This is a genomic window from Candidatus Zymogenus saltonus, from assembly GCA_016929395.1.
Classification (GTDB): domain Bacteria; phylum Desulfobacterota; class Zymogenia; order Zymogenales; family Zymogenaceae; genus Zymogenus; species Zymogenus saltonus.
Map to the genome: position 1 here is coordinate 1 of JAFGIX010000006.1, position 45,623 is coordinate 45,623.

The following is a 45,623-nucleotide window of genomic DNA, read 5'->3' on the forward strand; positions in this document are numbered from 1 at the left end:
ATAATTAAAGTTCGGGGATGGCTCTTCTATGATAAAATATCTTCTCTTTAAACGACTAAACTGTAAGGTAAGATCGTAACTTTTTCAGGTAATGAACCACAAGTGCATGGGGGCCACAATAAAAAAAGGGACGGCAAAAATAACGCCAAAGGAGAAGATTTTCCCCTTGATTAAAGAATAGATCGCAAGTGCTATCCAATACAGGGGATAAATCCGCAAAGCTCGATTAAAATAAAATCGAATGATATTGTTATTTTTTTTAAGAGAGTGGTAAATACCGTATCCGCTCATAACAAAAAAGAAGGTGAGCATTCCAAAGCTCCAGCCCTTTACCGTAACGAATTTCCCAATGTAATGAAGAAAGATCACATTGAACAGTGCGATCCCCTTCAGCCAGTTTGTCTTGTCCCTGTCCATTTCTCTCTCCTGTATTTATTTCTTGATCTTTTATAAAATAAGCGTTAATAACAACTTTTCCCCCTGACACTCACCGTCACCCCCCCCTCTCACCCCACCAGGCCGAAGCGTCTCAGTATCTCTTTTGTGTCTTCGTGGAGCTCGTCCAAAACATCGTCGAGCCCGTCGAGCCGATCCACCCAGATCGCCTCCCCCACGTCGCTTGCCGGCCTCAACTTCCCGCCGGTGACGAATCCCCTCTTGACCACATAGACCACGTGGAGGCTAACCCCGTTTTCATCCTCCACTATCCTCTCGGTCACCACCGGCGTCCCGGGGTCTAGCCTTACGTCAAGGCCGGTCTCCTCCTTTACCTCCCGCACGATGCCGGAGTCGATCTCCTCACCCAGCTTCAGCATCCCCCCCGGGAGGATCCACCTCCCCTTCCAGAAGCCGCCCCTCTCCGGTTTGTGCCTGACAAGGAGGAGCCTCCCCCCGTCGTCCCCGACTAGCGCCCCTACGCCGATGTCTATGTAGCCGTTGCCGGATTCATCCGAAGTCATATTTCAGAGTCCCAAAGCCAAAAATAATTACTTTCTACAAAAATAATTAAAAATTTAAATTTTTTACTGGTAAAAATGTTTAACTTTATGTAAAATTTGTCCATAGGCCGCTATTATATATAACATTTGGCCGTTAAATGCGCAAAACAAAAAGTCTGCGCTTTATGAAATAAAAAATAAAGGCGGGGAAGCTCGACAGGGTGCTTCCCTTTTGTAAAATGACCGCTTTTATTTGCCATTATTTGATATCATTGCCATTTTTGCGGTCGCTTTAAGACCGTAGATTTAGATGATCTTTTTTTAAACAAGGAGGAATGTTATGAACCTTTTTCTAAGCGGCGCTCTCAACAAGCTTATCAGTATTTCCCCGGATCCGAGCTACACATATGAGACGAACCAGGCGCTTATCGCGTTGAGGGATCTCAACCACTTCGAGTGGTACCTTGTGCCGTTTCTGGCGTTTGTCGTCTACGTCTATTTTGTGGAGGTAGAGCGGAAGAGATGGGACCTGGTCATGGCCGGCCTTGCTTTCTACGGGCTGGAGTGGTTATTCGAGATATTGGACGCCCTCTTCCTGAAGTTCTTCGGGTATTCCGCCATCTGGACCGCGCCGGCGGACAGCGCCTTAATTTTGACCGTCGGCCTGAACATCGAGATAACCATGATGTTTGCCGTGACGGGATTGATCTTCGCAAAAGTCCTTCCCAAGGACAAGAAGATGAAGATTTTGGGAATACCGAACAGGTGGTTTCTTGCGATGTGCAACGCGATCTTCTGCGTCATCATAGAGATCATCTTGAACCGCTGGAACGCCCTCATCTGGGTCTACAAGTGGTGGAACTGGTATAATCCGATTCTCATAATTATCATCGGCTACTCAATCTACATGTTCTTCGCATTCTGGGTACACGACATGGAGTCGATGAAGAAGAGGGTTGCCGTCGTCTCGACGTTGTGGGGCGTCGTCATAGCCTGCCTGATCGTCTTTATGGGCGTCCTCAAGTGGATTTAGCGTTGTGACCGACCGGATTAAGGGGAGCCGGGCGATTATTTGTCCGCTCCCCTTTTTTATCGAGGGAATCCATCCCCGCACAAAAGACTTCCAACACCAAAATCTTCTGCAGGGATTATTGCCGAAAATCTTTTTAGAGCGGCAGTGATATGTTTCTAATCCCCCTTTTCATCGGCCTTGCTATCGCGACAACACTATACCTCACCATCGGCTGGTGGGGCTTCTGGGTGATCTTCCCCTGGATCGGCGCCTCCATCTCGATCGGGATCTATCTGAGAAAAATCCTGCCGAAAAACCGGAAAAAACTGGGGCGGAGGATAAGCATACTGCTGATAATGCCGGTGCTGCTGATATTCGTCCCCGTGGCCAACAACGAGAATTTCCAGCTCGAAGGAGTGATGCTAATGGTTTTCGTCGGCTTTTTCTCCAAGGGCTTTATCCACTACGCCATTGCCAAGCTCTTCGGCCCGCTTGTATGGGGGAGGGGCTTCTGCGGCTGGGCGTGCTGGACGGCCGCCGTCCTGGAGTGGCTCCCGATAAAGAGGGAGGGCGTCATCGACGAGAGGTTAAAAAAATTACGATACCTGACGCTTTCTATCTCGATACTACTCCCCCTTCTCCTCGTCTTCCTCCTGAACTACGACGTACGAGGTGACTACATCAACAGGGCCGAGCTTGGCTGGATGATTGTTGGAAACCTCGTCTACTACGGACTGGCGATACCGATGGCCTTTATCTTCAAGGACAAGAGGGCGTTCTGCAAGATAACGTGCCCGGTCTCCTTGATAATGAAGGTCCCTGCCAGATTCTCGCTAATAAAGATAAAGCCCACCGGAAACGAGTGTGTGATGTGCGGCGCATGCAGCAGGGCCTGTCCGATGGATATAGACGTGATGTCGTACATAAGCGCGGGGAAAAGCGTATCGAGCACGGAATGCATCCTGTGCGGAGAATGCGCCCTCAGCTGTCCCAACGGCGCGATAGGCTGAAGAAATTTTTTTCGTTGGTTTTGAAATCGACGACAAGGCCCCTTTCGATTATTGCAGGGCCGAGTCAAGGGGAAAAGGGATTCGTAGCAAATAGAAAACGGGGCGGGCAGCCTGAAGGATTTATAATGAATCTACGAGGATGGGCGAGCGTCCTCCGGTAGCTAGTATATCTAAGAACCATCCCCCCGACAAGAAACCCGATGACCTTTTAGAGACTTTGGAATCAGGCTTAATCTACAATCAACGGGGGATCGCCGTCTCAATCGGATTTGTCCTCAATGGCGATTACGGTGTCGCCCGCCCCCAGGAAGAAGAGGCTCTCCATCCCCGGAACTCCCCCGGAAACGCCGGAGTTTATCCCCATGAACGGGATCTTCTCCACGATTTTCCCGCTTTTCAAGTTCATCTTGATGAAGAAGCCCTCCTTGTTTCCTCCTGCGGTTCCCGCCGTAACGTACATGAAATCCCCGGCGGTCGCAAAGGAGTAGAGCCTGCTGGAATATGTAAAGGACTCCATGTTCCAGAGCACTTCCCCCCTCCGATAGTGGTATGAGGTTATCGAGTACCCGGCCGGCATCTTGCGTCTTCGGGAAAAGTAGTTCTGCGCAATAATAATACCCTCCCCTGCCTGCAAAACGTCCCCGACCACCTCCGTGTATTTTATGGCGGGCCTGATACGATCGGAGCTGTTCCAGAGGAACTTATTGTCCGTGTGATCGACCGCCCTTACCCCCTCCCGGTATCTATCGTCTATCATACACCTTTCGATCCTCACCCTGTTTTTGAAGATGTAAACCACCTTTCTGACGAGGGGGGCCGTGTCGCCCTTGACCAACGATCTCTTCTCGGGATCGAAGACAATACGATGTCTTCTCCCGAAAAGGTCTTTGAGAAGTATATATATAAGGCCGTCGCGATAGAGGAAGTTCTTCACCCCCTCTTTTTTCGGCAATACAGCCCGCATCGTCCGACTTACCAAGGGCTCCCTGAAGTAGTAAAAGCCGTGTTTCAGATCAAGGGACCAGATATGGTAATCCGAGACGGCGAAAACCCTGTCCCTCGAGAGGGCCGGCGCACAGGAGATGCGATCCCCCGATGATATTTTGAACCTCCAAATCTCTTTCATTGTTAAATGCCTCAAGGCCATTTTAAGCCTCCCTCGGCCCCATGTCAATACAGTTTTATCTGCAATCCTTACTTGAAAAAATAGATTCCATAATATATAATCTATATATGGAAAATAGAAATATGGCTGATTACGAAAGAAGAAGTCCGGAGAAGTTCGTGGAGATATATTTTTCATACAACGACTGCGAGACGGACTTGATAGGCTGCCTCCTTAAACAGGAGGGGATACCCTACATCCTGAGGGATCAGAGGATAAGCCCCTATCCGATGACGATAAACTGCTTCGGCGAGCGCCGCTTCGCGGTCCCGGAATCGGAAGTTGGGAGGGCAAGGGACCTCATCCATGACGCCATCGCCGCAGGGGCGATCATAGGAGACGGCAAGTTCAAGGAGATCAAAAAGAAGAGAGGTTAGTGAATTGAAGTTCGCCGCTGACGCCCCCCTGGGCAAGCTCTCCAAGTGGCTCAGGATCATGGGGTACGACTGCGCCTATCCCGCCGTACTTGAAGACCAGGATCCCGACGACGATAGGATATTCCTGACCCGCACCACGGGAGTCAAGGGGAAGGGGGTTCTCTTTATCGGATGCAATTACATAGAAGATCAGATAGATACCTTAAATACTCTCCTTCCTATAAAAGACAACATTAAGCCGTTTACCCGCTGCACCCTCTGCAACACGCCCCTTAAGACGATAGAAAAGGAGAGCGTTTTTACGGATGTCCCGGATTATATATATGTGACACACGATGACTTCCAAATCTGCCCGAGCTGTAAAAGGGTCTACTGGCGGGGAACCCATCGAGAGAGGATGGAGGGGATAATCGAGGCGCTCTTCGTGAGAAAACCGAATCCCAAAAGCTAAATAAACTATTTATCCCTTTAACTGAAAAAGTATTTGTGGTATAATTTATAAAACAAGTTGTACATATCAACATCGCATTTCGATTCAACACGGATTTAACGTCCTTATTTTTCAAAAAAAAGGAGGCTGTAGATGGCGGAAACAACGGACAAGGATCTCTGGGATGAGATAAAAAAGGGCGCCGCGGAAGGCTTCGAGGTTCTTAAGGAGGAAATGGGAAAGCTCACTAAGGAGCTCGAGAGGCATGGGAAAATAGTAAAGAAGAAGATGGACCTCTCCTCGATCCAGAGGAAGGTGCACCAGAGCTTTACGCAGCTCGGCGGCAGGGCCTACGAGCTGATCGAAGACGGCAAGGAAAGCACCATACTAACTGATGCGGAGTTCACCGATATAGTGGCCAGAATAAAACAGTATAAAAAGGATGTGGAATCGATAGAGGCCGAGATAGAAACCATAAAGAAATCGGGCGAGAAAACAAAATAGCAACTATCCAAAAACCGCCTTCAGAGATTTGATTGACCCATTGACCTATTGACCCATTGACCCATTGACCGATTAACCGATCAATATTCGCTCGATATTGGAGACGCGGCCACGCCTAAATCTATGGATGAATTATTAATGTAAGCCTGTACCCCTCCCCCATTTATATACAGATGTTGTATTCCACTATCATCCCCTCCAAGGCGATCAGGCGCGAGGCCGGTCGAAACATCGATTGGACGATCTCCCCCTGGGGGAAACAGGCGCGAGGCCGGCCGAAACATCAATTGGACGATCTTCCCTTCCAGAGGAAGGGTCAAAAAAAGGTTCCAAAGTATCAATTGGACAGTCATCTCCATCAGGTCTTTAAACCCAAAGCGGACATAACGGCGATACTGCGGTATCGTAATCTTAGCCCTTCCCTCCAATTCCCCACACCCTGTCTCCATAGGGAGCTCTATCTTCAGCCTCAGCCCTTGTTCTCATTTTACGCAGGCTCCCGCCATAAACGTCAAACCGACGACCTGTTCGACAGCCGAATCAAAATGGAGAATAATCAGTCTTTCTAAGCTTTACCCCCAACCGGCAAACTATCGTTTAAACAGCATGGGCAACAATTTGCCGGGACGTATATCACTTCGGCCCTTCAGGATTGACGGTCTCTAAACTGTTTTTTCCTTTTTCAAAACGGGAGATCTTTCCGAGCTTGTTGAAAAGGCTTGAGGCCAAAAGCCACAGGATCGTAATGCTGCCGATCCACAGAACCGGGATCAGCGGTATGTTGTAGCGGGGGATATTGTGTGTGAAAAGGACGTGCATGATAAACAGATAATTTGCCAGGAAGAAAAAGGCAAGATATTCCCAGTTTCCCTTTACTATTGAATAAACGGTCAAGCTGAAAAAGCCGCCGAATAAAACAAGGCTGATGAGGGGCGACAGGTTATTGCCGTACAATCCAGGGTAGGCCTCCATCTCGACGAAGATCCCCTTCCACGCGATTGGAATACAGGTCAGCAGGTGACGAATGGGATGGGTCACAAGCTGCTTAACGGCCATGGAGGTCAAGACGGAATCGGCCTTCGCGGAATCATTGTACTTCTCTATCAGCTCCCTCCTGAGCGCCCTTGCCCTGTTGCGGTAGCCGTCCGGATTGCTCCTGTACAGACGAGAGATCTCCTCGTCATTGAAGTACCTGTCTTTCAATTTTTGTGCGAACACGGTGGGCGTCCAGAGAAGGAAGTGGGCGAGATACTCCTTGCTGTTCATCATGGAATAATTCGCCCTTACCATAAGAACACTCCCTCCTCGCTCCGCAATAAAGGCCCTGTTAAAGTGAGAGTAGTTTCTCAACATCCACGGCGAGACAACGGCAAAATATGAAACCAGAAAAATGACAAGAAAAACGCCGCCCTTTTTAAGAGGAACCTTTTTCTTATATAGATAAAGAATCATAAATCCGAGCAGGAGCGGCCATGCGAGCTGAAACGTCGCCTTCGTCAAGGTCAGCATCCCGAAGAGTATTCCAGAAAGCAGGTAATATCTTTTACGTTCGTCCCTCACCGACAACATCAGGGCGATGGATGCCGCAAGGATGAGGAGTGCGGTAAGGTTTTCCGTCAGGAAGTGACGGATATTCAACAGAAGGGCTGGACTGAATCCGACCCCGAAGAGGACCGCGATCGACAGGAGCCTGCTTTTCGTGAAACGGAGGACGACACACATCGAAATCAGCGCCGCAAAAAGCAGTATAAGCATCTCCATATAGCTGGGGGACTTTGACGGAACCTGAAAACTGACATCTTCCGAGACGAAATTTCCCTGCGGGAGATTTCGCAGAGATGGGCTGAGCAACATCGCCAGGGCGAGAACGGCCGGGTAGCCCGGTTCCCGATACGAGGTCGGTGTGATATTTTCAAGCCCCGAAGTACCTACCGAAGCCATGGAGAGCGTTCCATGCCTCCCAAGATTAAAAGCCATCAGGCCTATACCGGCGGCATCCGCCTTTAAAACTATCGGGGGCTCGGGAATCATCCTGTAGGAATAGATGACAAAAACAATGACAAAAAAAAGTATAAAGAGGCAAAAAATCGTATTCACGATTTTTCTTTTATAATTTATCAACAAATTCCACTTAGCCATCGCTCAATTCCATAAGCTGTTTTGAGATGATCTTACTGGCTTAAAGGCCTGACTTCGCCCGCCGTTTGCGGGAAAATATCCCTACCCCAGCCTCTTGACCACATCCTCCCTCGATACAATACCCAGAACCTCCATATCGCTGTCCACCACGGGAAAGCTCCTTAACTTTGTTTCGACCATCAGCTCCAGGACTCTGGTAAGGGGGGTCTCGGGAGAAACGGTAAGGGGCGTTTCGTTCATAACGGTCTCAACGGCGTCGTCCAAAAGGGCGTCGTAGTTGGGTATCATTGACTTAGGGGTGATTATAAAATGCTTTATAAAATCGAGCTTCGTTACAATCCCTACCAGCTTTCCCTCCTCGATCACCGGCAAAGAGTTATAGTCGTGTCTCTCAAAGAGCGACTTTACCTCCCTCAATCCCGTGTTCGGCTCAATAGAGACCACGTCTTTTGTCATTGCGTCTTTGACGTAGAGCAAAATGAAATTCTTCATGTAAATCCCTCCAATGGATCCGTATCTTGAATAACAAGTCTGGCACAGATTAAGGTATCTCAATTGAGATGAAAAATCAACTCCAAAGATGGCCTTAAGTTGACAAAAACCTCAATATATGATAAACAAGAAACATTCAGCTTATTTTAATAGGAGTATTGATATGCCGATAATCGACGCTATAGATCTCTACCAAGATGCGAAGGAAAAAGGGTATGCGGTGGGAGCCTTCGACACAAACGTCGGAAATCCCGACTTCATCATGTCGATAATAGACGCTGCAGAGGAGCTCGACCGCCCCGTCATAATCCAGGGAGGGGCAAAACCGCTGTCAGAGCTCTACGACATCAGGGCCTTTGGGCGGGCCATAGTCTCCTTAGCCCAGGACAGGGACGCCCGGGTCGTCCTGCATCTTAATCAAGTTACCGATCTCGATCAGATTAGGGCTGCGCTGGACTGCGGCTTTAACTCCGTAATGATAAGTACGGGTAAAATGTCCTTGAAAGAAAACATAGAATTTACAAAAAAAGCGGTCGAGATCGCGGAGGTCTATAACGCCGCAGTCGAGGGGAAACTTGGGAAGCTCGGGGGGCGGGAGGACGTGGAAGAGACTCCCCAATCGAGGACCGACCCAAAAGAGGCCGCGCAATTCATAAAGGAGACCGGAATAGACGTCTTTGCCCCCTCCATCGGCACCGTCTACGGTCTGCACGAAGAAAAGCCCAAGCTGGATTTGGACCTCCTCTCGAAGCTTCAGGCCGACCTCGATATAGGGATGGTCATTCACGGCGCCTCCGGCCTGACGGTGAGGAATTACAGGGACCTTATAGAGAGGGGCGCCGTCAAGATAAACGTATCGACCGCCATGAGAACGGCTTACTTGAAAAACATCAAGAACGCCCTCAAAAAGGCCCCGGAGAGCACCCTCCCCTACGAGATCACGGCCATGGCGAGGAACGAGATAAAAAAGATCGTGATGGAGCTTATGCGCGTATTTGCGGGGCAGTGGGAATGACTGTGTAAAGGGCGCGGCACACTCGCGGCCCAATTATAACAATTCTTTCTAAAAAGGCGAATTTAACATGGGAGGGGTAAGCAGTAATATGTAATGTGGGGAATAAGGTGATGCGGGATCGGCTCCTTCTTACGAGCGAATTTGCGGGCAATTATAAAAATTCACAAACAGTTTACACGAGACAAGGATACCTGGTTTAACTCCTAAAAGTGCATGACTAAAATCGCCGCGGCAATCGGGATTAATAAACCAGCTGTAAAAAATGTACGGCACAATCTAAGCGAGCGAGGATGCCTAAAAAAGCGGGGGCGCGTCTTCTAAAGAGGGAACGATCCCGTTTTTTATTGATCGCCCTCGCCCTCTCCGCCCGGCGGCCTGACCGGTGGAGTTTGAAGCCTCATTTTATTCTCCCGGCTCATCGCGGGTACCCGGCTTTTAATCCATATAGTCCCGCCTTTTTGCTTTCCACCTTTTTTTATATAGCAATTTCAAACACTGCCGTCCCGCGCGGCCTTCGGCCACCCTGTCAGATCTTTTAAATGAGACCGACCTATCGACTCCGCGCGAATCTCCATGGGAAAAGGAGCGCAACTTTTTTCTTGACAACTTCTCCCGGTTTATATATAAAGATAGTTAGCTGCGCCTAATATTGTTATTTGTATCGAATATATAAAATCGAAGGGGGCACGAAGTGGGCCGAAAGAAAGATACGGTATCGTCGAAAACAATATTGATGTTCAACATCTTTATTGCCCTCATTCAGAAGAAGATATTAAGAGAGCGCTACGGGAAAGAGAAGACGGACGCATGGCTTAAGAGGTCCCGGGGGATTTTTAAATCGCTCTACCGAAAGATGCCGGACATCGGCGGCGGGGAGAATATGCTCTACAAGAACCTCGCGATGTCTACCTTCCTGATGCCGATGGCCGTCGTCATGAAACAGGAGGGTCTTCCGACGAGGGAGATAGGCGAGCATATCTTCAACGTCGCGGAGAGATCCAACGAGCTCTTCCTTCCGCTGATGAAGGCGCTCTCCTATGCCGATAAAAGCCAGGTCAAGAAGATGAGGCTGGCGGCCGAGAGGTCACTCAAGCGGGAATATCCCGCCGACTGGGTCTTCGAGTTCGTCGAGGGGGGAGAAAAATATCTCTATGGCTACGATATAAAGGAGTGTGCTATCCACAAGTTCTGGCGCGACCAGGGGCTCGAAGAGCTGGCCCCCTATTTATGTCTCACCGACTGGGCGAAGTGGAAGGCCATGGGGGTAAGCGTGGAGAGGACACAGACGGTCGCCAATGGCGGCGACCTCTGCGACTTCAGGTATTGTAAGGAGAAAAAGGAGTGCCCCTCCGGCTGGCCGCCGGAGTCGAACGTCGAGTGGACGGGGAAGTTCGAGCGGGGGAGATAGAGACAATTAATTGATTTTTCTATCTTGCCAAATCATTAGTTGTACAATAGGAGGATATTAAGATGGCCGACAAAGAAATTGATCCCCTGAAGGATTATAAGGGCTTCTTTGAAGAATTTCAAAATGAAAATCCGAGAGGGGCGGTAATTCTCGCCGGTGCTTTTTTTGACGCCCAATTAAGGGAGTTACTATCAAAGTTCTTTATTGACGAAAAAAAAGAAGTTGATGAGCTCCTTGGTTCCGAAGAAAAGTCGGATCGGCCCCTCTCTTCGTTTGGTTCCAGAATAAGGGCGGCATACTGCCTAGGATTGATAAGTCGAATGGAGTACGATGACTTAAAGATGATTCAAAAGATCAGGAATAAGTTTGCTCACAAAATGCATGGCTACAGCTTTAACGATCCAAAGATAGTTAGTTGGTGTCAAGAGTTGAAATTGGCAAGGATGATAGGTAATATAGATAATTCTACCTATAAACTTCCAACCTCGCACGAAAATTTGTTTGTAATAAGCGTAACTATGCTTGCTATGTGGCTTGCTATGAAAACTTTACGTGTAGAAAAGGAACGGAGATCAGTACCACCAGACACTAAAATAGGTCGTTTGTTAAGGGAAGAAGAGGAACAAAAAACATAATTTTAAGCTATAAAAGAATAATGCATTTCTAATTTGAAATTTAAGAACCTTCTGTTCAGGTTTGTCGGCCAACTGCCCCCTAACAATTACCAGAGGCCGAGCGGCGAACCCGCCCGAGGGCCTCAAGGGGCATTGTCAACCAATTCTCACCCGAGCACAAATAAACGCCCGCTCTTATTATTGCAGACATGGCGGCTGCAAAAAGAGCGGGCTTATAGCATCTTCGACCCCGGGAAAGCGTAAAGAAGAAAGAAGAAAATCCCCCATCCACCTAATGAGTCCCCTGCCCTCCTTTAAGACGCTATACCGCCTTTAAGCACATCAAAGATTAGAAACGACCAAGCCTAAGAAACAGGACTACTCCGACGGCTCGTTGACGGTGACGGTAAAGAGCTTCCTCGACGCGTTTCCGTCCACGTCCTCGATGTATATCTCCGTCCTGTGTTTTCCCGCGGGGAACTCCGCCTCGGGAACGTCCAGCTTCGTCCCCTTGACGTAGCTCTGAACCCTCGACGTGATGTTTATCGTCACGACCTTGAGATAGTTCACCTTGAGGCTCTTCATGTTTACTTCGGCGCCGCCCGACTTCTTAACAATCTCTACGTAGAGCCTGAAGGGGCCGTTCAGAACCGAGCCGTTTTCGGGGCTGTTGATTCTTATTGTGGGGCCGTTGTCGATCTCCTCCACGACCGCCCGGGTGACGCTCATTCTCGCCTCTTCCGGGGTCACAAGCATCACCACATCCCCTCCGGTCACAGCGGTGGGAGCGATCAGAAAGATAATCAGAATAAAAAAGATCGGTGACCTTGAAATCAGGGTTTTTACATTCATCTTTTTATCCCCCCATAATTAATTAATGGTTAGGTAACACCTTTATTATACTCTGTGTGCATTGTAAGTCAATATCCTCTATACCGATTACGTCCAAAAAATGTCCCCACATTATTCCCAGTCCCCCATTATGACGAAGGGCGCCCAGTAAAAGGGGTGGGAGAATTTCTCGGCAGATTTCAGGGACAGCTGGGCCTTTCTCAGGGCGGTCGGTTTATCCATTCCCGTCTTCAGGTTTTCGTAAAGTTCTATCATAAAGAGGGCGGTGGAGTTGTCCGCCACCTCCCACAGCGTCACGACCAGAGAGGGCGTCCCGGCGTATATGAATCCCCGGGAGAGCCCGATAAGCTCGTCCCCGCGCATGATCTGGGAGAGTCCCGTCTCGCAGGCCGAAAGTACCACGAGAGACGCATTCTTGAGGTTTAACCCGAACAGCTCGTTAACCATCAAAAGCCCGTCGTTTTCCCTGTCCCCGGTTAGATAGAGGGCGGAGGAGAGGGGACTTTCCCCCTTGAACTTCCCGTGACACGCAAGGTGGATGATCCGATAATCGGAGAACCTCTTCTTTCCGAGGGTCTCGGTGGCCCCGTTCCTTATATAGGCATCTACATCGGCCATCACCTCGTTTATCTCCCCCACCTCCCGCTCGGCAAATGGGAGCGGGTCGTATTTCGTCTTCGGGTTTCCGAGAGCCAGAACCTTGCCCTCCGGCTTCTTCCTCTTGTCGACGATGAACCTCAAGACGCTGGCGCTCGGATCGACTATCAGAGTGTATCTGTCGATCAGGTAATCCTTTCCGTCGTAGAGGGCGGAAAAGGGGAGGTAGTGAAGGGGGCCGTGGGGTATCACTATCAGCTTCTCCTCGTCGGCATCTTTAAGGACATCCGAGAGGATGAGATCGTACATCTTCTTCGACTTTATCTTAAAGTCTTCGAGGTCGAGACTATTCAGGGAGCTCTTGAACTCCTTCACTTTTTCAAGCGCCTCGTCCCTCGTTATCTTCACGGTCGTAACGGTGAAGTCGGACCTTGTAACGGAAAAGACGAACAGGTCGTATTCGGTGGTTGTATAAAACTCCAGGATCCGTGTCCCCTCCGGAATTAGTGCCTGAACTTCTTTCAGCGTCATCGGATTTACCGAGACCAGCGAGGCCAGCTCCGGGTTGCTTACCTTCATCTCATCGATAAGCTCGTTGTACTCCTTTTTGACCTCCGTTATCTTTCTGGTCTTTATTTTGTCCGTAAGTATCTCGCCCGATTCACCTTCCGGGACATTTTCGTCGGGGGAGCCATCGCCGTCTTCATCATACAGCCTTGCCAGCGTCTCCCTCAGGTTTTCCTCCCGCTTTATCAGCTCCCTGTCCGATTCCCCGCCGACCACGACGTTTTTCGTCCCCAGCATATCGAGAAACGACCTCGAGCGGGAGCGCTCCATGTAATCGAACGCGTCGTCGTACCGCTTAAGCTGTATAAGCGTCCAGATCATGTATTCGTAGGCGTCTATCTTCCCCTTGGCATAGGTGGTGCGGTGGGCCTCGCCCCCGATCTCTCCCCTGACCTTCTCAACTGCGTCTATCGCGATCTTGTAGTAGTCCACGGCCTTTTCGTAATCTTTCAGGTGCATATAGCTGTAGCCGAGATATGCGGCGCTGAAGCCCAAATAGTTGATGTTGTCAATCTCCGCTCCCTTCTTCAGGGCAGGCTTGAGATATTTTATCGCCTTCTTGTAGTCCTCCTTCCCGGCGTATAGCATCCCTAATATCAGGGGGTCCTTGGCGACTTCAAGGGTCGGCGCGTGCTTCTTGGTTATTCTCAAGACCTTGGAATAGTAGTACGCCATCTTTACCTTGTTTCCGGTCAGGTAGTAAGAAAAGCCTATCCCGGCAAGGGCGAATCCCTCCCCCACGGGATCCCCTGTCTCCCTGAAGATCTCCAGGGCCTGAGTGTATATCTCCCTGGCCTCGAGGGGGGTCTCAACGTTGTTTTTCAAGCTCGCGATCCCGACAAGGCAGTAGGCCTCGCCGCTCTTGTTATTTAGCTCCCTGTATAACTTCAGGGATCTTTCATAATAGGGGAGCGCGTTTTTGTAATCGGAGAGGCTGGTATACGTCCCGGCGATATCCCTTGAGATCTCGGCCTGATAAGCTTTATCGGAAAGCTCTTCGGAGATGGCAAGCGCCTCGCTGAAGCAAGACAGCGCCTTCTCGTACTGGGCCATTATATCGTATACCTTCCCGATCAGCTTCAGGCACAAGGCCTCGTCCCGCCTGTTGTGCGCCTTCCTAGAGATTTCCAATCCCTTCTCAAAACTCTCTATGGACTCCTTGTGCTTGACGCTTTCCTCTAAAAGAACGCCTGTATATATGTTGATCATGACCACAACCCGATAGTCTTCGGACTCGTCGAAAATCTCAAGGGCCCTCCTGAAGGCCGAGAGCGCATCGTCCTTTCGGCCGAGCCTCTTGTAAACGTTACCCAAATCGATCAAGGTGTCCCCCGCGCCCCTCTTGTCTACTAACTTCTCGTAGAGCTCAAGTCCCTTTTCGTAATAGACGAGGGCGCTTTCGTGATCCGAAAGGGCGGAATACGCGGCGCCTATATCCCTTAAGAGCCTGGCCTCACCGCTTTTATCGCCCAGCTCTCGGGCAATTACCAGGGCCTCTTCAAAGTAAAGAAGCCCCTTGTCGCGCTTCCCCATCAGATTGTAGAGCTTTCCCATGCTTATCAGGCATCTCGTCTCATTACCTTTATCAGAAAGCTCCCTGTATATCTTGAGGGCCTCCTCAAAGCTTGAGACGGCCTCTTGATATTTGGTTTGCTCCTGCAAAGCATCGCCCAAATATCTATATACCCTTGCAAGGCTCGACTTGTCATCGACCTCGCTGAAGGATACTATCGCCTCCCGGTACCTGTAGACCGCCTCATCCAGCCGATTTTGGGCGCTTAGCGCAACCCCCATCCTTATCAGGGTGTCTCCCATCCCCCTTTTGTCCCCCCCCTTCTTGAACTGGTCGAGGGCCTTCTCGTAGTTTTCGAGCGCCGAGGTGTAATCAGATTTCCCCATGAACTCATTTCCCTTATCGAAGTAGATATTTTTGTTTTCCTCGCCGGCGGCCGGGCCCGCTGAGATTGTGCCTATGAAAACAAAAAGTGCCAGAAGAACCGGAGCGATCCTTTTCATATTGACCTCCCATTTCTCTTTATAGAGAAGGTAATTAGTCTTAAATCCCCCGTTTATCCGTTATTTTAGTACAAAAAAGTCTTATGTAAAGTGTTTTTTATCCGTTTGTACAACTCCAATAGGCATGTGTAACGCAATATCTCTGAGGCCGGCCCCCCTCTTCCAATCATTTTTTATATCAATACTTTACTTATTTTAAAAATAAGGCTATTATTATGGCTATCAATCTATTTACACACCGCACGTTACAGTTTTCAATCCAATTTATCGGGAGGCCAATATGAAGCGAAAATTAGCCGCTTCGATCGTCTTAATATCCCTATTCCTCATCGCAACAATCTCCCTTGCCGGAGGAATGGAATCCTACTACAAGATGAAGGGGGTCGTCAAAAAGGACGGCGTGGACACCTACGGGCAGGTCTTCAAGAAGGCAACGGAGCCGAGCAAGTACCTCGTCCTTGCGGGTGACGTGGCATTTCTCGTCGATGTCACCGCAGAGACGGTCCACGACGTTGCCGTAAACAGCGTGGACGACAAGGTAAGGCCGGCGAAGATAAGCATCGGGATCATTTCGGAGGTTTCCGGCGCCAACTTCCGCTCCAAAACTGAGGCGGGGAGGCTGGGCTTCTCCTTCTCCTCCAAGGGGAGCAGATACGTCGTTGTGGTCGAGTGATGACAGCTGGTTGGTAAGGGAATTGCGAGCGGATGCACCTTCGGAAGTTCACGGTTGAGACGTCGACTCACGTCCGGCAAAATTAAACAGATCGTTGTTTGAAATTCGGGGGCTTTCCCTCAAGGGATTTCTTCCACTTGTATCTTGGAGCTGCAGCGATTTCGATGTAAGCGGATTCGGACATATACCTTTATATCAATTTTCTTATTTTCACGGAGGAGTTAATGGAGAAGATTCAATTTCCGAAGGGATTTCTGTGGGGCGGGGCGACCGCCTCCCACCAGGTGGAGGGCGGAAACGTCAACAATGACTGGTTCATAATGGAACAGCAGCCGGGAAAGATCATAGACGGGAGCGTATCCGGCGACGCCTGTGACCACTATAACCGCTACCCCGAGGATTTCAAGCTTTTAAGCAAGCTCAACCACAATACCCACAGGTTCTCGGTCGAGTGGAGCCGGGTGGAACCTGCAAAGGATTACTTCTCCCAAGTCGAGATAGACCACTACAAGAAGGTCATAAAGTGCCTCAAGGATTTGAAGATCGAGCCTATGGTCACCCTCCACCACTTCACAACACCCGTCTGGCTGGCCAAGCTCGGCGGGTGGAAGAATCCCGAGGTGATTGAGCGCTTCGAGAAGTTCGCAAGGGTGATGGCCGAGTCCTTTGGAAAGGACGTAAAGCTCTGGCTCCCGATAAACGAGCCGATGGTCTACACCGTTTTATCGTATATGGACGGGGAGTACGCCCCTGCGGAGAAAAGATTTTTCAAGGCGTTCAAGGTCCTATATAACATGATAAAGGCGCACGCGGTCTCATACGGCGCCATCAAGGATATAATCCCAAATGCCCAAGTGGGATTCAACAGGCATATGAGGGTCTTCGATCCCTTGAGGGAAAACAACCCCCGGGATGTTTGGGTCGCAAAAAATCAAGACAAGAACTTCAACCTTGACAGCCTCGAAGTTCTCTATACGGGGGAGTCGTCGGGATTGATAAAGGTGCCTAAAAAGGACAGGGAGCTTATCCGGGAGAAGTTCGACTTCATGAGCCTCAACTACTACGCCAGGGACAGCATCAAGTTCGATCTCTTCTCCCCGGGAAGGCTCTTCGGCAAGGCCGTTTTCCCGGAAGGGGCGGAGGCCTCCCACGAAGGGGCGACGGGGGACAGGCCGGAGGGGGAGGTCTATCCCCACGGCATCTACAGGCTCCTGAAGCTCCTCTCAAAATACGGGAAGCCCCTGTACGTCACCGAAAACGGGATAGGCACCGACGACGACAAGAAGAGGATCAGGTACGTCGTCCGGCACATAGCCGAGGTGGGAAAGGCGATAAAGGACGACATGGATGTGAGGGGATACTACCACTGGTCGACTCTCGACAACTTCGAGTGGGCGGAAGGGTACACCATGCGTTTCGGGATGATCCACGTCGACTTCAAGACCCAGAAGCGGACTGTAAAGGAATCGGCTAATGTCTTTTCGGACATTGCAAAGAAGAACTGCATCGACGAAGCCCTCCTTAAAAAATACGGGGTGACCCTATAGAAAAAAACTTTAATATAACGGCCAAGAGGATCTACTTCATCATTGCGTTCCTTCTTTTGATAATCGTCCTGGGAACGCTCGGCTATGTGGCGATAGAGGGGTGGGGATTCTTAGACGCCCTCTACATGACCGTAATCACGCTGACCACGACCGGCTACAGCGAGGTGCACCCTTTAGGGACCGGCGGCCGCATCTTTACGATAGTCGTTTTGACGTCCGGTTTTTTCGCGACCGTCGTGGCCGTGGGCGCGCTGACGCATTTTCTCATAGAGAGTCGGATCATTGAAATATTTGGGAGGAGAAGGATGGCCAAGGAGATAGAGGCCCTTAAAGACCACTACATCATATGCGGGTACGGCAGGATTGGGAAGGTTATTGCCGGGGAGCTGGCGTCAAACAACGTTCCGTTCGTCGTGGTCGACCAATCCTACGAAAAGGTCGAGGAGATTATTTCGGACGACTATATAGCCCTTTTGGGAAACTCCGTGGATGAGAACGTGCTTGTGAGCGCCGGCATCATGAGGGCGAAGGGGCTAATAGCCTGCGTGAGCACTCCGGCCGACAACGTCTACATAACCCTGACGGCAAGGGACTTGAAACCGGACATCTTCGTCATGGGGCGTGCCAACGACGACACCTCGGAGAAGAGACTGGTATCCGCCGGAGCGGACAAGGTCGTCTCTCCCTACTCCATCGGCGGCAGGCGGATGGCAAACATCATCCTTAAACCCGCCGTCGTGGAGTTCATCGACATCGCCGTGGGGAGAAAAGACCTGATGCTCGCCATCGAAGAGGTAACGGTATCTCCAGGATCTTCCCTCATAGATAAAACGATAATTGACTCCGAGATAAAAAAGAGCTACGGAGTTATAGTGGTTGCCATCCTCAAAAAGGGGAGGAAGATGATCTTCAACCCAGAGACAACCTCCAAGATCGAGGAGGGTGACGTGCTTGTAGCCCTGGGCGAATACGAGAACCTGAAGGCGTTGGCCCGGGCCTGTTTAGCAAAAGGACAAAAAAAATGAAAAGCAGAACGGGTCTTGTAATTGGAATCGCCATCTCGATTCTGATCATCCTCCTTGGGAGATTCGGCATCGGATTCATAGATTCCGTCGAGAGCAAGATACTCGATTTCCGGTTCCTTGCAAGGGGCAAGATCGACCCAGGGGGGCAGGTAATAGTAATCGCCATCGACGAGAAGACACTGGACGAACTGGGGAGATGGCCCTTTCCGAGGAGCTATTTTGTCGACGTAATCAGAAATCTCAACAAGAACGGGGTCAAGGTGCTCGGATTCGACATGATCTTCAGCGAGCCCGATATATATTCGGGGATAACCACCATCGACTATATCCAGAAGGAGGTCAAAAAGGACGAGCTTAACGACTCCAAGCTGAACAGCATCCTCTCAAACGCAAGGGACAAGCTCGACAACGACCGTCACCTCTCGATGGAGATGAAAAATACGCCGGAGGCTATCCTTGGATATTTCTTCCACTCAAAACGAGATGCAATCGCCCACCTCACCGATGAAGATATTGAGAGGAACATAAGGAGTCTCGAAAAATCGAGGTTCAGGCTTATCCACTACGACTCGGAGGTGGCGAAAAAGACCCCCTTCAGGCAGGGGCTCTCCCCGGAGCCGAACATCCCTGCCATATCGGAGGCCGCCGACGGATTCGGCTACTTCAACGTCTTTCCGGACGGCGACGGAACTATAAGGTGGTCGCCCCTGACGATGAAGTGCGGGGATATTTTTTATCCCTCCCTGGCCCTCGAAATGGCAAGGGCCTACCTTGAAGCCCCGGCCCCTGAGATATATATATCCGAGGACGGTGCATACAAGATCGTCCTGGGAGACATAGAGATCCCCACCGACTCCAGGGGGGAGCTGCTGATCAACTACCGGGGCAGCGTAAAGACATTCCCCCACTACTCGTTTTACGACGTCCTAAAAAACAGCGTCCCCAAGGAGGTTTTGGAAAACAAGATCGCCATCATAGGGACCGTGGCGGTGGGGACATACGACCTGAGGGTGACTCCAATGGGAAGCGACTTCCCGGGGATGGAGGTCAACGCCAATATTATCGACAATATCCTGAACAGGGATTTTCTTTCGGTGCCCCCCTGGTCACCCTATTTCAACCTCCTCGTGGTGATTATGATCGGGACAGTCATGGGACTTGTAACCCCCAGGGTCTCGGCCTGGCGCGGCGCCCTTGTAGCCATAGCGATTACCGGCCTGTGGGCTATCACCGCCGAGTATTTATTTCGTGAGATGGGGATTTGGATCGCCATACTCCCTCCCCTTTTGACCATAGCGCTGTGCTATACGGTCTTGACACTGATCCGCTACATAACGGTCGAGCGGGCGGGCCGCCAGATAAAAAACGCCTTCCAGTTTTACGTCTCGGAGTCCGTTGTGAGGGAGATATTGAAAGACCCCTCGATGCTGACCCTCGGAGGCGAGAGAAAGGATATTTCCGTCCTGTTCTCCGATATCAAGGGCTTCACTTCCCTCTCGGAAGGCCTGTTGGCGGAAGACCTGGTTCAGATATTGAACGAGTATCTGACGAAGATGACAGACGTGGTTTTCAGTCACATGGGTCTTCTGGACAAATACATCGGCGACGCCATAATGGCGGTCTACGGGGCGCCGCTGGCGCAGCCGGATCACCACCTCAGGGCCTGCCTCACCGCTTTGGATATGAGGGCCGAGCTGATGGAGCTCCAGAAGGAATGGGAGATAACCGGCAGACCGAAACTCGAGATACGCATCGGGATAAACAGCGGGCACGCCGTAGTCGGGAACATGGGCTCCAAGAAGAGATTCGACTACACGGTTCTGGGCGACAACGTGAACCTGGCGTCAAGGCTTGAAAATCTCAACAAGGTATACAACACGAAAATCCTCATCTCCGAAAACACCTACGTAAACGTAAAGGACGAAATATCGGTCAGGGAGCTCGATCTGGTCAGGGTCAGGGGCAAGACGATTCCCGTAAAGATATACGAGATGATCGGGAGAAAGGGCGTTAATCCGGAAAGAGAGGAGATGGCGGAGGCATTCCACCGGGGCCTGGAGGAAACGAGAAAAAGAAACTGGGAAGCGGCCCTTAAAATATTCGTGGATTTGAGCAACAAATACCACCAGGATGTCCCCACATCCCTCTATATCGACAGGATAAGGGAGGCCATCTCCAATCCTCCTCCTGATGATTGGGACGGTGTGTTTTGAAAGAGCTTAAAAAAGTTATTGCATATCTTGCGTATTTGTATTATATGCTATATCATATATTAAAAAAGTATAACAAGAAATACAGAAAAAATGTCCCTTGACAATGCCATTGTAATAACAAGATAAGGAGCCCGATATGTTGAGGTTCTTATCGACCGTAGGGGGATGGGTCAACGAGAAGCTGGCCGAGATCGGCAAGGTTACGATCCTGCTTCTCGACGCCGCCCGTTGGGCCTTCGTTCCCCCGTTCAGGTTTAAGAATATCTTGCGCCAGATGGAATTTGTGGGCGTTAAGTCGATAAACATAGTGCTCTTCACCGGGGTATTTACGGGGATGGTCCTGGCCCTGCAGGGTTACCTGAGCTTCAAGCTTTTTAACGCCGAGAGCTTGGTCGGGGGCACAGTTGCCGTCGCCATGGCTAGAGAGATGGGCCCCGTTATCTCCGCCTTCATGGTAATCGCAAGGGCGGGCTCCGCCATGGCCGCAGAGCTCGGAACCATGCGCGTAACGGAGCAGATCGACGCCCTCGTTTCGATGTCGATAAATCCCGTGAAATACCTTGTTGTCCCGAGGATAATCGCAGGGATTACAATGATGCCCATACTTTCGTCGATATTTTCCCTCGCTGGCTTTCTCGGGTCTTACTTTGCGGGGGTGAAGCTTTTGGGAATAAACGCGGGAGTCTTTATGGGAAGGGTATATGAAATTCTTGACCTGGAGGATTTTACAAACGGAATCATCAAATCAGTTTTCTTCGGACTCCTCTTTACGTTGATCGCCTGTTACTACGGATTCAACGCAAGGGGCGGCGCCGCCGGCGTGGGTACAGCGACTAACAAGGCCGTCGTGGTAAGCTGTGTGACGATAGTCATCAGCGATTATTTCTTAACGGCGATCATGTTCAGTTGATTATCGGATATGAGGCAAGAAAAAAAATATGATTAGGATCGAGAGCCTAAACAAATCCTTCGGGGAAGAAAAGGTGCTCATTAACATAAACCTGACAATCCCCGAGGGTAAAATAACCGTAATACTCGGAAGGAGCGGCGCCGGGAAGTCGGTTCTCTTAAAACATATGATCGGCCTGATAAAACCTGACAGCGGAAAAATATACGTCAACGGCCGGGAGATCACCGGACTTAACGAAAAGGAGCTTGACAAGGTAAGAGAGCACTTTGGGATGTTGTTTCAGGGCGGCGGCCTCTTCGATTCGATTACCGTTTGGGAAAACGTTGCCTTCCCCCTGGTGGAGAGGGGAAACACCTCCATGGAGGAGATAAAAAAGGAGGTAAAGAAGCGTATCTCCCAGGTAGGTCTCGCCGGCATGGAGACAAAACTCCCGTCGCAACTGTCGGGAGGGATGAAGAACCGGGTCGGGCTTGCCAGGGCGCTTGTTACGAATCCAGATATCATCCTCTTCGACGAGCCGACTGCCGGACTCGACCCGATCACGGAAGAATCGATTTCTAAACTGATAATACAAACACACAAGAAACATAAAAATACATATGTCATAATAAGTCATGATATAGAGATGACCCTTAGGGTGGCCGATAAGATCGCAATCCTTTATGGAGGGAAGATCATCACCGAGGGAACTCCCGATGAGCTGAAGAAGTCAAAAGACTCCTTCGTCTCCAAATTCGTGAACGGAAGCCTCGAAGACCTTGATCTGGAGCATCGCTGACAAAGGGGGTTGGGACAACTCGTTATTCCCTTGGGGGGCGGGGGGGCGGGACAACATCTCATTCCCTTGAGGAGCTGGGGGCTGGGACGATATGTAATCCCCTTGGGAAGCGGTGGTCGGAACAATATGTCATTCCCTTGGAAAACGGGAATCCAGACTGTCCCCACGTATGTGGGGGTGAAATATCTTTAAGGATTCCCAATCGAGTCGGGAATGACAGTATAAACATGAATCGAGTTCGGCTGGGTGGCACTGATAAGCTCCGGTTTTTCAGCGAGACTTTTACCCCCTTTACAGGGAAAATCGAAAAAAGTAAGGATACTTCCATAGTATTTAATAGGAGGACAGTTTACTGTGGACAGCAAATATACCGAAATCAAAGTGGGTATTTTTGTTATCGTGGGAATTGCGATTCTAACCGTCATCACCCTTTTTGTCGGCGAATACAAGTTCAAGGTAAGAAAGGGCTACGCCCTTGACGCCGAGTTTAAAAACGTTGCGGGCCTCGACATGAACGGCCCGGTGAGGCTTGCGGGGGTCGAGGTGGGAAGCGTAACCGATATAGGACTTACGACGGACGGCAAAAAGGCGAAGATAACGATGGACATCGATCCCGATGTGGAGATCTACAGGGACGCCAAGGTGGAGCTAAAGAGCTACGGCGCCCTCGGGGAGAAATTCGTCATGATCTACCCCGGAAATCCCGACACCGGAAGGCTCGAATCGGGAGAAACGATAACGGACGTAATTCCGGAGGTCGATTTAAACGACGTCATGAGGAACGTCCAGGAGATATCGGACGACATCAAGGACATGTCGGGGAACCTGAGCGACGTCCTCGGCTCCGATGAGACGAAAAAGGACCTGAAGGAGATCATCGCAAACATCAAATCCTCCACCGAAAATCTGTCAAACATCACCACCAAGCTGAACAGCGGAAACGGCACTATCGGAAAGCTCATTAACGACGACACCATTTACAACGATGTCAAGACATCCACTAAGGCGCTGAAAGACGTCGCCGATAAGATGGAAAAGGGGGAGGGAACCCTTGGGCGCCTGGCCCACGACGAGACCCTTTACGTAGAGGCGGAAAACGCCATGCGCGAGTTCAGGAAGTCGGCGGAGGGGATTCAGGAGCAAACCCCCATCTCCGTAATGGCGACGATATTCGGGCTTATCTTTTAATTCGGAGAGGACTCGGGTCTCGTTTATTAGGTTCTCACGGGCCGGCAGTGGTTTATTAGGGCTATCCATTCAGCAGGCATTTTTTGCATAATCTCCCTTTTACCTGATCCTTGGTCATTTGCGGGGGTCCTTTCGACATCGTCACACCCCTCGTCTGTAATATGAATGCTACTCCCGTCGTCCCCGCTGAAGATAATGTCAGATCGCCCCGCTTGCCCCGTTGGCCCTGTTGAATATCAAACCCGTTCACGCTGTTTTGGCCGAATCGACCATGTTCACAATATTGACTATATCCACTATTTGAGTTACACTTAAACGATGATAAAAAAGATTAACAATGCCCTTTCAATAAAAACTTTCAAGCGAATCTCTCCGGCGGCGGCATTAATCCTTGCCCTGCTTCTTCCAATATCGGCCCAAGGCGAAGGCGCGGTAGTAACGCCCCAGGATAAAGCCGCGTCCCATCTCTCCAAAACCGAAATAATGGTTGCCCAAAACGACGGGCCGGTCGAGAAAACCGAAGTAGAGGCGGGTAATGACACAGAACCGGATTCCGAGGTCGAGGGAGGTCACGTCAACGTCTGGCCCCTCTTCTACTACAGCGACGACAAGGCGGAGGGCTCCCTCACACTGTCGATAATCACCCCCCTCTTCTACTACCGCAAGACGGACGCCGGCACAAAGGAGTTCGGCTTCAGGCCCCTCTTCTACTACCACAGGGACGACAAAAAAGACACCACGGTCGTGGACTTCATCTACCCCATCGGGAAATACAAGCAGCGGGGCGACGATAAGAACTTCAGGATCTTCCCAATCCTCAGGGACGCAAGGCACGACCTGGCCGACGACAAGGAGAGGATCGCCCATGATTACTTCCCCCTCTTCTGGGGACGCTCCGAGGATGACGAGCTGTACGGCGGCCTCTTCCCCTTCTACGGAACCATCAAGGACAGGTTCGGCAGGGACGACATGCTCTTTGTCATGTGGCCCCTCTATTACAGGACCGTGGAGGAGGGCTTCACGTCGAACAACTACCTCTGGCCCCTCGTCAGGACAACCGAGGGTGAAGGCGGGTGGGGAGCTAGGTTCTTCCCCATCTGGGGCCACGAGGAGATAACGGGGGAGGAGTACAGCACCTTCTATCTCCTCCCGCTGGTCTCATTCCGGGGGAGGTACCTCGACACGGAAAATCCCCTGATGGACACCTCCATAATCCCCCTCTACAGCACCCAGTGGACGCCCCACTCCCGGACGACGACGATCATCTGGCCCCTCTTCACCTACGCCTACGACACAAACTTCAATTACAAGAAGTACGACCTCCCCTGGCCGTTCCTCAGGATAGCGAGGTCGGATGTCCTTGACGTCACCGAGTTCGCCCCGATCTTCAAATACCAGACGAGGACCGAGGGCGAGGCGACGGAGATATCGAGATACCTGATGTACCCGGTCTTCAAAGACATACACCTCACATCGCCGACGAAGACGATGGACACCTACCGCTTCATGCTCATAAATAAGTACATCAAAACAGACTACACCGAGGGAGAAGACGAACTCTGGATATACCTCTTCCCCTTTTACAACAGCAGGAGCTACAAATCGGGGCTCGAAGAGAGCACCGCCCTTTATCCCCTCCCCCTCTACGACGACAGCTTCAAGCGGAACTACCTCCCCCTCTTCGAGTTCTACAACAAGGGACTCGACGACGAGGGCGTTGAGACCATAAAAATCATGCACCACCTCTACATAAAGAAGATAACGGACGACTGGGAATATATCGACGCTCCCTTCTATCACAAAAAGAGGGCAAGGTAGATGGGAATGGTGCGGATCGATCTGCTGCCGGAGGGTACCTCGATAGAGGCGGATTCGGAAACCCCCCTGATTGATCTCCTTAAGGAAAACGGGATTCTGCTCAACCTCCCCTGCGGAGGCGAGGGGAGGTGCGGGAAGTGCATCGTCAAGGTCGCCCCAAAAGGCGCTCCCTCGAGCGCGGGCCTTCCATACGCGATGGTCCCCGGCGACGACGAGAGGCGCTTTCTCTCGGACAAATCATTGGAATCGGGCCTTCGCCTCGCCTGCCGGGTTATCGTCACGGCGGATATCGAGGTCACGATCCCCCCGTCTTCCCGCCTTGCCGGGGCGGGCCGCGCCTGGGAGGGGATGGATGTCGCCGGCCTGGGCGAAGAGCAGAGGGCCGGCGGGCTCTTTCTTGCCGTGGACGTGGGAACGACCAGCATCGCCGCTGCCGTCGTGGGGGGGAGAGACGCCGCCACCGGCGCAACTGGGGGAATAATCGCCCACGCCTCGGCGCTCAACCCCCAGACGACCTTCGGGGCGGACGTTATATCGAGGATAAACGCCGTCTCCAAGGACGAAAAGGCCCTCGAACATCAGAAGCAACTGGTGCTTGACGCCGTAAACGGGCTAATCGACAAACTAACGGCAAACCTGAGCGTTGAACCGATCGAAATAAAGGGGGCGGCCTTTGCCGGAAATCCGACCATGGAACACCTCCTTCTGGGGATAAATCCGATCCCCATCGCCCACGCCCCCTTCACCCCCGCCTTTACCAAGGCGGTGAGAAAAAGCGCGAAAGTGCTTGGCCTCAATATCGACCCGGACGGTGAGGCGTACGTCTTTCCGGTCATCTCCGGCTACGTTGGCGGGGACACCCTCGCCTTCGTCTGGTCTTCGAGAATCCACGAGTCTAAAGACATCATCCTCGGCATAGACATCGGAACCAACGGTGAGATAGTCCTGGGAAACAAAGACAGGCTCCTTTCCTGCTCCGCGGCGGCGGGCCCAGCCTTCGAGGGCTCCCAGATAAGGGACGGCATGAGGGCGGACTTCGGGGCGATCGAGGGGGTCGTGATAAAGGGGGATAAGGTGATGCTTAAGGTCAAGGGGGACAACGGTGGAGGCGCCCATAAAACCCCGACCGGTATCTGCGGCTCCGGGATTTTTGATGCGGTGGATCAGCTGATCAAGGCCAAGGTAGTGGGCGAGAGCGGCCGCATCCAGAAAGGGATTGCTTCCAAACGACTCTCCGAGAGGATAAAAAAGAGTGGCTCGGTCACCGAGTTCGTCCTCCACGAGGATATTGGTAAAAACGGGAGGTCAATCGGGATAACCCAGAAGGACATCAGGGAGGTGCAGCTCGCAAAGGGGGCCATCAGGAGCGGCGCCGAGATCCTCCTTGCCGAGATGGGGATAGGCTGGGGGGAGATCAAGACGGTCCTCATCGCCGGGGCGTTCGGCAACTTTCTCAAGCCCGAGAGCATCGTTGGTGTGGGGCTTCTGCCGAAGGTAATCAGAGACAGAATCAGGTTCGTCGGGGACGCGGCCCTGACCGGGGCCGTCGAGGCGGTTGTCGATACCGCCGCCAGGGAGGGAATCGAAAAGCTCGCAGAATCGATCGACTACATCGAGCTCTCCTCCGACAAGCGGTTCAACGACATATTTATAGAGAGGCTGTCCTTTTCCGATTAAACTTTTAGGATTAAATTTTTTGATCAGATATTTCCGATTAATTGATATTGTCAGATAGATATTGGATATTTTTTAGGACTAAAATATTGGATTAAATTGCATGATTAAATTACAGGATTAAATTATAGGAACACGCCATGAATGACGATAAGGAAGAAAGGGGCAAGCTCACCCTCATATTCGAGGAGCTGAAGGCTATCAGGGGCGAGATCACGAAGCTGGACGCCAGGGTCAACTCCCTGGAGGGAAGGCCGGCCCCGGAGATCAAACGAGAGGAGTTGCGGCCGGAGCCGTCTCCGCCGCCTCCACCCGGGGGGCCGGAGATGAAAATGCCGCCGCCGGAGATCAAGACGCCGAAGAGGAAGGGGGCGGAAAAGATCGAGAAGGGTTCCCTCGAGGCTAAGATCGGGGGCAAGTGGCTCAACCGCATAGGGGTGGTGGCCGTGGTCATCGGCATGGCGTTTTTCGTCAAGTACGCCTTCGACAACGACTGGATAGGCGAGACGGGGAGGGTCATTCTGGGGATTATCGTTGGCCTTGCCCTCATAGGGTGGGGGGAGTTTTTGAAAAAGAAATACAAGTACTACTCCCAGGGGGTTGTAGGGGGCGGCGTCGCCATCCTGTACGTCTCGATATTCGCCGCGGCCGGTTACTATTCGATAATCTCCCAGACCGGCGCTTCTTTCCTGATCGTCCTGATAACGATTTTTTCCATAATGTTGTCGGTCAGGTACGACGCCTCGGCCATCGCGGCCCTTGGATTCATAGGGGGCTTCCTGAACCCCCTCATCCTCCACCACGGCGACCTGGAGCAGCTTCCCACCCTCGCCTATCTTGTGCTCCTTGACCTCGGCATCCTGGTGCTGGCCTATTTCAAGAACTGGAAGTATCTCAACTTCTTCGCCTTTGTCGCAACCGTAATAATCTTCGGCATCTGGGCCGGGCAGAGCTACAACCCTAAAACCGACGTGGAGTCCACCCAGCTCTTCCTGACGATCTTCTTTCTGATCTTTGCATCCCTCGCCTTCTTCTACAACATAGTCCACCGAACGAAGACCACCCTCTTCGACCTCGGCTTGGTTTTGGCCACGGCCTTTACCTTCTTCGGCACGAGCTACTTCAACCTGAAGGAGCACTACAAAGAGTTCATGGGACTCTTTGCGGGATTCATGGGCGCCGTCTACTTCGGCATGGGGCTTTTGACCCACTGGCGAAATTACGGGGACAGGCGGCTCATCCTGACGTTTCTCTCCGCGGCGCTGACCTTCCTTGTGTTGATGATACCGATACAGTTAGACAAGAACTGGGTAACCATCGGCTGGGCGGTGGAGGCCGCGGCCCTGACGTGGATCGGGATCAGGCTGAACAGCACCGGGATGAGGATTGCGGGGGTAGGCCTTTTGACCTTTACCATAGGGAGGCTTTTTATCTTCGACTTTCCGGGGATCGATATCGGAGATCCCTCCTTCTACCCGTTTTTGAACGACAGGTTCTTCACGGCGCTCTTTGTCTCCATCATCCTTTTCTTCGTCGCCCTGCTGTATTACTCCAAAGGCAGGTCATACTCAAGCGTAATCGACCCGAAGGAGAGAAAGACGATGAGCACGATCCTCTTTATCGCGGCAAACGTACTCTTGATTGTCACCCTCTCGGTGGAGTCCTACGACCTCTTCGAGAGCAAGATAGTAGCGATGGGGCCGTGGCCGGCCGAGCACAACCCGGCGTACGCGGACAGGCTTTCCGCCCTCCAGTACGCCCAGATGCTTTCCCTCTCGGGAATCTGGGCCGTTTACTCGATCATCCTCGTTATCCTGGGCTTCATCAGAAAGCACACCCCGTCGAGGATATTCGCCATTGCGCTCTTCGGCATCACGATCTTCAAGGTCTTTATAATAGACCTGTCGGGACTGGAGCAGGTGTACCGCATCGTCTCCTTCATAGGCCTGGGGGTGATCCTACTTTCGGTCTCTTTCCTCTACACCCGCTACAAGGACAAGATCATAGAGGCCGTGGTGGGCGATGGAACAGAAGACGAAGAGTAACCATAATTGGGGAAGAATATGAAAAGAAATAGGTGTTTTATACATTACTTTCTGATTTTTTTGGTTGCGGCAATATTGGCACTTGCCACGGGCATCTCGAGCGCCGTCTCCCCGTCCCGATTCGCCCTCAAGGCCCCGATCCAGGGGGAAAAGACCGGATACGTTTTTTTCAACATAACGCCCGCGGTCTACGATGAGTCCAACGGGGACCTCTCCGACATAAGGATTTACTCCGCCGGCGGAAAGGAGATCCCCTACATCATCTGGAACAGCACGAGAAAGTTTACATCCGAGACGCTTTCTGCCGAGGTGATTAACAGGACATATGTCCCAAAGAAGAGCAGTACGTTCACCCTCGACCTCGGGGGGGAATACTTCAAGACGAACAGGTTTAGGATAACCACAACGAGCACCGACTTCACAAGGAGGGTGACCATCGAGGGTTCCCCCGACAACCGGGAGTTCGTGACGATCAAGGACAATGCATATATCTTCGACTTCACCACGGAGCACGGGGCCTCCGGCACCGAGGTATCATACCCGACGACGGACTACCGTTATCTAAGGGTCACGATATGGGACGATGGTGAGGATCCCCTCGAAGGCCTCGGCGGGGAGATCTCCATCGCGGAAGAAACGAAGGGGGAGACGACAACTTTGAAATCGGATATAAAAAAGATAGAACAGAACAGAGAAGAGATGACAACGGAGACCGTAATCGATCTCAAGTACAAGAACATCCCCTCCGACACCATAACCTTGAAGGTCGAAGCCGGAAACTTCAGGCGCGACCTCCATATCCTCGCAGGCAACGTCGACGATCCGAACAATTACGATGAAGTCTTAGACGACCACATCTACAGTATCAATACGACGATGTTTTCAAGGGAGAGGCTGACCCTCGTATACCCGGAAGTTCAGGCGAGATACCTCAAGGTAATTATCGAGAACAGGGACGACGCGCCCCTCAAGATAAAGGGGGTCGAGGTCATGGGGACGCCTAAAAAGATAACCCTTCTTGCGGAGCCGGGCGTCTCCTATTTCCTCTATCTCCACAATCGCACGGCCGGCGCGCCCTACTACGACATCGAGGATACCTTCTCCTACGTGGACACGGAATCCATCTCCCAATGGAGACTCGGGAAGATCGACAAGAATCCTGACTACATCCCCACGACGGACGATGTGCCCTTCTCGGAGAGGCACCCGTGGATACTCTGGGGGGCGATAGTCCTGATGGTCGTGGTGCTGGGGGGTATAATCATAAGGATGATGATGACTCTTTCAAGGGAGGGAGGCGGCGAGTAGCTTTGTTCGATTTCCCCCTTGATTTTGCATTTTAAAACTGGTATAAAAATTCGGGTTTTCCCCCTCGGCCCTACGGCCATTGGCATTTAAGGACATCGTAATTTGAATAGTGTCACGGATATAAGGCCGTGAGCGGAAAGAGGCCGATAAAAATAAGATTGGGGCGGCGGGCAAGTGTATTGAAAGATGTGGAATATAAAATATAAATATCAAGACGGAGGATTCATCCTCTTCGTCAATTATTCCAAGAGGAGTTAGACTCTCTATTCTGTTCATGTTAATATTAAGATGTGAATTGACCGTAGGAGGATATTTTAATGGCAAAAATTAAAACAGCCTTGATAAGCGTATCTGACAAGAGCGGATTGCTGGGATTTGCAAGGAAGCTGGCCTCGATGGGCGTGAAGTTCATCTCCACCGGGGGCACAGGGAAACTTCTCTCCGAGGGTGGACTCGATGTCACCGACATATCCAAGTACACCGGCTTTCCCGAGATGATGGACGGGAGGTTGAAGACGCTTCATCCCAAGGTTCACGGGGGGCTTCTTGCAATCAGGGACAACGACGAGCACATGGAAAAGGTCAGGGAGCACGATATGACCTTAATCGATATGGTCGTCGTGAACCTCTACCAGTTCGAGAAGACGGTAGCCAATCCCGATGTCAAGATCGCCGACGCCATTGAAAATATCGACATCGGCGGGCCCACGATGATCAGGGCCGCCGCCAAGAACTATAAATACGTAACGGTCATCGAAGACCCCGCCGACTACGACGGGATTATAGCCGAGATGGAGAAGAACGACGGCGCCGTCTCCGAGGCGACCAACTTCGATCTTGCCAAGAAGGTCTTTGTCAGGACGGCGGCCTACGACGGGGCCATCTCCAACTATCTCACCTCCCTTAACGAAAACAACGAGAGGGTGCGCTTCCCGGAGAGCCTGACGCTTCAGTTTAGGAAGGTTCAGCCCCTGAGATACGGCGAGAATCCTCATCAGCAGGCGACCTTTTACAGGGACAATGAGACCTATCCCGCCACCATCCCGTCGGCCGAGGTCCTCCAGGGAAAGGAGCTTTCCTACAACAACATAATGGATACAGACGCCGCGATGGACGTGGTCCGGGAGTTCGACGACACTGCCGCCGTCATCATAAAACACGCCAATCCCTGCGGCGTGGCGGTGGGGGGCCAAAAGCTCGTCGAGACCTACAGGAAGGCGAGGGAGACTGACCCGATCTCGGCCTTCGGCGGGATCGTTGCGTTCAACAGGGAGGTCGATCAGGAGACGGCCGAAGTACTGGTCGAGACCTTCCTCGAGGTCATCGTGGCCCCCGGCTTCTCGAAGGAGGCGAGGGACATCCTGGCCTCTAAACAGAACATGAGGCTGATCGTAGCTCCGGCGGGAAAGGTCGGCGACGAAGCAAGCTTTAACTTGAGGCGCGTCCACGGCGGCATCCTGGTGCAGGACTGGGACACCATAGACATGGGAGTAAGGGGCGCCAAGGTGGCGACGAAACGCGCCCCCACCGAAGACGAGTGGGCCGCCCTGGAACTCGCCTGGCGGGTTACAAAGCACGTCAAGTCCAACGCCATCGTATTTGCGAGAATCGATAACAAGGTGGGACAGCTCGTGGGGGTGGGCGCGGGACAGATGAGCCGTGTCGATTCGGTCAAGATCGCCAGGATGAAGGCCCAGCTCCCCACGGAGGGGTGCGTGATGGGCTCCGACGCCTTCTTCCCGCAGCCGGACGGCATCGAGGCGGCGGCCGAGGCCGGAATCACCGCCGTCGTTCAGCCCGGGGGAAGCATCAAGGACGACGAGGCCGTAAAGGCGGCGGACAAAAACAACATCGCCATGGTATTTACGGGGAAACGCCATTTCAGACACTAACGATAAATAAGGTACAGGACGATGAAAGTTTTAATAGTGGGAGGCGGAGGAAGGGAACACGCCCTTGCGTGGAAGCTCGCCCAGGAAAATGCGATCACCAAGATATTTACGGCCCCAGGAAACGGAGGGACGTCAAAGCTCGGCGAGAACGTTCCCTTATCTACGGATGACATCGAGGGACTTTCGGAATTTGCGTACGATCAGTGGATCGACCTCACGATAGTGGGACCGGAGGCGCCACTGACCAAGGGGATAGTCGATCTCTTCAATGAAAAGGGGCTCAAGATATTCGGACCCGATAAGGCGGCTGCCCAAATCGAGGGATCAAAATCGTTTTCCAAAAATCTGATGAAGAAATACAACATTCCCACGGCGGACTTCAAGGAGTTCACAGATCCGGATGAGGCGAAGGAGTTCATCAACAGGATAGGCGCCCCCGTCGTGGTAAAAGCCGACGGCCTGGCGGCCGGAAAGGGCGTGATCATCTCGAGGGTTATAAAGGAGGCGAACGACGCTATAGACCGAATCATGATAAAGAAGGAATTCGGCGACGCCGGAGACAGGGTTGTCATAGAGGAGTTCCTCACCGGCGAGGAGGCGTCGTTTCTGGCCTTCACGGACGGCGAGACGGTAATCCCGATGGCATCCTCCCAGGATCACAAGCCGATCTACAACAACGACGAGGGCCCCAACACCGGGGGGATGGGAGCCTACTCCCCTGCGCCGGTGGTGACCGACGAGATCTTCGACAAGATAATGAACGAGGTGATGATCCCCACCGTCAACGGTATGAAGGCGGAGGGAGCGCCTTATACTGGCGTCCTCTACGCCGGGCTTATGATAAAGGAAGGTGAGCCGAAGGTGCTGGAGTTCAACGCCCGCTTCGGCGACCCCGAGGCCCAGCCCCTCCTCCAAAGGCTGAAGAGCGACCTCTCCCCAGTACTCCTCGCCACGATAAACGGGAACCTGAAGGGGATGACCCTCGAGTGGGACGACCGGCCCTCTGTCTGTGTCGTGATGGCCTCCGGCGGCTACCCTGAAAAATACAAGATCGGAAAGGAGATATTCGGCATCGACATGGCAAACGAGATGAAGGACGTCGTGGTCTTCCACGCGGGAACCTCCTACATCGGAAAACATCTCAACACGAGCGGCGGGAGGGTCCTGGGGGTCACGGCGATGGGGGCGGACCTCAAAGACGCCATCGACCGCGTCTACGAGGCGGTCCACAAGATCGACTTCTACGAGGCCCACTACAGAACGGATATTGGGGCGAAGGGATTGAAATATGTCTAATAGTGTCTTGATCGTCATGGGGAGCAAATCCGACAGGGATGTCATGGAGGAGGCCGTTAAGATCCTTGACTCCCTCGGAATTCCTAACAAGATGCGGATAGCCTCCGCCCACAGGACGCCGGAGGTCGTCGGCGAGATAGCCAAAGGGGCAAGGAAAGATGGCGTCGCCGTCATCATCGCCGGGGCCGGCTACGCCGCCCATCTGGCGGGAGTGGTCGCCTCGATGACCACCATTCCCGTGATCGGGGTCCCCATCGCCTCGTCGAGCCTTGCGGGGATCGACGCCCTCCTCTCCACGGTGCAGATGCCCCCGGGCGTCCCCGTGGCCACGGTGGGGATCGGCGCCGCCGGGGCGAAAAACGCCGCGCTCCTCGCCGCGGAGATACTGGCCGTGTCGGACGATAAAATCGCAAAGAAGCTGGAAGAATACCGCAACGAGATGAGGGAGAAGGTGATAAAGGCGGATAAGGAGCTCGGCTGATTTCACTATGTTGTTGGGGGCCGGTGGTTGGTGGTCGGGTTACTATGTAAATACTTAACAGCCAATAGAAGCTTTAAATGTCATTCCCTTAGAAAGCGGGAATCCAGAATAATGTGTCATTCCCTTGGGAAGCGGGAACCCAGCCTGTCCCCACGTATGTGGGGGCAAAATATCTTTCTGGATTCCCAATCGCGTTGGGAATGACAGAATAATAAATCCCAATCAAGTTGGGAATGACGGTATTAGTTCCCGGTCGAGCCGGGATTGGCTTATAATCAAAAGAGATAAGAAACATATGCGCCCTGTCGATTGAAAAATATATTTACAATTGAATCGTCCGAGCATATAATTTCCAAGATTTCCCATTTATTACTTTATTTTGCGGAGGAACTCATGAAGCCAATGAAGTCCTGCTGTCTACCGATACCATTGTTAATGTCGGCAATAATCCTGCTCCTTATCTTCGGATGCGCAACACCCCCACCTCCCGCCCCGAAAACATACCGTACGACAATGACGGTCTCGGAATGGCCCCACTGGACGGAGATCCCGACGAATAAGAGCGAATTTGAGAGCATATGGAAGACGGTCCTTGACGTCCTGACGGAAAAAGCGGCGATCAACACGATGGACAAGGAGGCGGGCTATATAGTCACCGAGTGGAAGAATGCTGGTCGTGGTGATGAGTGGCGATACACGGTAAAAATATACAACGAAAGAAAGGTAGTCAAATATGGGTATGAGATCAGATGGATTGCCACACAGAAATATTTCAGTCTTCCTGATGAATTCTACAACGATATCCAGTCCCCCTGGGGAATGATCTATTATCCTTTAAAAGAAAGGCTGCAGTCGATAAAGTAGATTTCCAAACCGCGGCCGGTGGCGCTGACAAGAAGAGTGCTATTAAGCAATAAATAAAAAAACATCGTCATTGCGAGAGTGGCGGACAAAGGCCTCTTCAGAGACAAGGGGCTTAAGCCCCTTGTCTTCTTGTCATAGGCGGATGAAGCAATCGGGTTATAATGAAAAACATAAGATTAATAGTAACACTTCTTATAAGCGCCCTCCTCCTGGCGCCCCTCCCGGCGGTCGCCCAGAGCGCGGAAGACTGGGTCGAGAAGGGTCTCGAGTACGGGAAAGGGGGCCAGATAGAAAAGGCGATCGACGCCTTCAACAAGGCGATAGAGATCGATCCGAACTACGCCTGGGCCTACAACGCCAGGGGGTTTGCGTTAAGCGATCTAAAGAGACACGAGGAGGCTGTGGCCGACTACACAAGGGCGATAACCATCTCGCCGAACTTCGCCAACGCCTACTACAACAGGGGAAACGCATACAGCGACCTGAAAAGATTCGACGAGGCGATCGCGGACTACACAGTAGCTGTAAAAATCGCCCCGAGATACGCCAAGGCCTACTACGCGAGGGGAAGCGCATACGGCTCCCTGGGGAGATACAAGGAGGCGGCGGATGACTTCACCGGGGCTTTAAACATCTACCCGGATCTCATTCCGGCCTACTACGCCAGGGGAATGGCCTTCAAGGCGATGGGAAATATCGAGAGGGCCAGGACCGACTTCAAGAAAGCCTGCGCCGGCGGGATCGATAATGCCTGCGAGGAGCTGAAGAAGTAGCTGAGTCCTAATCGGCCGTCATTGCGAGGAATACCTAATATAAAAGGCCTGTCTTTTGAAAGGCGAAGCGACGAAGCAATCTCGTTGCATTGCAGGCACTTAATATATAGTGGAAGCATTAAATGTCATTCCCGCGAAAGCGGGAATCCAGTGAATATCTTTCTGGATTCCCAATCAAGTTGGGAATGACAGTATAGACACCCGGCGTTGGGTGGCACAGGCAATCCGGCTTGCCAGCAGGGGTTGGGGTGATTTCTTACACCTCGAAAAACGGGAACCCAGCCTGTCCCCACGTATGTGGGGGCAAAATATCTTTCTGGATTCCCATCCGGGTTGGAAATGACAGTATAATAACTCCCAATCGAGTTGGGAATGACAGTATAGACTATGACCCAAAAAAAAGGCAAAAACATAGAAAAGACCGACCGGAATTGCCAATCAAATGGAACCGTTAATACCGGAAGAAATTTGAGAAGCATCCTCCTTATTTCGGCCATAGTCCTGACGGCATCCCTTCTTGGCATAGTCGTCTCCCGCGCCCAAAAGGCGGTGGACGAGGGGCCGGAGGTCATAACATTAAAGGACTACGCCGTGACCGAGGAGGCTGTGACCTTCACCCACAAGAACCACGGCAAGACCGGCGAGGTTGGCGCCGACTGCCTGACCTGCCACCACACGTCGAACAGGCTCGTCACCCCCGGCAAGTGCTCCGAGTGCCACAAGGTCAAGGAAGAGGAGGATGTGCTGAACCACCATCAGGCCTTCCACATGCTCTGCATCGGATGCCACAAGAAGGAGATCGTCGCCGGAAACGAAAAGCTAAATCTCACCTGCGATTCATGCCATGTCCCAAAATAACGGTAAAAACGAAAAAACGATAAAAAGGCCCTCCGAAAAATCCGTAGTCGTGGAGGTGATCGAATATCTCTCTTCCATAAGGTTTACGGTCGTAATCCTGACGACCATAGCGATAGTGGCGGGGATCGGCACGCTTGTGGGGCAGAACCTCCCGGAGACGGCCTACATCGATCTGTACGGCGATCGCTTATACTCGATCCTGAAGCTCTTTTCCATCACCGATATCTACCACAGCGTCTACTTCAACGCCCTTCTGGCCCTCTTCATCACGAACCTCACGCTCTGCACGCTCAAGTTCGCTCCGGCGAGGATCAGGGACGCCCTGTCAAGGGATATAAGGAGGAGGAGTTACTCCCACTCCGAGAAAATCGAGTCCGGGGTCCCGAGCGAAGAATGCGTCCTGAGGGTAAAAAAGGCGCTGGGCCGCCACGCCCTCCGGCCCTTTCACCGCGTGGTCAAAAAAAGAGCCGGTAAAAAAATTGAGCTCTTCTCGGAGCCGCACCCGATCCTTTCTCTGGGCGCGCTCGTAGTCCACATAAGCATAATCGTTATTATATTAGGCGGGCTCGTCTCTTCCCTCTTCGGCTTTTCCGGCGAGATGATCATTTCCGAGGGAAGCTCGTCCAACGAGCTTTTCGTGAGGTCGGGACATATCTACAAGCTCGACTTTGACGTCGCCCTTGAGAAGTTCACGATAGAAAGCTACAGTGACGGAACGCCGAAGGAATACCGAAGCGATATAAGATTCAAGAGGGGTGGAAGCGAAGTCGACGCCGCACTGACCGTAAACCACCCCGCCAAATTCGACGGCATCAGGTTCTACCAGTCGGACTTCGGAAACTCTCTTGAAGAGGCCGTGATCTCCATCTACGACAAGGACGGGAAGCGACTCTTCGAGGGGAAGGCCCCGTACATGGTGCCCGTTCCTATCGAAGATCTCGGAATCGCCGTTATCCTTGCGGAGTTTTTCGACAACTACGAAAACCGAGGCCCCGCGGCCCACATCATCGTCGTCAAGGGGGAAAAAATGACCGCACTCTGGGCGAACACCGACCCCCCGGAGCTTGCCGGCCCAGCGGGCAGGGGAAAGGACGGCCTCCTCTTCGTCCTTAAGAGCTACAAGCTTATCCCCTATTCCGGCATATCGGCGAGCTACGAGCCCGGACTTCCCCTTGTATGGACGGGCTTTATCCTCCTATCGATCGGCTTTACCTTTCCCCTCCTCTCCATGTCGGGGAGATTCAAGGTCGTAATAGACGAGAGAACAGGTAAAGGCGAAAAAGCCCTGTCCATTGAGGTCTGCGGCTCGCCTGGGAGGATAAAGGGGGACTTCCCGGGGAGGTTTGACAAGTTGGTAAAAACGATCGAGGAAAATCTATGCTGAGCTCCCATATTCTAAGCGTCGTGACCTTCGTCTACGGCCTCGCATTTCTTCTTTTTATCCTACATCTCCTGTTCAAGAGGAATTTCCTCAACACTGCCGGGGACATCGCCGTTTCGGTCGGGTGCAGCGCCCACGGGGCGGCGCTGATACTCCGCTGGGCCGAGTCGTACAGGATCGGCTGGGGCCACGTGCCTCTGAGCAACCTCTACGAGTCCCTCATATTTTTCTCTTTTCTGCTGGCCGTGGTCTACCTCGTCTTTCGCCTTGCAACAAAGAGGAAATTCTTAGGCGTATTCATGATTCCCCTCCCCCTTCTGGCCCTGGGCTACGCCTCCCTCTCCCCGGATGTGGAGCGGGCCATAAGTCCCCTCGTTCCGGCCCTCCAGAGCAACTGGCTTACCATCCACGTCCTGACCTGCTTTATGGCCTACGCTGCCTTCGCCTTCTCGTTTGTCGCGGCCGTCCTGTACCTTGTCAAGAAAGAGGGGAAGGAGGGAGTCCTTCCGCCGCCGGAGGCCCTCGACGACCTCGTCTATCGGGGGATAATGGCGGGGATGCCCCTTCTGACGCTCGGAATAATCACAGGCTCCGCATGGGCCCACTACGCCTGGGGCTCGTACTGGTCGTGGGACCCGAAGGAGACGTGGTCATTGATAACGTGGATAGTCTACGCCATCTTCCTCCACCTGAGGCTCATGGGGAGGTGGCGAGGGACAAGGAGCGCCGTCCTCTCGATAGTCGGATTTTTCACGGTGATATTCACCTTTCTGGGAGTGAACTATATCCTTTCGGGCCTCCACTCATACCTTTAGAGGGAAATCTATTTGAAAAAATCGTCTTGTAACAATCGGCGTATCCCGTTCAGAACGGTCTTTGTTCATATTGACCACCATACAAATCATCCCGATAATTCTAAGATTAGAGTTGACATACCAAGGCTCAAAATGGTATTTAAGAGCGGGGGCCGGCAGCTTTTCACATCAATACACTTAGCGAACAATTTTTAAAAACCATATAGAACTCTCGATAAGGGGAATGCCGTATGTCCAAAAACGTTAAAGAATTGTTAAAGAAGCCGCCCCTGGCCATCGCCCACAGGGGGGATCCCCTCGTAAAGCCCCAGAACACTAAGGGGGCCTTTCTCTCCGCCATGGAATATGACATCGACTTCATAGAGACCGACATCAACATGACCAAGGACGGGGCGCTTGTCGTCGTCCACGACCAGAAGGTGGACAACGTCAGCAACGGAAAGGGGTGGGTGGTAAACTTCACCCTCGATGAGTTGAAAAAGCTCGACTTCGGCTCGTGGATGGGGCCCGGGATGGGCCCGGAGACGATATTGACCATAGCGGAGTTTATCGAGCTCACAAAAGACGGCGTCGATTGTCTCAATATCGAGATAAAGAGCGGACCCGTTAAATACGACGGGATCTGCGAAAAGCTGGTCTCCACCCTCGAAAGCTACGACATGATAGACCGGGTCATAATCTCCTCCTTCGATCACCTGCTTCTAAAAAACCTCAAGGAGATGAAACCCGAGATATTAACCGCGATCCTCTACAACGCGGGGCTGATCGACCACATCACTCCGGCAAAGAGCGCGTTGGCCGACGGCGTTCACCCGGAGCACGCCCAGATGACGGCGGACACCGTCAAGGCCATCAAGGATGCGGGGTTTTTCATCAACGTCTGGACGGTGGACGACGAGGAAGACATGAAGAGGATGATCGATCTCGAAGTTTCGGGGATTATATCGAACTTCCCGGCAAAGCTGTGTAAAGTTATCAAGGACGGGAGGTAACATCTTAAGCAAGCGATCCGCCCTCGGTCGGTCCGAATCTTTACGTTGACTTCGACGTTAAATTTAAGGGGGGGAATCCCGAATTTTTTTTCGGGTGGCTCAATGGGCCTTCGCCGCCAAAGGTTCGACACACGGCAAACTTCAACCAATATGTCCTGATTCCAGTTTTGATTTGAAACGGAGTCGGGGTGACGTTTTTAGGTTTTTGTATAAAATAGATGCATTGTATATCGGAAGACTCGAATACCACCCTCTCCCTCCCTTCCCCCCTCCCCTCGTCTCCCTTTCCCCCTGAAGATATGTACCTGTGTCTCTATTGCTTTATAAACCGCCCGTTCACAAATGGATCCGCCGGCCAGACCATCTCAAGCAGATAATTACAGACTATCCCGGCTCCCCGCCTACAGGTACCTCCTCACATCTCTCTTGTATTCGAGGTATTCTTTGCCGTATTGTTTTTCCAAAAACCTCTCCTCCTGGATGACCTGCAAGTGATTGCCCAATACAACGACAAAGGCCGAAACGGCGAAGAAGATCGTGGGATATATCAGAAACGTGCCTAAAAAAAACAGGTTTAGAAAGAGGAATATCGGATTTCTCGTAACAGAGAAGACACCCCCCGTCACAAGCTTACCTGCCGTCTTCGTGTCGATCCCCACCCTCCAGGAGCGGCCGAAAGAGAAGACTGCAAAGACAAATATGATCATTGCGGCGGCTTCCAAGATTACTCCTGAAATCCTTAAAGGCATTATGGAGAAAAGGCGCAAGTCACTGAAGAGGTGGAATTCAAGCCCCAGGCATATGGACACCGCCTCGAACGTCCAGAGGGCAAGCCCAAAGAAGATAGACTTTTCAAGATACGCCCTGACCCTGCCCCTTTCCGTCCCCAAAACGATGGGATTTATTCCAGAGAGAATCAATTGAACTATTCTGCCGATAAATATGAGATAGAATATTGATAGATTAATCAACTGGAAGTAGTCAAAAGAGTCCATTCGTTCCCCCACCAAATAAATCCGAAACCCTGTATTGTATGTCTCTATATATCGAGAACCTCGTTTATTCTGACGATCGACACCGCCCGGCCGCTCGCATCGTCAATCTCGACCAAGACGGCGTTTACGAGGGGCTTCCCCTTGGCCGAGGTCGAGAAGGCCTTTATTGCCGTCCTGAACTTCTTTATCTCCCTCTCTTTTTCGAAGCCGAGAACGGAGTTTGCGGCCCCCGCCATGCCGACGTCCGTTACAGCCGCCGTACCCAGCCTGCTGACGCTTTCATCGGCGGTCTGGACGAGGGTCCCGGAGCCGCAAAGGAGGGAGATCATCCCGTCGAGGTGTATAGTCATGGCGACCTTTTCCGCCGTGGTCTTGGCGAAGAAGTCGACGATAATAATATCCGTCTCCTTGTTTACCTCTTTTATCAACCCTCGTATCTTCGGGAAGGGATTTTCCGGGAGGACTCTGCCCATGAACGAATAGCCGACGATATTGACTATTCCCACCCTGCGCTTCTTTTCGCCCACCTCCTTGATCAATACGCCGCTTCCGGGGCTCCCCTCAGGGAGGTTCTCCGGCCTCAATATTTCGGGCCTATTTGAGATCGCCGACTGGAGGTCCTTCTGATCCCAGACGTTCTCGCCGGTGGTTATGACGTCCACCCCCGCCTTGAAGAGCTCGTCCGCCTTCTCCCCGGTAAGTCCGGCCCCGCCTGCGGCGTAGTTACCGTTGGCGATAACGAGATCGGGCCTATCCCCCGCCCTCTCAAGCCTCTCTATGTAGTGCGCCACCGCCTCCCTTCCCGGGGAGCCGACGACTACGCCGAAAAAGAGGAGCTTCATATTCCCACTTTCCTGATATTCATCGTCTCGATGTTGAGCCTCGTGACTTCCTTCTTCAACCTGAAGAAGCCGAGATTGACCGCCTGGGTCCTTGCGATCTCCGCGCTTATCACGCTCGGGTTGTGCACGTGGCCGAAAAACGAGTAGACCGGGTTGTGCCTGTTTATATATTTGGTGATGGCGTCGCTGGAGGGCTCGTTCCTCTTGGCGATGGTGTCGTAGGTCAGCTTGGTCTCGTCCGGCTTTCCGTCCGTTCTCTCCACCTCCTCGTGGGGCGGCACGTGGGTGATGATTATATCCGCTGGGGCAAGCTCCAGAAGCCTTCTGCCGTAAACCTCGGCGGAAACGATGCCCGGAAACTTCGGCACGTGATCGCCGCCGGGCATCCCGGAGACGAGGGCCACATTGATCCCCGGGGCCTTGACGACTCCGCTCTCGATTATCTCCGCCCTGCCGGAGACCTTTTCCTTCAATATGTCGGGGTAATCGTCGTTCCCGTAGAGGATATACGTCTCACAGACAAGAGACCTTGAGAATCTTTCATACTCCTCCTCTATCAAGGGGAGGATTTTTTCGTAGCGCTCCTCCCCGGGCGTGGTTATCTCCATAAAGGCCGTCTTTACCCTGTCGAGCCTTCCCTCGGACATCTCCTTCAGCCCTTCGATCAACTCGTCGATCGTGAAGGCCTTTGAGAGAATGCCTTTGGAAAAATCCGTAAAGTCCATGAATATCAGGACGTCCCCGGCAATGAAAAGGGTGTCTTCTGGACCGACCAGCTTCGACAACGCCTCGAACTCCCCGTGGACATCACCCACGATAACTATTTCTCTGTCACTCATTAACACTCCGCTCTTGATAGTTAAAAAATAATTTCGGCTCACACATCGTATTACGTCATTCCCAACTCGATTTGGAATCCATGCTGTCATTCCCAACTTGGCCGGGAATCTATGCTGTCATTCCCAACTTGATTGGGAATCCAGTGAATATTATTCTGGTTCCCCGCTTTCGCGGGGAGACGCCTGGATTCCCGTTTTGACGGGAACAACAATATATATAGGGAATGGTTAATGGAATGACATTCAATGCTTCGATTGGCCATCAAATATATCCTATATACCCCATTCACTATGTCCCCTATATGCTTATATCCGACGGGGTCTCTACTCATCAACTAATCGAGGGATTTCTCAATTAGTCATGCCTAACCTAATCTGTTTAGGGCGATTTGTCAAGAAATTTACGAAAAGCGATCCGAATAAAAAACGGGGCCGTTTTTTTGCTCTCCGAGACGAAAAATAGTGTATAAATGCCTTATAGGCCTTGACAGAAAATGTCCGTGTCGATAAAATTCTTCGAATGAAAAGATTAATGATCGTGGCCGACGACTTTGGCCTCTCAAAAGAGATAAACAGGGGCGTCGAGATAGGCGTTAAGGCCGGCGCCCTCTCTTTCGCGTCGCTTATGGTGGACGGGGACTTTGTGGAGAACGCTGTTATGATCGCAGAGAAGAACCCGGCGTTTACCGTGGGACTCCACGTCGATGTGAGCGGGCTCCTCGGGATTGATGATGCCGTGTGGCGGGGGGCGAGGGAAGAGAGCCTGATGAAGCTTGTCTCGGAAGGTTCCACCGTCGCCGCATTTATCGAGGAATGCCGGCGGCAGATAAGGAAATTTTTCGATCTCGGATTTGCCCCTACGTTTATCAATACCCACTTCCACATTCACACCCTCCCCCCGTTTTTCAAGGAATTCGTCGAGCTATCAGCCATCAACGGCTTCAAATATATGAGGCTTTCCAAGACGACCCCCCTCCTCTCCCACCCCGATATTCCGATCGAGGGGAGGCTCTCGGACATGACGGAAATCCTTGATAGGAGGGGCATCGCCCACCCGGATGAATATATCGTAGGCAACTTTCACTTTTTCCCGCCGGAGCTGGAGCATGAGGTGACCGAAATAATGGTTCACCCGACGGACTCCCCCGGAGGCAAGGGCGGGCCGATCTCAACAATCTATTACCTCGACCTAATAAAGCTCCTCTCGTGGGGTGATTACTATAGATACGTGCGATACCGGGGGCAATTCGAGGAGCTGACCATAAACGGTACGGTAAGATGAAGAGGAGATTCGACTACTATATATACAGGGCGCTCGAAGAGCTGCCGGACGAGTTCAAGGAGAAGATGAACAACCTCGTAATCTCGGTGGAATCCTATCCGAGCAGGGCAGACTTAGCGTCCGTGGGGATTGACGACAAGCATATGCTCCTGGGCATCTTTCGGGGCGTGCCGTTCGGGGCCGTCAGCTCCTTCTACTCCGGCCCCGTGATGCCCTCCGAGATCGTCCTCTTCCAGAAGAATATCGAGTCCTTGGCGGATACGGAGAATGAGCTGATAGAGCAGATCCGCATAACACTCCTCCACGAGATCGGGCATTACTTCGGGATGTCCGAGGAGGAGCTTGAACCTTACATGTAACGGGAAGGGGGCCTAAATATTCTTGCGGTATCACCGCCGAGGCTCTTTTGTTTAAGATTGGGGTCAAACTCTTTATGGTTGGATGTGATCGGCTTAAGCCCAATTTTCCCGCCAAGGCTTGAGAAATAAATTAAACCGTTTTTTTGAACAAACCGAAATATCTTAGCAGGTTAGTAAAAACCTAAATTAAAAGGAGGCATAACATGTCTGAAAGAGTTGCCAGAGTGTCCGAGGTTATCTCCGGCTCCAGCGTCAGTTTCGACGACGCCATCAAGAAGGGATTGAAGAGGGCAACCTCCACCCTGAGAAACATCGTGGGGCTGAAGGTCAAGGAGTTCAGGATACACGTTGAAGACGGCGAGATCGAGGAGTACCGGGTGAATATGGATATTATCTTCCTCCTTGAGGAATAGCAGATCTTCACTAAGGGAGGCTTAATCCCCCTGTCAGCATCCCCCCGCGGATAGCCCAGTGCGATCCCAATCGACTAATCGATCTCCACTCCGTGGTCATAAATTTAGGGGGCGGTCATAAGATCCGCCCCCTTTTTTTATCGTCTTGCCCTTTGTGGTAAAACCCCCCCTATCATTTGCAGGAGCCTTTTCGACGACAACGGCCGTTGAGGCTACATCCACTCCGAGGGCTCGATGAGGCCGCCGAAGATAATGTAGTATATTGTGTACGCAACAATTATGACGACTCCGGCACTACAGAGGAACAGGGTCAGCCTCTTCGTCATTATCTTTCGGACGCCCTTGAGGGAGACGATGCCGGAGATTACGATCAGCAAAACGAAGTAGACAAGCACTTCGTAGGCGGTCTGGCCCTCCAGGGCGGAGGAGGCCGCGTAGAACCCGAAGAGGAGGGCCGAGACGAGGAGGACGGAAAGCTCTCCCCCCACTATCTTCTCGCCGTCCGTCGATTTGAGCTCCATAACAAAGAGGGTTCCCAGAAGCCCGAAGAACCCGATGTCATAGAGCCAGTGCCCAAGCGACTCATCGTAGAAGTAGATGACGTCGGAGAGCAATTTGCCAGCCTCCTCTCCACCATCTTGGATGTTGTGGATGGCGTTTGCCCCGAAGTGAATGCCGTGTCCCTCGAAGAGGATCATCCCGAAGAGCACAAGAACCACAAGGGAGGGGACCCCGGCCTTTCCCCCCGATTCGACCACCTCCTTTGAGATAAGAAGGAACATCACGGCCATGAAGGGCGCCCACAGGAGGATGTCCATAAAGTCGTTGGGACAGAGGCCGGTGTTTCCGATCACTTTGAAGCCGAATACGAAGACGGGGGCGATGACGATAAGGATGGCCCCGAGGGAGAATATCAGGAGGAGCAACGTTAATCTTTTCATTTTATTTCTCCAAAAGTATTAAACAAAAAATCTGAAAATCTTTTATATTTTTTTGGCCCGTTCAGGAATGTCTGTTGCCCCTTTATGGCCAAAGGGATCGAAAAAAGACCATATATCAATCACGCAATAATCAACCGGCAATCTGACAACAGGCAACCGGCAATCTGTCAATCGGTCAATCAGTTAATAAGGCAATCTGTCAATCAGATAATCAGGCAATCTCAACACGACCTTTTCGGATTCCAGACTGCCATCGGCCGGCCCTACCAAAACGGTCTCCCCCCC

Annotated in this window: 42 protein-coding genes; 31 read left to right on the forward strand and 11 right to left on the reverse strand. The window is 52.0% G+C overall.

From position 1 onward, the window contains the following. Window positions 1–84 precede the first annotated feature (84 nt). Both JW984_01100 and JW984_01105 read right to left on the reverse strand, forming a co-directional pair. A complete protein-coding gene (locus JW984_01100) occupies window positions 85–417 on the reverse strand; it encodes an acyltransferase family protein (GenBank protein ID MBN1571770.1) in 333 nt (110 codons plus the stop codon). Between the two features lie 89 nt (window positions 418–506). Beyond that, window positions 507–959 carry an NUDIX hydrolase gene (locus tag JW984_01105; protein ID MBN1571771.1) on the reverse strand — a complete coding sequence of 151 codons (453 nt, stop codon included), beginning with the start codon at window positions 957–959 and terminating at the stop codon, window positions 507–509. A 319-nt stretch (window positions 960–1,278) separates the two neighbouring features. On the opposite strand from JW984_01105, the gene JW984_01110 reads away from it, so the two are divergent. Further along, a complete protein-coding gene (locus JW984_01110; GenBank protein MBN1571772.1) occupies window positions 1,279–1,971 on the forward strand; it encodes a hypothetical protein in 693 nt (230 codons plus the stop codon). A 149-nt stretch (window positions 1,972–2,120) separates the two neighbouring features. Beyond that, the gene (locus tag JW984_01115) at window positions 2,121–2,960 is read left to right on the forward strand and encodes a 4Fe-4S binding protein (GenBank protein MBN1571773.1); all 840 of its coding nucleotides are present in this window, start codon (window positions 2,121–2,123) and stop codon (window positions 2,958–2,960) included. Between the two features lie 259 nt (window positions 2,961–3,219). Here the strand turns inward: JW984_01115 and JW984_01120 are convergent, their stop codons facing one another. Next, complete coding sequence (locus tag JW984_01120; protein MBN1571774.1) at window positions 3,220–4,086, reverse strand: hypothetical protein; 867 nt, start codon at window positions 4,084–4,086, stop codon at window positions 3,220–3,222. Window positions 4,087–4,208: 122 nt separating this feature from the next. Here JW984_01120 and JW984_01125 point away from each other — a divergent pair, with 122 nt between their 5' ends. The 3 genes from JW984_01125 to JW984_01135 all read left to right on the forward strand — a co-directional run bounded on the left by JW984_01125 (window position 4,209) and on the right by JW984_01135 (window position 5,436). Then, complete coding sequence (locus JW984_01125; protein MBN1571775.1) at window positions 4,209–4,502, forward strand: hypothetical protein; 294 nt, start codon at window positions 4,209–4,211, stop codon at window positions 4,500–4,502. A gap of 4 nt (window positions 4,503–4,506) precedes the next feature. Then, window positions 4,507–4,953 (forward strand): Mut7-C RNAse domain-containing protein, encoded by a 447-nt coding sequence (locus JW984_01130; GenBank protein ID MBN1571776.1) that lies wholly within the window; start codon window positions 4,507–4,509, stop codon window positions 4,951–4,953. Window positions 4,954–5,085: 132 nt separating this feature from the next. Next, window positions 5,086–5,436 carry a hypothetical protein gene (locus tag JW984_01135; GenBank protein MBN1571777.1) on the forward strand — a complete coding sequence of 117 codons (351 nt, stop codon included), beginning with the start codon at window positions 5,086–5,088 and terminating at the stop codon, window positions 5,434–5,436. A gap of 633 nt (window positions 5,437–6,069) precedes the next feature. On the opposite strand, the gene JW984_01140 is transcribed toward JW984_01135, so the two are convergent. Beyond that, complete coding sequence (locus tag JW984_01140; protein MBN1571778.1) at window positions 6,070–7,533, reverse strand: hypothetical protein; 1,464 nt, start codon at window positions 7,531–7,533, stop codon at window positions 6,070–6,072. Window positions 7,534–7,656: 123 nt separating this feature from the next. After that, window positions 7,657–8,067: a CBS domain-containing protein gene (locus JW984_01145; protein MBN1571779.1), complete on the reverse strand. Its 411-nt coding sequence runs from the start codon at window positions 8,065–8,067 to the stop codon at window positions 7,657–7,659. 163 nt (window positions 8,068–8,230) lie between these two features. On the opposite strand from JW984_01145, the gene JW984_01150 reads away from it, so the two are divergent. The 3 genes from JW984_01150 (at window position 8,231) to JW984_01160 (ending at window position 11,125) form a co-directional block, all read left to right on the forward strand. Continuing rightward, complete coding sequence (locus JW984_01150) at window positions 8,231–9,082, forward strand: class II fructose-bisphosphate aldolase (protein MBN1571780.1); 852 nt, start codon at window positions 8,231–8,233, stop codon at window positions 9,080–9,082. 691 nt (window positions 9,083–9,773) lie between these two features. Beyond that, window positions 9,774–10,490 carry an L-2-amino-thiazoline-4-carboxylic acid hydrolase gene (locus JW984_01155; GenBank protein MBN1571781.1) on the forward strand — a complete coding sequence of 239 codons (717 nt, stop codon included), beginning with the start codon at window positions 9,774–9,776 and terminating at the stop codon, window positions 10,488–10,490. Window positions 10,491–10,552: 62 nt separating this feature from the next. Next, the gene (locus JW984_01160; GenBank protein ID MBN1571782.1) at window positions 10,553–11,125 is read left to right on the forward strand and encodes a hypothetical protein; all 573 of its coding nucleotides are present in this window, start codon (window positions 10,553–10,555) and stop codon (window positions 11,123–11,125) included. 357 nt (window positions 11,126–11,482) lie between these two features. Here JW984_01160 and JW984_01165 read toward each other — a convergent pair whose 3' ends face one another. Then, the gene (locus tag JW984_01165) at window positions 11,483–11,956 is read right to left on the reverse strand and encodes a hypothetical protein (GenBank protein MBN1571783.1); all 474 of its coding nucleotides are present in this window, start codon (window positions 11,954–11,956) and stop codon (window positions 11,483–11,485) included. A 111-nt stretch (window positions 11,957–12,067) separates the two neighbouring features. After that, entirely contained in the window at window positions 12,068–15,136 is a 3,069-nt protein-coding gene (locus tag JW984_01170; GenBank protein ID MBN1571784.1) for a CHAT domain-containing protein, read from the reverse strand. Between the two features lie 280 nt (window positions 15,137–15,416). Here JW984_01170 and JW984_01175 point away from each other — a divergent pair, with 280 nt between their 5' ends. The 20 genes from JW984_01175 to JW984_01270 all read left to right on the forward strand — a co-directional run bounded on the left by JW984_01175 (window position 15,417) and on the right by JW984_01270 (window position 39,667). Beyond that, window positions 15,417–15,809 (forward strand): hypothetical protein, encoded by a 393-nt coding sequence (locus tag JW984_01175; GenBank protein MBN1571785.1) that lies wholly within the window; start codon window positions 15,417–15,419, stop codon window positions 15,807–15,809. A gap of 224 nt (window positions 15,810–16,033) precedes the next feature. Beyond that, window positions 16,034–17,356 (forward strand): glycoside hydrolase family 1 protein, encoded by a 1,323-nt coding sequence (locus JW984_01180; GenBank protein MBN1571786.1) that lies wholly within the window; start codon window positions 16,034–16,036, stop codon window positions 17,354–17,356. 56 nt (window positions 17,357–17,412) lie between these two features. Further along, a complete protein-coding gene (locus JW984_01185; GenBank protein ID MBN1571787.1) occupies window positions 17,413–18,381 on the forward strand; it encodes a potassium channel protein in 969 nt (322 codons plus the stop codon). Continuing rightward, on the forward strand, window positions 18,378–20,594 hold the full coding sequence (locus JW984_01190; GenBank protein ID MBN1571788.1) for an adenylate/guanylate cyclase domain-containing protein: 2,217 nt from the start codon (window positions 18,378–18,380) through the stop codon (window positions 20,592–20,594). Before JW984_01185 ends, JW984_01190 begins: the two co-directional genes overlap by 4 nt. Window positions 20,595–20,730: 136 nt before the next feature. Then, window positions 20,731–21,504 (forward strand): ABC transporter permease, encoded by a 774-nt coding sequence (locus JW984_01195; GenBank protein MBN1571789.1) that lies wholly within the window; start codon window positions 20,731–20,733, stop codon window positions 21,502–21,504. Window positions 21,505–21,532: 28 nt separating this feature from the next. Then, window positions 21,533–22,282, forward strand: a complete 750-nt coding sequence (locus JW984_01200) for an ATP-binding cassette domain-containing protein (protein ID MBN1571790.1) — start codon at window positions 21,533–21,535, stop codon at window positions 22,280–22,282. Window positions 22,283–22,636: 354 nt separating this feature from the next. Further along, window positions 22,637–23,470, forward strand: a complete 834-nt coding sequence (locus JW984_01205; GenBank protein ID MBN1571791.1) for an MCE family protein — start codon at window positions 22,637–22,639, stop codon at window positions 23,468–23,470. Window positions 23,471–23,788: 318 nt separating this feature from the next. Then, complete coding sequence (locus tag JW984_01210; GenBank protein MBN1571792.1) at window positions 23,789–25,288, forward strand: hypothetical protein; 1,500 nt, start codon at window positions 23,789–23,791, stop codon at window positions 25,286–25,288. Further along, window positions 25,289–26,965 carry a DUF4445 domain-containing protein gene (locus tag JW984_01215; GenBank protein ID MBN1571793.1) on the forward strand — a complete coding sequence of 559 codons (1,677 nt, stop codon included), beginning with the start codon at window positions 25,289–25,291 and terminating at the stop codon, window positions 26,963–26,965. It abuts the gene before it with no gap. Between the two features lie 137 nt (window positions 26,966–27,102). Continuing rightward, a complete protein-coding gene (locus tag JW984_01220; GenBank protein ID MBN1571794.1) occupies window positions 27,103–29,007 on the forward strand; it encodes a DUF2339 domain-containing protein in 1,905 nt (634 codons plus the stop codon). 18 nt (window positions 29,008–29,025) lie between these two features. After that, entirely contained in the window at window positions 29,026–30,315 is a 1,290-nt protein-coding gene (locus tag JW984_01225; GenBank protein ID MBN1571795.1) for a DUF3999 family protein, read from the forward strand. A 317-nt stretch (window positions 30,316–30,632) separates the two neighbouring features. Beyond that, window positions 30,633–32,207 carry a bifunctional phosphoribosylaminoimidazolecarboxamide formyltransferase/IMP cyclohydrolase gene (gene purH, locus JW984_01230; protein MBN1571796.1) on the forward strand — a complete coding sequence of 525 codons (1,575 nt, stop codon included), beginning with the start codon at window positions 30,633–30,635 and terminating at the stop codon, window positions 32,205–32,207. A 21-nt stretch (window positions 32,208–32,228) separates the two neighbouring features. Beyond that, window positions 32,229–33,503 carry a phosphoribosylamine--glycine ligase gene (gene purD / locus JW984_01235; GenBank protein MBN1571797.1) on the forward strand — a complete coding sequence of 425 codons (1,275 nt, stop codon included), beginning with the start codon at window positions 32,229–32,231 and terminating at the stop codon, window positions 33,501–33,503. Further along, window positions 33,496–33,984 (forward strand): 5-(carboxyamino)imidazole ribonucleotide mutase, encoded by a 489-nt coding sequence (gene purE / locus JW984_01240; protein ID MBN1571798.1) that lies wholly within the window; start codon window positions 33,496–33,498, stop codon window positions 33,982–33,984. The genes purD and purE overlap by 8 nt, the downstream gene beginning before the upstream one ends. A 393-nt stretch (window positions 33,985–34,377) precedes the next feature. Next, the gene (locus JW984_01245; GenBank protein ID MBN1571799.1) at window positions 34,378–34,848 is read left to right on the forward strand and encodes a hypothetical protein; all 471 of its coding nucleotides are present in this window, start codon (window positions 34,378–34,380) and stop codon (window positions 34,846–34,848) included. A gap of 161 nt (window positions 34,849–35,009) precedes the next feature. Continuing rightward, window positions 35,010–35,621: a tetratricopeptide repeat protein gene (locus tag JW984_01250; protein ID MBN1571800.1), complete on the forward strand. Its 612-nt coding sequence runs from the start codon at window positions 35,010–35,012 to the stop codon at window positions 35,619–35,621. 468 nt (window positions 35,622–36,089) lie between these two features. Continuing rightward, entirely contained in the window at window positions 36,090–36,479 is a 390-nt protein-coding gene (locus tag JW984_01255) for a cytochrome c3 family protein (GenBank protein ID MBN1571801.1), read from the forward strand. After that, window positions 36,466–37,863 carry a cytochrome c biogenesis protein ResB gene (locus JW984_01260; protein ID MBN1571802.1) on the forward strand — a complete coding sequence of 466 codons (1,398 nt, stop codon included), beginning with the start codon at window positions 36,466–36,468 and terminating at the stop codon, window positions 37,861–37,863. The genes JW984_01255 and JW984_01260 overlap by 14 nt, the downstream gene beginning before the upstream one ends. Then, complete coding sequence (gene ccsB / locus JW984_01265) at window positions 37,857–38,675, forward strand: c-type cytochrome biogenesis protein CcsB (protein MBN1571803.1); 819 nt, start codon at window positions 37,857–37,859, stop codon at window positions 38,673–38,675. Before JW984_01260 ends, ccsB begins: the two co-directional genes overlap by 7 nt. A gap of 230 nt (window positions 38,676–38,905) precedes the next feature. Next, complete coding sequence (locus JW984_01270) at window positions 38,906–39,667, forward strand: glycerophosphodiester phosphodiesterase (protein MBN1571804.1); 762 nt, start codon at window positions 38,906–38,908, stop codon at window positions 39,665–39,667. A gap of 401 nt (window positions 39,668–40,068) precedes the next feature. On the opposite strand, the gene JW984_01275 is transcribed toward JW984_01270, so the two are convergent. Genes JW984_01275 through JW984_01285 form a run of 3 tightly spaced genes read right to left on the reverse strand, consistent with a single transcriptional unit; the run spans window position 40,069 to window position 42,343 of the window. Continuing rightward, a complete protein-coding gene (locus JW984_01275) occupies window positions 40,069–40,662 on the reverse strand; it encodes an isoprenylcysteine carboxylmethyltransferase family protein (GenBank protein MBN1571805.1) in 594 nt (197 codons plus the stop codon). Between the two features lie 44 nt (window positions 40,663–40,706). Continuing rightward, window positions 40,707–41,504, reverse strand: coding sequence for a YmdB family metallophosphoesterase (locus JW984_01280; GenBank protein MBN1571806.1), 798 nt, complete (start codon window positions 41,502–41,504; stop codon window positions 40,707–40,709). Beyond that, window positions 41,501–42,343: a metallophosphoesterase gene (locus JW984_01285; protein ID MBN1571807.1), complete on the reverse strand. Its 843-nt coding sequence runs from the start codon at window positions 42,341–42,343 to the stop codon at window positions 41,501–41,503. Before JW984_01285 ends, JW984_01280 begins: the two co-directional genes overlap by 4 nt. Window positions 42,344–42,863: 520 nt before the next feature. Here JW984_01285 and JW984_01290 point away from each other — a divergent pair. The 3 genes from JW984_01290 to JW984_01300 all read left to right on the forward strand — a co-directional run bounded on the left by JW984_01290 (window position 42,864) and on the right by JW984_01300 (window position 44,397). Continuing rightward, window positions 42,864–43,625, forward strand: coding sequence for a ChbG/HpnK family deacetylase (locus JW984_01290; GenBank protein MBN1571808.1), 762 nt, complete (start codon window positions 42,864–42,866; stop codon window positions 43,623–43,625). Continuing rightward, on the forward strand, window positions 43,622–43,984 hold the full coding sequence (locus tag JW984_01295; protein MBN1571809.1) for a metallopeptidase family protein: 363 nt from the start codon (window positions 43,622–43,624) through the stop codon (window positions 43,982–43,984). Before JW984_01290 ends, JW984_01295 begins: the two co-directional genes overlap by 4 nt. 203 nt (window positions 43,985–44,187) lie before the next feature. Then, on the forward strand, window positions 44,188–44,397 hold the full coding sequence (locus JW984_01300; protein ID MBN1571810.1) for a dodecin domain-containing protein: 210 nt from the start codon (window positions 44,188–44,190) through the stop codon (window positions 44,395–44,397). Between the two features lie 212 nt (window positions 44,398–44,609). On the opposite strand, the gene JW984_01305 is transcribed toward JW984_01300, so the two are convergent. Beyond that, window positions 44,610–45,338: a hypothetical protein gene (locus JW984_01305; GenBank protein MBN1571811.1), complete on the reverse strand. Its 729-nt coding sequence runs from the start codon at window positions 45,336–45,338 to the stop codon at window positions 44,610–44,612. Window positions 45,339–45,623: the final 285 nt, after the last annotated feature.

Coding starts and splice junctions, on each gene's coding strand:
- JW984_01100 (MBN1571770.1), bottom strand. CDS start 417: ATGGACAGGGACAAGACAAACTGGCTGAAGGGGATCGCACTGTTCAAT.
- JW984_01105 (MBN1571771.1), bottom strand. CDS start 959: ATGACTTCGGATGAATCCGGCAACGGCTACATAGACATCGGCGTAGGG.
- JW984_01110 (MBN1571772.1), top strand. CDS start 1,279: ATGAACCTTTTTCTAAGCGGCGCTCTCAACAAGCTTATCAGTATTTCC.
- JW984_01115 (MBN1571773.1), top strand. CDS start 2,121: ATGTTTCTAATCCCCCTTTTCATCGGCCTTGCTATCGCGACAACACTA.
- JW984_01120 (MBN1571774.1), bottom strand. CDS start 4,086: ATGAAAGAGATTTGGAGGTTCAAAATATCATCGGGGGATCGCATCTCC.
- JW984_01125 (MBN1571775.1), top strand. CDS start 4,209: ATGGCTGATTACGAAAGAAGAAGTCCGGAGAAGTTCGTGGAGATATAT.
- JW984_01135 (MBN1571777.1), top strand. CDS start 5,086: ATGGCGGAAACAACGGACAAGGATCTCTGGGATGAGATAAAAAAGGGC.
- JW984_01145 (MBN1571779.1), bottom strand. CDS start 8,067: ATGAAGAATTTCATTTTGCTCTACGTCAAAGACGCAATGACAAAAGAC.
- JW984_01150 (MBN1571780.1), top strand. CDS start 8,231: ATGCCGATAATCGACGCTATAGATCTCTACCAAGATGCGAAGGAAAAA.
- JW984_01160 (MBN1571782.1), top strand. CDS start 10,553: ATGGCCGACAAAGAAATTGATCCCCTGAAGGATTATAAGGGCTTCTTT.
- JW984_01165 (MBN1571783.1), bottom strand. CDS start 11,956: ATGAATGTAAAAACCCTGATTTCAAGGTCACCGATCTTTTTTATTCTG.
- JW984_01170 (MBN1571784.1), bottom strand. CDS start 15,136: ATGAAAAGGATCGCTCCGGTTCTTCTGGCACTTTTTGTTTTCATAGGC.
- JW984_01175 (MBN1571785.1), top strand. CDS start 15,417: ATGAAGCGAAAATTAGCCGCTTCGATCGTCTTAATATCCCTATTCCTC.
- JW984_01180 (MBN1571786.1), top strand. CDS start 16,034: ATGGAGAAGATTCAATTTCCGAAGGGATTTCTGTGGGGCGGGGCGACC.
- JW984_01190 (MBN1571788.1), top strand. CDS start 18,378: ATGAAAAGCAGAACGGGTCTTGTAATTGGAATCGCCATCTCGATTCTG.
- JW984_01195 (MBN1571789.1), top strand. CDS start 20,731: ATGTTGAGGTTCTTATCGACCGTAGGGGGATGGGTCAACGAGAAGCTG.
- JW984_01200 (MBN1571790.1), top strand. CDS start 21,533: ATGATTAGGATCGAGAGCCTAAACAAATCCTTCGGGGAAGAAAAGGTG.
- JW984_01210 (MBN1571792.1), top strand. CDS start 23,789: ATGATAAAAAAGATTAACAATGCCCTTTCAATAAAAACTTTCAAGCGA.
- JW984_01215 (MBN1571793.1), top strand. CDS start 25,289: ATGGGAATGGTGCGGATCGATCTGCTGCCGGAGGGTACCTCGATAGAG.
- JW984_01220 (MBN1571794.1), top strand. CDS start 27,103: ATGAATGACGATAAGGAAGAAAGGGGCAAGCTCACCCTCATATTCGAG.
- JW984_01225 (MBN1571795.1), top strand. CDS start 29,026: ATGAAAAGAAATAGGTGTTTTATACATTACTTTCTGATTTTTTTGGTT.
- purH (MBN1571796.1), top strand. CDS start 30,633: ATGGCAAAAATTAAAACAGCCTTGATAAGCGTATCTGACAAGAGCGGA.
- purD (MBN1571797.1), top strand. CDS start 32,229: ATGAAAGTTTTAATAGTGGGAGGCGGAGGAAGGGAACACGCCCTTGCG.
- purE (MBN1571798.1), top strand. CDS start 33,496: ATGTCTAATAGTGTCTTGATCGTCATGGGGAGCAAATCCGACAGGGAT.
- JW984_01245 (MBN1571799.1), top strand. CDS start 34,378: ATGAAGCCAATGAAGTCCTGCTGTCTACCGATACCATTGTTAATGTCG.
- JW984_01250 (MBN1571800.1), top strand. CDS start 35,010: ATGAAAAACATAAGATTAATAGTAACACTTCTTATAAGCGCCCTCCTC.
- JW984_01260 (MBN1571802.1), top strand. CDS start 36,466: ATGTCCCAAAATAACGGTAAAAACGAAAAAACGATAAAAAGGCCCTCC.
- ccsB (MBN1571803.1), top strand. CDS start 37,857: ATGCTGAGCTCCCATATTCTAAGCGTCGTGACCTTCGTCTACGGCCTC.
- JW984_01270 (MBN1571804.1), top strand. CDS start 38,906: ATGTCCAAAAACGTTAAAGAATTGTTAAAGAAGCCGCCCCTGGCCATC.
- JW984_01275 (MBN1571805.1), bottom strand. CDS start 40,662: ATGGACTCTTTTGACTACTTCCAGTTGATTAATCTATCAATATTCTAT.
- JW984_01280 (MBN1571806.1), bottom strand. CDS start 41,504: ATGAAGCTCCTCTTTTTCGGCGTAGTCGTCGGCTCCCCGGGAAGGGAG.
- JW984_01285 (MBN1571807.1), bottom strand. CDS start 42,343: ATGAGTGACAGAGAAATAGTTATCGTGGGTGATGTCCACGGGGAGTTC.
- JW984_01290 (MBN1571808.1), top strand. CDS start 42,864: ATGAAAAGATTAATGATCGTGGCCGACGACTTTGGCCTCTCAAAAGAG.
- JW984_01295 (MBN1571809.1), top strand. CDS start 43,622: ATGAAGAGGAGATTCGACTACTATATATACAGGGCGCTCGAAGAGCTG.
- JW984_01300 (MBN1571810.1), top strand. CDS start 44,188: ATGTCTGAAAGAGTTGCCAGAGTGTCCGAGGTTATCTCCGGCTCCAGC.
- JW984_01305 (MBN1571811.1), bottom strand. CDS start 45,338: ATGAAAAGATTAACGTTGCTCCTCCTGATATTCTCCCTCGGGGCCATC.